General features: G+C 56.0%; 42 protein-coding genes and 4 pseudogenes. 22 read left to right on the top strand and 24 right to left on the bottom strand.

From position 1 onward, the window contains the following. The coding region (locus BM438_RS45970; RefSeq protein ID WP_208620780.1) for a hypothetical protein at positions 1 to 247 on the top strand (247 nt) is incomplete at its 5' end. A gap of 880 nt (positions 248 to 1,127) precedes the next feature. Here BM438_RS45970 and BM438_RS42020 read toward each other — a convergent pair. Beyond that, positions 1,128 to 1,355, bottom strand: a complete 228-nt coding sequence (locus tag BM438_RS42020) for a hypothetical protein (protein ID WP_143131857.1) — start codon at positions 1,353 to 1,355, stop codon at positions 1,128 to 1,130. A 223-nt stretch (positions 1,356 to 1,578) separates the two neighbouring features. Here BM438_RS42020 and BM438_RS42015 point away from each other — a divergent pair, with 223 nt between their 5' ends. Then, positions 1,579 to 1,986: a GFA family protein gene (locus BM438_RS42015; RefSeq protein WP_093646982.1), complete on the top strand. Its 408-nt coding sequence runs from the start codon at positions 1,579 to 1,581 to the stop codon at positions 1,984 to 1,986. Between the two features lie 401 nt (positions 1,987 to 2,387). Here BM438_RS42015 and BM438_RS42010 read toward each other — a convergent pair whose 3' ends face one another. The 4 genes from BM438_RS42010 to BM438_RS41995 form a co-directional block, all read right to left on the bottom strand. Next, the gene (locus BM438_RS42010; protein WP_093646980.1) at positions 2,388 to 3,284 is read right to left on the bottom strand and encodes a LysR family transcriptional regulator; all 897 of its coding nucleotides are present in this window, start codon (positions 3,282 to 3,284) and stop codon (positions 2,388 to 2,390) included. Between the two features lie 681 nt (positions 3,285 to 3,965). Continuing rightward, the gene (locus BM438_RS42005; RefSeq protein WP_093646978.1) at positions 3,966 to 7,379 is read right to left on the bottom strand and encodes an EAL domain-containing protein; all 3,414 of its coding nucleotides are present in this window, start codon (positions 7,377 to 7,379) and stop codon (positions 3,966 to 3,968) included. Positions 7,380 to 7,732: 353 nt separating this feature from the next. After that, positions 7,733 to 8,167, bottom strand: a complete 435-nt coding sequence (locus BM438_RS45190; RefSeq protein ID WP_143131856.1) for a hypothetical protein — start codon at positions 8,165 to 8,167, stop codon at positions 7,733 to 7,735. A gap of 271 nt (positions 8,168 to 8,438) precedes the next feature. Beyond that, positions 8,439 to 9,080 (bottom strand): TetR/AcrR family transcriptional regulator, encoded by a 642-nt coding sequence (locus BM438_RS41995; protein WP_167378539.1) that lies wholly within the window; start codon positions 9,078 to 9,080, stop codon positions 8,439 to 8,441. A gap of 624 nt (positions 9,081 to 9,704) precedes the next feature. Here BM438_RS41995 and BM438_RS41990 point away from each other — a divergent pair. Beyond that, positions 9,705 to 10,286, top strand: a complete 582-nt coding sequence (locus BM438_RS41990) for a TetR/AcrR family transcriptional regulator (RefSeq protein WP_093646970.1) — start codon at positions 9,705 to 9,707, stop codon at positions 10,284 to 10,286. Between the two features lie 422 nt (positions 10,287 to 10,708). Here the strand turns inward: BM438_RS41990 and BM438_RS41985 are convergent. Further along, positions 10,709 to 11,763: pseudogene (locus tag BM438_RS41985) on the bottom strand (NADH:flavin oxidoreductase/NADH oxidase). 523 nt (positions 11,764 to 12,286) lie between these two features. On the opposite strand from BM438_RS41985, the gene BM438_RS41980 reads away from it, so the two are divergent. Beyond that, on the top strand, positions 12,287 to 13,465 hold the full coding sequence (locus BM438_RS41980) for a DNA cytosine methyltransferase (protein ID WP_093646967.1): 1,179 nt from the start codon (positions 12,287 to 12,289) through the stop codon (positions 13,463 to 13,465). A gap of 206 nt (positions 13,466 to 13,671) precedes the next feature. Beyond that, positions 13,672 to 14,181, top strand: a complete 510-nt coding sequence (locus tag BM438_RS41975) for an SET domain-containing protein (protein ID WP_093646965.1) — start codon at positions 13,672 to 13,674, stop codon at positions 14,179 to 14,181. 255 nt (positions 14,182 to 14,436) lie between these two features. Here the strand turns inward: BM438_RS41975 and BM438_RS47160 are convergent, their stop codons facing one another. Then, positions 14,437 to 14,928 (bottom strand): transposase, encoded by a 492-nt coding sequence (locus BM438_RS47160; RefSeq protein WP_244179594.1) that lies wholly within the window; start codon positions 14,926 to 14,928, stop codon positions 14,437 to 14,439. A 57-nt stretch (positions 14,929 to 14,985) separates the two neighbouring features. On the opposite strand from BM438_RS47160, the gene BM438_RS46555 reads away from it, so the two are divergent. After that, positions 14,986 to 15,225 carry a hypothetical protein gene (locus BM438_RS46555; protein ID WP_244179593.1) on the top strand — a complete coding sequence of 80 codons (240 nt, stop codon included), beginning with the start codon at positions 14,986 to 14,988 and terminating at the stop codon, positions 15,223 to 15,225. Between the two features lie 464 nt (positions 15,226 to 15,689). Here BM438_RS46555 and BM438_RS41960 read toward each other — a convergent pair whose 3' ends face one another. The 5 genes from BM438_RS41960 to BM438_RS41940 form a co-directional block, all read right to left on the bottom strand. Further along, positions 15,690 to 16,373: a hypothetical protein gene (locus tag BM438_RS41960; protein ID WP_093646962.1), complete on the bottom strand. Its 684-nt coding sequence runs from the start codon at positions 16,371 to 16,373 to the stop codon at positions 15,690 to 15,692. Beyond that, positions 16,370 to 18,628: a TFIIB-type zinc ribbon-containing protein gene (locus BM438_RS41955; RefSeq protein ID WP_093646959.1), complete on the bottom strand. Its 2,259-nt coding sequence runs from the start codon at positions 18,626 to 18,628 to the stop codon at positions 16,370 to 16,372. The genes BM438_RS41960 and BM438_RS41955 overlap by 4 nt, the downstream gene beginning before the upstream one ends. A gap of 68 nt (positions 18,629 to 18,696) precedes the next feature. After that, positions 18,697 to 19,386 (bottom strand): hypothetical protein, encoded by a 690-nt coding sequence (locus BM438_RS41950; protein ID WP_093646957.1) that lies wholly within the window; start codon positions 19,384 to 19,386, stop codon positions 18,697 to 18,699. Positions 19,387 to 19,393: 7 nt separating this feature from the next. After that, a complete protein-coding gene (locus tag BM438_RS41945; RefSeq protein WP_093646955.1) occupies positions 19,394 to 20,464 on the bottom strand; it encodes an SPFH domain-containing protein in 1,071 nt (356 codons plus the stop codon). 601 nt (positions 20,465 to 21,065) lie between these two features. Continuing rightward, on the bottom strand, positions 21,066 to 21,680 hold the full coding sequence (locus BM438_RS41940; RefSeq protein WP_143131855.1) for a hypothetical protein: 615 nt from the start codon (positions 21,678 to 21,680) through the stop codon (positions 21,066 to 21,068). 161 nt (positions 21,681 to 21,841) lie between these two features. Between BM438_RS41940 and BM438_RS41935 the strand changes: the two are divergent. Both BM438_RS41935 and BM438_RS41930 read left to right on the top strand, forming a co-directional pair. Continuing rightward, positions 21,842 to 22,427 (top strand): annotated as a pseudogene (locus tag BM438_RS41935) (IS607 family transposase). Then, a complete protein-coding gene (locus BM438_RS41930) occupies positions 22,427 to 22,684 on the top strand; it encodes a hypothetical protein (RefSeq protein WP_093646951.1) in 258 nt (85 codons plus the stop codon). The pseudogene BM438_RS41935 and the gene BM438_RS41930 overlap by 1 nt, the downstream one beginning before the upstream one ends. A gap of 160 nt (positions 22,685 to 22,844) precedes the next feature. Here BM438_RS41930 and BM438_RS41925 read toward each other — a convergent pair whose 3' ends face one another. The 7 genes from BM438_RS41925 to BM438_RS41900 all read right to left on the bottom strand — a co-directional run bounded on the left by BM438_RS41925 (position 22,845) and on the right by BM438_RS41900 (position 27,987). After that, on the bottom strand, positions 22,845 to 23,141 hold the full coding sequence (locus BM438_RS41925; protein ID WP_143131854.1) for an excisionase family DNA-binding protein: 297 nt from the start codon (positions 23,139 to 23,141) through the stop codon (positions 22,845 to 22,847). Positions 23,142 to 23,264: 123 nt separating this feature from the next. Next, positions 23,265 to 23,732, bottom strand: coding sequence for a hypothetical protein (locus BM438_RS41920; protein ID WP_093646945.1), 468 nt, complete (start codon positions 23,730 to 23,732; stop codon positions 23,265 to 23,267). Positions 23,733 to 24,646: 914 nt separating this feature from the next. Further along, a complete protein-coding gene (locus tag BM438_RS41915; RefSeq protein ID WP_167378538.1) occupies positions 24,647 to 25,441 on the bottom strand; it encodes a metallophosphoesterase family protein in 795 nt (264 codons plus the stop codon). 314 nt (positions 25,442 to 25,755) lie between these two features. Next, the gene (locus BM438_RS45185; RefSeq protein ID WP_143131853.1) at positions 25,756 to 26,181 is read right to left on the bottom strand and encodes a hypothetical protein; all 426 of its coding nucleotides are present in this window, start codon (positions 26,179 to 26,181) and stop codon (positions 25,756 to 25,758) included. Between the two features lie 280 nt (positions 26,182 to 26,461). Then, positions 26,462 to 26,674 (bottom strand): BPSL0761 family protein, encoded by a 213-nt coding sequence (locus BM438_RS46895; RefSeq protein ID WP_093646997.1) that lies wholly within the window; start codon positions 26,672 to 26,674, stop codon positions 26,462 to 26,464. Positions 26,675 to 26,754: 80 nt separating this feature from the next. Continuing rightward, on the bottom strand, positions 26,755 to 27,138 hold the full coding sequence (locus BM438_RS45965; protein WP_208620778.1) for a hypothetical protein: 384 nt from the start codon (positions 27,136 to 27,138) through the stop codon (positions 26,755 to 26,757). Positions 27,139 to 27,753: 615 nt separating this feature from the next. Next, positions 27,754 to 27,987, bottom strand: coding sequence for a DUF6471 domain-containing protein (locus tag BM438_RS41900; protein WP_093646943.1), 234 nt, complete (start codon positions 27,985 to 27,987; stop codon positions 27,754 to 27,756). A gap of 205 nt (positions 27,988 to 28,192) precedes the next feature. On the opposite strand from BM438_RS41900, the gene BM438_RS41895 reads away from it, so the two are divergent. The 8 genes from BM438_RS41895 to BM438_RS41855 all read left to right on the top strand — a co-directional run bounded on the left by BM438_RS41895 (position 28,193) and on the right by BM438_RS41855 (position 36,996). Then, positions 28,193 to 29,041, top strand: a complete 849-nt coding sequence (locus tag BM438_RS41895; RefSeq protein WP_093646940.1) for a TnsA endonuclease N-terminal domain-containing protein — start codon at positions 28,193 to 28,195, stop codon at positions 29,039 to 29,041. Beyond that, a complete protein-coding gene (locus BM438_RS41890) occupies positions 29,041 to 31,227 on the top strand; it encodes a Mu transposase C-terminal domain-containing protein (protein WP_093646937.1) in 2,187 nt (728 codons plus the stop codon). The genes BM438_RS41895 and BM438_RS41890 overlap by 1 nt, the downstream gene beginning before the upstream one ends. After that, entirely contained in the window at positions 31,211 to 32,854 is a 1,644-nt protein-coding gene (locus BM438_RS41885; protein WP_244179592.1) for an AAA family ATPase, read from the top strand. The genes BM438_RS41890 and BM438_RS41885 overlap by 17 nt, the downstream gene beginning before the upstream one ends. Before the next feature lie 3 nt (positions 32,855 to 32,857). Beyond that, positions 32,858 to 33,757: a TniQ family protein gene (locus BM438_RS41880; RefSeq protein WP_093646934.1), complete on the top strand. Its 900-nt coding sequence runs from the start codon at positions 32,858 to 32,860 to the stop codon at positions 33,755 to 33,757. Positions 33,758 to 34,050: 293 nt separating this feature from the next. Then, positions 34,051 to 34,452: a hypothetical protein gene (locus tag BM438_RS41875; protein ID WP_143131852.1), complete on the top strand. Its 402-nt coding sequence runs from the start codon at positions 34,051 to 34,053 to the stop codon at positions 34,450 to 34,452. A 32-nt stretch (positions 34,453 to 34,484) separates the two neighbouring features. Then, complete coding sequence (locus BM438_RS45790; protein ID WP_167378537.1) at positions 34,485 to 34,652, top strand: hypothetical protein; 168 nt, start codon at positions 34,485 to 34,487, stop codon at positions 34,650 to 34,652. 289 nt (positions 34,653 to 34,941) lie between these two features. Then, positions 34,942 to 35,616, top strand: a complete 675-nt coding sequence (locus tag BM438_RS41865) for a hypothetical protein (RefSeq protein ID WP_093646927.1) — start codon at positions 34,942 to 34,944, stop codon at positions 35,614 to 35,616. A gap of 954 nt (positions 35,617 to 36,570) precedes the next feature. Continuing rightward, a complete protein-coding gene (locus BM438_RS41855) occupies positions 36,571 to 36,996 on the top strand; it encodes a hypothetical protein (protein ID WP_093646923.1) in 426 nt (141 codons plus the stop codon). A gap of 170 nt (positions 36,997 to 37,166) precedes the next feature. On the opposite strand, the gene BM438_RS41850 is transcribed toward BM438_RS41855, so the two are convergent. After that, positions 37,167 to 37,442 (bottom strand): HU family DNA-binding protein, encoded by a 276-nt coding sequence (locus BM438_RS41850; protein WP_093646920.1) that lies wholly within the window; start codon positions 37,440 to 37,442, stop codon positions 37,167 to 37,169. A gap of 108 nt (positions 37,443 to 37,550) precedes the next feature. Then, positions 37,551 to 38,393, bottom strand: coding sequence for a DNA adenine methylase (locus BM438_RS41845; RefSeq protein WP_244179591.1), 843 nt, complete (start codon positions 38,391 to 38,393; stop codon positions 37,551 to 37,553). 189 nt (positions 38,394 to 38,582) lie between these two features. Between BM438_RS41845 and BM438_RS46550 the strand changes: the two are divergent. From BM438_RS46550 to BM438_RS41835, 3 genes and pseudogenes are all read left to right on the top strand, one after another. Then, positions 38,583 to 39,170: pseudogene (locus BM438_RS46550) on the top strand (DNA cytosine methyltransferase); the annotation flags it as partial. A 224-nt stretch (positions 39,171 to 39,394) separates the two neighbouring features. Then, the gene (locus tag BM438_RS46545) at positions 39,395 to 39,910 is read left to right on the top strand and encodes a DNA cytosine methyltransferase (RefSeq protein WP_244179590.1); all 516 of its coding nucleotides are present in this window, start codon (positions 39,395 to 39,397) and stop codon (positions 39,908 to 39,910) included. 176 nt (positions 39,911 to 40,086) lie between these two features. Beyond that, positions 40,087 to 40,668: a hypothetical protein gene (locus BM438_RS41835; RefSeq protein ID WP_093646918.1), complete on the top strand. Its 582-nt coding sequence runs from the start codon at positions 40,087 to 40,089 to the stop codon at positions 40,666 to 40,668. Positions 40,669 to 41,029: 361 nt separating this feature from the next. Here the strand turns inward: BM438_RS41835 and BM438_RS46540 are convergent, their stop codons facing one another. From BM438_RS46540 to BM438_RS41825, 3 genes are all read right to left on the bottom strand, one after another. Continuing rightward, complete coding sequence (locus BM438_RS46540) at positions 41,030 to 41,359, bottom strand: hypothetical protein (protein WP_244179589.1); 330 nt, start codon at positions 41,357 to 41,359, stop codon at positions 41,030 to 41,032. Positions 41,360 to 41,533: 174 nt separating this feature from the next. Continuing rightward, positions 41,534 to 42,298 (bottom strand): cytochrome P450 family protein, encoded by a 765-nt coding sequence (locus BM438_RS46535; protein ID WP_244179588.1) that lies wholly within the window; start codon positions 42,296 to 42,298, stop codon positions 41,534 to 41,536. Positions 42,299 to 42,360: 62 nt separating this feature from the next. Beyond that, on the bottom strand, positions 42,361 to 42,957 hold the full coding sequence (locus tag BM438_RS41825; RefSeq protein ID WP_093646916.1) for an IS607 family transposase: 597 nt from the start codon (positions 42,955 to 42,957) through the stop codon (positions 42,361 to 42,363). A 45-nt stretch (positions 42,958 to 43,002) separates the two neighbouring features. On the opposite strand from BM438_RS41825, the gene BM438_RS41820 reads away from it, so the two are divergent. The 3 genes and pseudogenes from BM438_RS41820 to BM438_RS41810 all read left to right on the top strand — a co-directional run. Next, positions 43,003 to 43,437, top strand: coding sequence for an ABC transporter ATP-binding protein C-terminal domain-containing protein (locus BM438_RS41820; RefSeq protein WP_093646913.1), 435 nt, complete (start codon positions 43,003 to 43,005; stop codon positions 43,435 to 43,437). Next, positions 43,434 to 44,132 carry an ABC transporter ATP-binding protein gene (locus tag BM438_RS41815; RefSeq protein WP_093646911.1) on the top strand — a complete coding sequence of 233 codons (699 nt, stop codon included), beginning with the start codon at positions 43,434 to 43,436 and terminating at the stop codon, positions 44,130 to 44,132. Before BM438_RS41820 ends, BM438_RS41815 begins: the two co-directional genes overlap by 4 nt. Before the next feature lie 81 nt (positions 44,133 to 44,213). Continuing rightward, a pseudogene (locus BM438_RS41810) lies at positions 44,214 to 44,507 on the top strand (helix-turn-helix domain-containing protein); the annotation flags it as partial. Positions 44,508 to 44,602 lie beyond the last annotated feature (95 nt).

Raw genomic sequence — 44,602 nt, 5'->3', positions numbered from 1 at the left:
ATCTCGGACATCGCTGCACTGCATGCCGTCGCCGACACTTCCGGACTGGTACATCAATACGCAAACGACTGATCATCATGCCGTTGAGATTTTCGGTCCGGATCACTGTCGAATGATCTTCCCCTCAATGGTCTGCCTTGTGGCAGTGGGAGTCGGGACAATCGCGCAGGCCATCGTCAAACAAATGGCGCAGGTCAATCTTAGCGCCTGCCTGAGTGAGACGCTAGGATCGCGGCGGAAAGACTGAAGCCCTCGCGGCTGAGCCGCGAGAACCGGCAATCAAAAAAAGAAACGTGACATTCTCAGTCGCGTGACTGTCTGGAAAATCACTCACCCACGACATTGTAAGTTTCATCGGGGGGCCTTCTCGGATGAAACGCAGTCCTTTGAAGGCAAGGTCGGTCAGGTGGGATCATCTGCGACAAAACTCCCTTGAGGCGTCCGCAAGAGTTGAATCCGGCTCCGCATTGACGAACAACTTGATACGCGGCTTGTGCAGCTACTTCATGTAGAACTGTACAACTGCTTCCTATGAACGATCTCACCTGCGATTGAGATTAAGCTGGGTTGGTTCAGCATGATCTGCTGGTCGACTTAACATTTTCGCCACAAAAATTGCTGGATGGCGCATTGCCCCGCAACAGGACAGGGAGCCGATCTGATCTAGCTTCAGAGTACGCCACTCGACACCTGGCTATGCCATAAAAGTCCGTTCCCCGCGGGGCAAAATTTGCTTCCAATATTCGATAACGCGCTGGCAGAAGGCAAGAAATCTAAATCATTTGTTTCTGACAGGGTCGGGTTGGACGACGCAAGTTACGAATCAGGCCAAAACGCCTCGGCGCGCGGGCGCGCACTTCGGTGGGAAAGCGGCTTCACGAGGCCGGAGCGGCGCATCTCCTTGTATCAACTAGCAAGATGTTGTTGCGGAAGCGATGCATATCGTGAACGGCCACCGCGCATGTTGCCTTCGATCGCCTGAGTGATTCAGATTCTTTAAGTTGATCTTCGCATCCATCAATCACGATATCGCCTACATCCAAGGCGTACCCCGCGCCAGATGACACCCTGGATGCCGATGTGATGATATGATCGGCAAGAAACCAGCAGTGCAAGAAGTACAACATCTAGCTATCGACGACGCCGACGCACGCTGAATGGTCGCGGCATAATTCGGTATCACGGATCTCGCAAACGGCGCGTTCAAGCCAATTATCGGCTGGATGTTGAAACTTGAAGGTGCGGTGAAAGTGCATCGGTATCTTGGAAACAATGACCAATTCAGTAAGATCGCTTTTCCCTTCGAGCTGATGCTGACTCCAGGGTTGGTTGCGGTACTGCGCCAGCATAGGCATGAACCTCGATCCCGCGCGCCAATACTTTGCCGCCTGATACGCTGGTTTGGAGGCTGTCTGTTTAAGGAGGCTCTGGCTTGGCCGAGGGTAGATGGTGCCCTCGTCAGTTCTTTAACGATGCGTACTATCGTCTTCGTACAAGGTCGGGAGGAAGGCATCAATCACTACCTCACGCAAGGTAGCCCCTTGCAATCAATTGACGATGGATACTGGAGCAGACAACATGCCCGCACCCTACACTGGCGGCTGCCAATGCGGCTCCGTGCGTTACGTATTGACGACGGAGCCAATTCGCCTAGCTGCCTGCCACTGCAAAGAATGCCAGCGTCAGTCAGGCAGCGCCTTTGGCATGTTCATGGTGGTGAAGAAGGACGGTCTGACATTGACCGGCTCGACGAAGCAATTTACGCGTATCGGTGACAGCGGCGGTGAAGTTACGGGTGTGTTCTGCCCCGAGTGCGGCGTCCGCATCTATCATGCGCTGAAGTCCGTCCAGGACGTACTTTCCATCAAGCCCGGCACTCTCGATGACACAAGTTGGCTCCGACCAGCTCAGTTCATCTGGATGAAGAGTGCGCAGGGTTGGGTCCCGATTCCCGACGACGTCCAAGCGCTTGAGGGGCAAACTTAGACGACGATTTCGCGGTCCTGGATCCTTCGCTGGACGAGATCAGCGCTACTGTCCAGGCCCGCACAGAAAGCAGTCGCCAACCCGACTTAACGGGCCCGAAATCTCGCACGATCAAAGTCGTCCGGGCCGAAGATCCAAATTCTTCTGATCACAGATTCCCCTTCCCTGTCCCGCAGGAGACAAGCAAAGGATTCGATGCGATCGGTATCGTTGACGTCGTGAACCTGGATGATGTGAATTGCTTTACCGCATCGTCCTACTCACGACCGTCTACACGGCACAGGCGATGTTTTAAAAACACAGTAGAAAGGTGATACGACGTCGTGAGTACGCCTTCCATGACTGCGAAATCGCCAATCCAGCAGCCTGCAAGATCTATCTTGACCGCCCATCTCATTACTCTATTCAACCCCATAGTACGAAGTCGCAAAATCAACAAACGCACGAACTTTCGCTGGCATGAACTTTCGGGCGCTATATGCAAGACGCAACTCATTACCGCTTTCGACGACGTCATATTCGTCAAGGACCCGAACCAGCCGTCCATCTTTAAGCTCCTCATCTATCAATGGTTCAGGCAAGACGCCAAGCCCGAATCCCCGAACCACCATTTCCTTTCGCAGTGACGAATTGTTGGAAGCGATCTCGACATTGACGTTGATCGTGTCTTCTTGATCGTTTCGTCGCAAACGCAGCAAAGGAGCCTGCACGGAGGGAGAAATCGCCACAAAGTTGAAATTCACAAGGTCGTCCGGCGTTTGCGGTTGCCCACGGGACGCGAGATAGGCTGGCGACGAAACCATCGTCATTGGAAGGCGCGTAAGGAACCGCGTGATCATCCGATCCGTGGTCAGCATAAACGGAAAAAGAATACCTAAATCAAAGCCATCTTCGACAAGATCGACAGATCGTTCGGTGAGTGTGATATCGAGATGTACGGAGGGGAACTGCGTTTTGAAGTCTGCAATCAATGGCACAAGAACGTTCACCGTCGCCGTCGTATGCGCAACGAGTCGTAACACTCCAGTTGGTTCTGTCGTTCCATGTCGCGCCTCCGTCTCGAGCGCACCGAGCTCGACAAGAATACGCTCGCATCCCACAAAAAAACGTTCCGCCGCCTCAGTCATCGAAATGTGACGCGTTGAACGCTGAAAGAGTCGTACTCCAAGCTTGTGTTCGAGATCCGTGACGGCCCGGGATACCTTCGGTATCGACAGCCCTAGCTTTTCGGCAGCACGAGTAAAGCTTTTCACCTCGACAACAGCACAGAAAATTCGCAAAGATTCTAAATGGTCCATCAATCATCCTCTAATGCCGCCGAAGGCGGAATGCCTCAACTTCGTTTCAAAAGTCTGACCACGATCTCGATCACAATATTGAGTGGTTCACAGATAAAGGCTTGAAGGTCACGGCATTTCTGCGTAGGCCCATCTCGTCTCCTATCGTCAAAACCGATTTCGCACTGCTTCAGTCGAAGTGGTCTCAAAAAGACGGCGCGCAGTAGCTGATCGACTTCGGGTCACGCGCATCCTGCGGCAGGAAGTGCCGATTACTCGTCGTAATCCTTTCCACACGTAGTCACCGCGCTGTCCAACGCATTCTCCAGAGCTCTGCTGAGCGGTCAGCGCGCTGGACAGTTCGGAACAGACTCGCGGGTCATACGCGGCGTACTACAATACTGCACACGGAGCCCCCGTGATTCTTCGGCCCGACGATCGGCTCAAACTTTACGATGGTCCGCGAAGCATCCGGCGCGGTTCGACCGACTTGACCAAGCGGCTCTAAGGAGTGGCGAACATGCCAACCAGACACATCGACGTTCAGAATATTTGCATTCAGTCTGAACCGAAAAGTTAGTCATTACCTACCCGACCCCGGGAGGTGATCCCCGACACCACTGATAGCAATCCGCGACCAAATCCGATTTTCACGGCAAGCAGGATCGCCGAACTGACACGCACGCCCTACTCTCTTCGTCCCTACCCGTCGGCTGCCGCTAGAACCTCATCCATTGGGGCCGGCACATGAACAAAGTAGCCTTGTATGTAGTCGATACCCATATCTCGCAGCAAAGCGGCAACCGCCGATGTCTCGACGAATTCTGCGACGGTTCGTTTGCCTAGTGCGTTTGCTACGTCGCTAATGCAGCGCACCATTGCTCGATCAATGGGATCTTTGTCCAGATTGGTGACGAACTGTCCGTCGATTTTCAAATAGTCTACAGGTAACGCCTTGAGATAACCGAAAGACGACGCACCGCTGCCAAAATCGTCCAACGCGAAACTTATGCCCTGCAATCGCAGCAACTCAATGAACTCCGTTGCCACGCGAAGATTCGTGATAGCCGCTGTCTCTGTTATTTCAAAGCACAGCTTATCTAGTTCGATATCAAACGTGTCAGCCAGATCTCGCACGTAGCGATGGAAGCTACGATCGCCGATAGATTGGCCCGAAAGATTGACTGAAATGCTTTTCACGTGTTTCAACCGACCGCGGTGACACGCCATCCATGCGAACACTCGCTTGACTACCCAACGATCAATGCGCGATGCCATCTGGAAGCGCTCAGCCGGCAGGAGGAAGACTCCAGGCAATATCAGATTTCCATCAGGTTCACGTAGACGTAACAGCAGTTCGCAGCGAACGCCGCTGTCCTCCGAATCGAGAGGTTCGATGAGTTGGGCATACAGCTCGAATCGATCCTCGTCGAGCGCCTGCTCCAAGCGAGTGATCCATAGCAGTTCGCCGTGTCGCGCCGACACTACCTCATCCGCGTCCACCCATGAATGCACGCGATTGCGCCCGGCATCTTTGGCGGCGTAACATGCACTATCTGCGGCCTGAAGCAAACTCGCAACGGTTGGCCATCGATTATCAATCGGAACAAGACCGATGCTTGCACCAATATGAAAGCGTCGTTGACTAAAAGTAAACCGGAATTCGTCAAGATGTTCGCAGATTCGGGTGGCGATCCGATTCGCCCACTCCATATCACACTGCTCCAGGATGACACCGAATTCATCGCCTCCTAGCCGGGCGAGTGTGTCGTTCGTTCGGATACATTGCGCCAATTGTTCCGTCACCTGCTGGAGCATTTGGTCACCGACGATATGACCGAACGCGTCGTTCACGACTTTGAATTGGTCCAAGTCGATATACAGCATCGCGTGCTCGCTACCTGTCTCATGCGCATCAGTGAGCATGCGCTCAAGTCGCGTTTCGAATTCCGCGCGATTCAATAGCCCGGTCAGAGCGTCGTGTGTGGCACGGTAACTCATTTCCTTCGCGAGCCGACGTTGCTCGGTAACATCGTGGAACACCAACACCGCCCCAAGGACTTGTCCCTCTGCGTTCACGATCGGGGCAGCAGAAGTATTTAAGACGTGCTCTCTACCAACCCGTGATATTAGAACGATGCTGTCTGCGCTATTCACCACGCGGTTCTCGGCGAGACATTTGCTGACTGGATCCAGTTCCTGTTTCCCAGACCGTTCGCTACGCGCATCGAATACATCTTTCAACCGTAACCCATGCGTATTTTCGATCGACCAGCCCGTTAGCCGTTCTGCAGCTGGATTAAGATATGTGATGCAACCTTCCTGATCAGTAGTAACCACACCGTCGGCAATTGAATGTAGCGTCACTCTCAGCAACTTATGCTGTTCCGCAAGGGAAGACTGCATTTGCTTTCGTTCGGTCATGTCCAGAAGCAGGACAGCACATTGACCGGGACCCGGGCAATACGCGACCATGTCAACCCAGCCACCCGACGACGTCGGTACTTCCTGCAGCGCGATCGGATTTCCGGTACTCACGACCGACGTGAACGTGCCGAGCCAGTCCCATCCGGGCTTACCGGATCTACCCACTACCTCAGAGACCGTCTTGCCGATTAGGAGATTTGGCGTAAAGTTGCTCGTCTTGCTTATTGCCGCATTTGCCGCAACGAACCGAAAGTCGACTATCTTCGAGGCATCGTCGCTTATAGTCTCCAGCATCGCGAATCCTACTTGAAGATTTTCGACCAGCGCGCGGGATCGACGCTCGTTCTCACATAAAATGGCTTCAATTTTCCTGTGATCTGTAATATTTTCAACCACGATCATGGACCGCAATGGTGTCCCGTCGTCGCGCCGATCCAGCACGACGCCGGCCAATTGGACATCAACTGCCCTGCCGTCCTTTCGCGTCATCGCGCACTTCACGCCGCGACAATGGCCGATACGAAAAAATTCAGGCAGCACGACAGAGCGGACATACTCACGTGACGCTGGCGTCAAGAAGTCGGACCAAGATCGATCCAGTACTTCATCGCGGCTATACCCGAGCGTAGAAAGCCACAAATCGCTAACGCTGAGGACGTTACCTTGTGCATCCATCGAATGAAGCAGCGCCGGCGTGCGCTCGAACAGTTGCCTGCGTTGTCGCTCGCTCTTTGCTAATGCAAGCTCCGCTTGCCTAAATTCACTGATGTCATGTCCGACGGCATAAATCGCCACAGTCCGACCTTGAAGATCCGCGACCGATTGGTAAATCCACCGCATCCATCGATCAGTATTTTCATGTCCTGCCACGCGTACGATGAAAGGTGAACTTAGTCGCCGCTCAATCGCCCCGCTAAGAGCCGAATCGACCGACGTCCAATATTCCGGGTCAACGAGATCGCGCAGGTTGATGTCGGCCAGACCCAACGAGATGCTCTCCAGATAGCGAGCAGATGCTGGATTAGCGCAATCAATTCTTCCGCGACAGTCGGCAAGTAAGACAAAATTCAGATCAGAGTTCCGATTCGAATCTGCCTCACCTTCAATCCAAGCGCTCGCGAGAGAAGACGAATTCAATAGAGAACTGAGGGCAAGCCGAGCCAAACTGTCCAAGGCGAGTCTCTGGACATCGGATAACTGACGAGGCTCGCAGGCCGCCACCGAAAGAATTCCAACACAGCGGTCCTCGATCACGAGACGAATGGGGACGTTCGCATAAAAACGGATGTCAATACCATCAAGCGCGAATGGTTTTTGGGAACAGCGGGGATCTTCAATCGTGTCGGCCACTGCTTTGCCACGATCTTCGATCGGGGAGCAAGGGAGGAACACTGCTTCGGCAGCCATCCAGTCCGCATGGGATATCTGGATTTCTGAATACAGCCATCGCAAATTTGGGTCCGAAAACGTAATTGCAGCGATTGGCACCTGACAAATGAGCGCGGCGGTCCTCGCAATCTCCTCGAATAGTGAGCTCGATACGTGCGTATCGGCCGCATTTATGCCATCGACTGAATGCCTACCGTGATAGCCATACGGTGAGCGAGCCGTCATGCGTAACGGTCCGGAAAATTCGGCGGCAAACATGCAAACGATCCACTCGCAAACAATTGTCCGACCTTTAGCCATCTTCCGTATCGTTTCATTTTGAAAAGTTCTCGCGACTGCTTTATCATTGTTCGTCCCCACACAAAAATTGAGAGTGCGTCATTGATCCGATGCCGCCTGCCTTTTTTTGCACCCTTGAGACTTGCGATCGAGAATTAAGGGATTGACAGTCTTATCCCATCTGCCTTTATCCCCATGCATCCAGGCAGTCGACAATCAATGTTCGCAAGCCGCCCGCTATGCGAAACACTGCGAGAGCAAATAGTACGACTTAACGCCCGGCATCTTTGATGTTGCTCCCATACCTAACGAACAACTCTCCTATCAAAAAAACAAAATTACCAACAGGTCGCTCCGCACAATAGTTTTTGAACTCATTGGGCTTCTGCACAAGACGGATTCAAGGTGTACGCCTCGTTTGATTCAGTCGATTCCGCGCAGTGACACGTTGACTCTGTCGCCGGATTTTTAATCGACTGAGTCGATTGACTGAGAAGAACAAGCCCCCTCGTTAGATCTCGGTTGCCTGGCTGACAGCCGTCGGGATTTCCGCTCGTCCAGCGCTGTTCGACCGTCAGCACGCGCTTGATATCCAGATGGTCTGCGGGTGTAAGCGAATCCGGATGAGATTTTTGAAGCTCTCGTAAGGTGGTTTGAATCCGCCTATTTGAAAAACCGTCAGACGTCGTGATGGGCCACGCATGCATAAGATATGCGAGCGGGATGACGCTGCGTCGTTCGCACCAACCGTCGAAAAGTCGAAAACACAAGGCTTCAATCTCTTCTGCGTCATGCACTTCCTGTTGCATCGGTCGCTCCTTTGGCCGATTTTCTTCGTTGCCGACTTCGCGCTCCGTCCAACGACTGAAGTGCCTCGGTGAATCGTGGGTAAGACCAGATCATCTAGATCTCCCACGCGCTTGCAATCTTCCATAAATCGAATTCTCAATCGTCGTGAGAATCGACGGCAACACCGAACACTACACGGCTCACATAGAGAGACTTACCACGGGGAAACCCAGCGTGCAGCAGAGATCGACGCTCCATCGAAGCAACCAGAGGAACATCGCGAGACTCGCGTCAAGTTGGCCACTGGGCTACGCTCACCTGCCGCTCGAAACGACCAACAACAGCTCGCATGAGCGATGTCTTCACATACTGCAGATGAGCACTATCGCGATGAATCCGATTGCGCAACATCGCACCTTGCATTAGGTCCACAATCATCACCGCGAGTTCGTCACATGCCGAGTTCTCGGGCAAGTCTCCCGCCGTAACGGCGTCGCGGAGACACCCGGCAACGTAAGACTGCAGTTCATCGAAGACTTCAAGGAGTCGGCGCCTGATGTTCTCACTGCGACCGCTCACCTCGACACTAAAATTGCTAAGCATGCACCCCTTCTGTACACCGAACCCACCCACGCAATCTACACGAGCTTCTAAGTAGGCTCCGAGTCGCGATAACGGCGACAACTCGCCATTGAGTAGGGTCTCCTCCGCCGTCCGCCGAAGCCTAGCAACGTATATCTCAAGCACTTCCAGGAAAAAATCTTCTTTCGACCCGAAGTGATATGTGAATGACCCCCGCGATACCCCCGCGGCGCTAATAATGTCTCGAACGCCCGCGCCTGCGCACCCGCGCTCCTGCAGCACACGAAAGCCTTCCGTCAACAGTTTTTCTCGATTCGATCTCTTGGCCATTCTTTCAATATGCTCGTCCATATTTGCCCTGTCAATATACCCGGCTGCTCGGCGCGGTAACGTTGAGTTTTGAACCTGGCCACATCTAACTGACATAGAGAGGGCGGATACCTGGTTCAGTCGTCAATGCTACAAAACAAAGCACGTTTTTTCGCCTAGGTAGTTTAGACGAGTCAAACAATGCGGATCACGTCGCCTGTAGTTTTGGGTTAGTCGAGTGTATGTCATCGCATTGGCGCCCGCCCTGAGGGCTACGCACGCTGGCGCAATGCACAGTTTGGCGTAGTACGCACCGCAGACCAATTTCAAACTGGGACAAAACACAGAAATCGGGCCATCGATTGCCCAGAATTGACACTGAGTTCCGGGAAATATGGTACATGCTGACTGCCGTCGCGTGATCGCGAGAAGCTAGGTACGGTGTTTGCGTACACGCTGCCGAATCAACGTGTACGTTAAGATTTGGGCTTGACGAGTCATAGTCTAGCTGCCCCTGCGGCGGCAATTCGGTTTTTCAATACCTCGTCTCATTCGAAGTCCTCCTCGCTAGCCCGTAACTCTGAGGCGACGCGCGGAAAAACCAGCAAACAAGGACATCAATCTGGCGTGTTATGATATGTACGTCCGTACAATTCTGCACTTGCTATGTCTAGACCCTCGCACAGAGAAACCCTCCTCTCCAAAGGAATGCGTGTTGTCCACGAGCATGGCTTCAACGGCGCGAGCGTGCGCGATATCGTCCAAGCGGCGGAAGTTCCACACGGCTCCTTCACAAATCATTTCGCGTCCAAGGAAGCATTCGGTCTAGAAGTGATCGACCTGTATTTTGCGGACGCGTGCCGCGATCTTCGCGAAACACTATGCAATGATGAACTTGCCCCGATGTTCCGACTGCGCAAATATATTGACACGAGCATCCGACACATCAGTCGTAACGATTCCCGCAATGGCTGCCTGTTCGGAAATTTCGCCGCAGAGGCCGGTGACAGCGGCGAAGCCATTCGGCTCCGCATAGTCCAGATCTTTGCCGAAATCGAAAAATGCGTAGCTTACTGTCTAGCGGCGGCAGTTGATGTCCGGGAACTACGTGCGGACACCAACTGCCAGGAGCTCGCGGCATTCATTGTGTCTTCTCTGCAGGGCGCGTATTTGATGGCAAAACTGCATCGCGATCCTACGCCAGTGGTCAACTTCAAAGAGACTCTGTTCTTGACGATTCTGCGCTGACATTCGAAACACGCGGCTATTAACAGATTCATCAATGTTCCTATTTTGGCCGCTGCTTCGCATTCAAACATGGCTGCTCGGCGTGGACTACGCTCCCTCCGGCCGCCGCTGCGGGCGCGTGGGCTGTGGCGCCATCCGGCCGGAGCCGTTTCTGCTTCAAATTCTCGTTCCCAACCACGCTCGCTGGCACGACGATTGGCGGCGCCGCTAATGATGCGATCGAACATCAGCATATTCGGGCAGCATGGCGCGCGCCGTTGTGACGAAGTGAATCGGATCTCTCGCTGCGTCGACCCCGTAGTTTGATATTGAAGAAGAGCGACTAGTTTGGCCCATCGTTTGCCAGCTGGAAAACCGCAGACAGCCACGAGTACGTGCTCGTCTTGAGTCGATACAGTGGCGCGCCGGCCATCGTTTTGCGATTAGCGCGCCCTATAGAGGACATTCTTAAACAGATCCGGATAGCGATGCGGAAAAGCTCTCCAGTACTGCGGAGCTGCCTCGAGAGTGCCTCCAAGCGCGGCAGCCGCGTGCCACCCCGATCGCGGGTCGTAGAGCATACCCCCAAGCAACAGCAACAAAGTCCACCCTGACGCTGACGAGGATTTCTTCAGCTTGTTGCGGTTCGGTAATAATCCCCACCGCAATGGTGTTTATTCCCGTTTCTCGTTTAATTCGTTCCGCAAAGGGCAACTGATAGCCCGGGCCAGCAACAATCTTCTGCAGCGGTGAGATTCCACCCTATGAAACATCGACCCAATCCGCTCCGCGCTTTCCAAAATTCATGGGCCAGTAGCACGGCTTGCTCAATGTCCCAGCCACCCTCGACCCAATCCGTTGCTGAAATCCTCACGCCAACCGGCTTATCCGCCGGAAACGCATCGCGAACCAGCTCGCTGGCTGGAAATTGGCGAGAGAAATTCGTGGAGCAGATAGCCATGCGCCGCATGGACTTCAAGCGCATCAAGTCCAGGATTCGCGGCACGCCTTGCGGTATTGGAAAACGGTCGTTTGATACGCTCTAAGCCAGCACCATCAAGCGCCGCAGGCGGCGCCTCGCCCTCCTTTTGCGGCAAAGCCGACGGTCCATGCGCAAGCCAGCCGCCCTGTTCGACGCGGATAAGCTGCCCCCCTTCCACGGAACCTCGCTCGACGCCTTCCTGCCGGCATGACTGATTTGCATTGCAGGTGCAATGCTGGAATTCGCCCGAATAGCCGGCACGACTGGCTTCAATGCGGCTTCGGTTTCGTCGTCCCACAATCCAAGGCAGCCAGGGGTTATATGCCCTTCGGGCTCGACAGCCGTCGCCTCGATGATCATCATGCCCGCGCCCGACTGCGCCAAGCCACCAAGATGCGCGAAGTGCCACGAACTCGCCCTGCCGTCAACCGCACGGTATTCGCACATGGGTGAAACAACGATGCGATCAGATAGCGTGAGAGCTTTCAAGGTCGCCGGGGTGAATAGTACGCCCATTGGTTTTCCAGTAAAAGTTGAATCGAAATCGGTTCCAACTTGACGATATTCATTTTTGATATCGGGTGTTGTTTCTTTAAATCTAGCTGACGCGTGCAACGTGGAGCGATACGCGAAGCTGTATCAACTTGAGATTGCGCTTGACAACGGCATCGAGCAAATTGAAGAGTAGAAACGCAAGTCGCGGCTAAAACCTTATGCGTAAGTACCGCTGTTGCATTTGATTCTTCGTTACGCCACAACGGCAGCCGTTGCGTTTGCTGAATGTCGCTGTTGCGATTCGATGCGGGAGCATTCGCCCCTAAGGCGCACCTGCCGCGTGTGAAGCAAGCGTGTTTGCCACTGTGGCTTGAACGGCAGCCAGGTGGATGCCTGTTCCCGCCCCCACCAAATCGTCCCTTCGGCGGCCAACCACCGTCGAGGCGCAGCAGCCCCCTTTCGCGAAGGGACTGCGTAACGCAACAGCCGGCCACTTACCCAGATAAAAACGCCGCCTACACGAGCTTTAACTTGAGCTCGTGTCATGCGTTCCATCGAAGGCTATATCAATGGAAACGCGCCTGCAGTTGCCGGCGCTAAAAATCATCCCCCGTTTGACGGTACAGACGGACTGCTAACGTGCGTCGAGCTCTTTGCGGGTTGCGGCGGGATGGCGAAAGGCTTGGAGAATGCCGGCTTTCGCCACTTGGCCATGGCAGAGTTCAACGCCGCAGCGTGCGCAACTCTGCACGCGAATTACTCGGAGACGCAAGGTGGCAATTCCCCCGCTATCCTCGAAGCAGACGTCAGGACCATCAACTGGAGCAGCTATCGGGGAGTCAACCTCGTTGCTGGCGGACCACCTTGTCAACCGTTCTCCAACGGCGGCCTGGCGGCGGGGCCACAGGATGCGCGTGACATGTGGCCGGAGGCTATACGCGCTGTGCGCGAGATGCAGCCACGGGCGTTTCTTTTCGAAAACGTGAAAGGGCTACTACGGCCGGCGTTCAGCGAATACCTTCGCCACATACTCGACTGCCTGGAACGAGGTGGTTTTGAAGAATCTCTGGATGTCCCTAAGTACCAGGTCACGGTGGCTAAGGTCAACGCAGCGGACTACGGCGCTCCACAGAGGCGCGAAAGAGTCCTGATCGCAGGGGTACGCGTTGACTGCGGCACCCTGCCGCCATTTCCCGCGAAGACGCACAGCGAACGCCGACTCGCCTTCGACAAATGGATAACAGGCGAATACTGGAAACGCCACGACCTGCCGCGTCTGAACAATGACGCAATTCCTCGCGCTGCACGCGCCCAACTTTCGAAGTTCGTGCATCCATCCCGACCGCCGGAAGAAACAGCATGGCTTACCTGCCGTGATGCGTTCCTAGATCTCGGCACTCCTTCTTTCGAAGCAAAAGTGAGCGGGCATGAACCGCGTGGCGCAGGAAAGCAATACGAAGGCCACACTGGCAGTTTTATCGACGAGCCGGCAAAGACGCTCAAAGCTGGCGTCCACGGCGTGCCTGGCGGCGAAAACATGATGGTGGACCTCGATGGAACGAGTCGCCACTTCACAGGCAGGGAAGCTGCCCGACTTCAAGGATTGCCGGACACTTTCGAACTCCCGGGTTCGTGGTCCCAGACCATGCGCCAATTGGGCAATGCCGTACCGGTGCAACTAGCCACCGTCGCCGGACGCTGGATCGCATCGGCTTTGCGATAGACGCCGAACCTGAACGACACAACAGGAGCAGCCGGTCGCCCGCCTCTATCCCCCGGAAGCGGACAACAGCGCCTTGGTGTCAGTTTTTTCGCGATCCGTTTGACAGCCAGATTTTGCCTAGTCAACATCGATATGTCCGCAAATTGTGCCGTTGACCCCACCGGCATAGCGCCTTCTCCCCACCCTTCCGGAAGGACGATGCTGTCATGAATCAAGCTGCCCGCAAAGTACGTCCGCGATTTGTGGTGCACCGCTCGCCGGTGCACGGCCGGGGCCTCTTTGCGAACAACACCATTGTCGCAGGCGAATTTGTCTGCGAATACAAGGGCACTCGAGTCAGCTGGGCGGACGTCTTGGACCAGCTACCAAGTGACCGTTCCCAGCCGGGACACACGTTCTTCTTCGACATCGAGGAAGGAATCGTCATTGACGGCAGCAAAGGCGGGAACAGCGCTCGCTGGTTGAATCACGCATGCTCGCCCAACTGCGAGGCTGAGCTGTCGGATAACCGTATCTTCATTTACGCACTGCGCGATACATCGCCTGGGGAGGAACTCACGCTCGACTATGCGCTGGTGGTCGACGGACGCCACAGCCGCAAGATTCGGGAGGAATACCGTTGCTTCTGTTCATCGCCCGAATGCAGGGGAACGATGTTGGAGAAGCGCAAAAAGGGCGTCCGAACCGGTACCCGCAGCTCGACTCAAGCAACGTAAGTTAACGAGAGGATTGCGACAATCCGCCGCAAAAGCACAGTAAAAGCTGCTGGTCTTTTGAACGCACCACGGATGGCGACACCATGATCGCAGGCTGGAAGACGTGGGACATGCTTAACGGCAGGGCGTTAACGATTCCGGTTCTTTGGGTTAGCTATTGATTAGCCGCTGCAGCCGTTCCAGCTCGTGGAGCAGGATGTCCATCCTATCTCCCTGAAGCATTTCCCGCTTGCACGTAGTTCGTGACTGCCGACCTCAATCCGTCAACGCCAGCGCGGAGCGAGTCAGCAGCAGCATTTGGTCGACATAGCGGACTACAGAACCGATCCACAAGGTTGATAAGCAGTCGGGGCGCATGAATCTCCTCTCGGCTAATTGCGATGGGGGGCCGTCCCCGATGATGGGGCAGCGCTTCATGCGCCAACGCTCCGATTGTGTTTGACGTCCTCCCGGGCCCCAGTCTGCGGCTGCCGCGCCAGGCGCGGGAAGGACGGGGATTCCTTCTGCAAGACGGCGACGACCCGCCGCGAGAATGTTGTCTGTCGAGTTAATGTCGCGGTGATGATACGCGCCACACTCAAAGCAGGCCCATTCTCTTATTCGCAAGCCTTCCAGGCCCTTCGGGCCTATGCGCCTCTTACAGCAGCTACAGGTTACGATTGAATACCCTTCAATCATCAGCCCGCGCAGAAGATCACGCTGGATGTCGCGCACGGCGCCGTTGGGATCGACTTCAATGTCGACCACCTCGCCGTCACCGAAACAGACACGTTCGGCAACCAGCTGCGCACCCGTCGATTTCCGTTGCTGCGCGAGGATGCGTCCTCAGGCCAGCGTAATGCCGTGCTTTCTGGCGCGCTGAAGGAAGCGGTAGTGTGTGCGAAAGAAGCGCGTAATCCAGTAGTCGCCGAAGACCTGGACTTCACGGCGAAGAAGGCCATCGCGCAGCTTGGCCCGAAGGGGGCACGCATGCTCTCTGGACTGCTCTATGCAAAATATCGGCACGAAGTGCTTCCGTGCAGGCGTCGAACTGATCAGGATTGATCCGGCCTACACGTCGACCATCGGTGCGGTCAAGTTCGCATCGCGACGAGGTTGGAGTGTGCATACTGCTGCGGCGGGCGTGATCGCCCGTCGCGGGCAGAAGTTGACTGAACGTCCGCCACGCCCGAACGCGGCTGTCCGTGTTCCGGTGCGGGGCGGTCATCACGCCCTCGAGCTACCTGCAAGGAAGGCCGGGAATCGCGTGCGACCGCCTGGCGCAGCGTTCACGCAGCGTACAGAGGCGTGATACGCGAGCATTGGCTCGCCACCCGGAGCGGCTTGCCGCACCAGAGTGCGAACGGCACCTTTGGTGGCGGCGATAATGCCGCACCTCTCAGCAGGGACAACCGTTTGCCCTGCGAAGACAGCCCGCATGAGCAGATTTGTGCACGTTGAAACAAATGGTAGGCACGGCGCCGCAAAGCGCCGACCGTCCCGATCTCGATACGAACTGACAGAGCTACCTAGGCAACAGATCCGTTACTGAATTGCTGCTGGTCGACTGGCTCGACTCGGAGAAAAGGTATTGCTCCAGGTTTCGCGGCCACCATCTTGATTTCCGGTGCCTGCTTCGCGTTCGGACCAGGTGCGTGCATTCCGTTGCTCAGCCACGCAAGGACCTCTGCCTTGTCCGCGTCTGGGACCGACACGAGTACCCGGCATGGCTCCGATCGTGACGCGGCCAACTGACCGCTCAACTCCACGCTCTTCTGCAAATCAGGGCTCTTTGCGGCGAGCATGCTCTTGGGCAATCCCACTGTTGTCCCTTTCCAGGCGGTGACAGTCTGCGCGTTGCCCGAGCCATCAGCTTTGTTGAGGTTAGCTGTGTCAGTTATCACGGGTACGCCTGCACTGTGCAACGACTGCTCGAGAGCTTTGGCCTGAGCAAGGTCTTGCTCCTTACCATGGCGCCAGCCGATATAAGCACCTGCGGCACCGGCAAGCACCGCCGCATTTCTGCACGCCACGTCAGATCCACCCACTGCCTTGCAGAGTACGAGACCAGCAATGGCTCCGACGCCCGCTCCGACCACCCCCTGGGTAGCTGCATTCGACGGTCCGCTCCCATCCGGCGCCGCGCAGCCGGCCAACGAGGCCACAATGGTGCCAACGAGGATAGATTTCCCGTAAAAAATACGATTCTTCATTTTGATTGGCCGAGATCTTTTAGCTGTTGTTCGAGTTGCTGGTTCATGCTTCGTACATAAGCCGCGTCGCCCTGCGACGACTGCTCCCGACCGGCCGGACGCGCCACTGGGGCGCTCTGCCTTACCTGCATATTGACGGCTGTGGGTCCAACAACTGGAATGTTCAACGCCTGCTGGGATACCGCCGCGCTCATCTGCCGGATTGCGTCTGAGCGTCCCGTTGCGGCCTGCTCTTGCAGGAACGCCAATGTGCGGTCACGATTGCCCGTATAGTGGACCGCAACGCTCAGGGCTGCCTTGGCCTCCGGCAAATGGCCGCTTTCTGCCAGACTGCTCGCAAGATTGGCCCATGCCGCGGTGCGGCGCGGAACACGGTTCAGCACATTCGAAATCGTATCTATCGCGTCCTGCTGCTGCCCTCCCTCTTCGAACGCATAGCCGAGGTTATTCAGTAACTCGATATCGGCTGGGTCGGCGGCAACCCCGCGGCGAAACGCGTCTACCGCCCCGGTATAGTTGTTCGCCTGTAGAGCCGCCTTTCCTTCGATGTTGGCTGCGCGCGCAGCGGCACGATCGCGGTGCACGGCGCTTTGCATTCCGCCTTGCCCCAGTTTGTCGGCACTGGCATCGACAGACGTCCAGTCGTTTTGCGCGGCAGCGCTCAGTACTGCAAGCACCGGCTGCGGGAGATTCACCTGCACCGATGTCGAAGCAACCGGAGCCGTTTGCGGCGCCGCCGGTTCCTGATTTGTGTTGGCCTGCTGAACTGCTGGCTGCGTTTGCGCCTCATTCGTCGTAGAGGCAGCTACATCGGTTACTTGAGCCGATTCAGAAGCCGCGGTGGGCTGTTGAGTCTGCGGCCGAGGTGTAGCATCGGCGACCTGAGTTGCGTTCTGAACCTGTGCGGTGGTCGGTTGGCTCAACGCCTCGCTTTGCGTCGCAGCAGTCTGATCGACGGGTGACTCTACCGAGGCGTACTGTCGCTCGCGATGCTCGTTTAGCTTCTCGTGCAGCAGAGGCGTGACAACTGCCGAAAGCGCAATGACCGAGGCAAGTGGGAGAATCACAGCGTCTTTTGCTGTGCCCGCAAACCACGAGCGGTCGGGGCGCTTGCATGCTTCGACCATCTTCAGGCGCTCGCTCTCTTCCAGGTTGGACGTATTTGCGGTGTCGAGCTTGCGCTGGGCGAGGATCGCCTTTCGCAGCTTGAGCGAGTAAGAGAGAATAGCTTGGCGGCGAAGTGCACCGTAAAGCAATGAACCAGCGAGGCCGACCCACAAGAGTGAACTCTCCGGCATGTTGCTGATACGGCCACTCGCGCAGCTGAGAGCAACCACGGCCCCGATAGCGGCCGCAGCCGACGGTACGAAACCGATGCGAACCGCGTGCTTACGTGAGTGATCTTCAGGAGCAGCGTCTGCCACGAGATTCTGGGTAGAAGTGCCGTCAGTCCACACGTTATAGGCTTGGCCTTGAAACTCGTACACAACGTGGCACACAGGAATCAGTACGCGAGACGACTGTTTGCGCGTAGTCGCCTTCCAATGCCAATCTTTCTGACGATCGCCCTGTGCGTGGCGCATGACGCCTGCTTCAATGACGTTGTTGACCAGGGCTTCGCCCCGCCCCGTGTAAGCGTCATTCGGCCGAATTCCGTACGCTTCCACCTCAAATCCGCTGGTGAACGAGGCGCTGTAGTCCACAACCTCCCCGCCCATACGGCAGCGCTCGACAAGTCGAGTGGTGAGATTCAACGCTGAATCATTCAACCGTGCTCCCCCGTAGGTGAGAACGCTGAAATCGCCTGTATCCGTACCGTTCACCGGACGCCAGTCCGTTACCGTCTTGGTCCTCGCTACAGGCCGTGAATTACCTTTACTGTCGCGCACATAGTCCGTGTAGTGCTCGGTACGGTCGTATCCAAAACTCGCAGTCCACTGAGCCTCGTAACTACCCGCGAAAGCGTACGCCGGCACAAAGAACTGCTCGATCTTCGTGAAGGTTGCATGCTCAAGAAGATTGTCCGGGGTGTATTTGCCTTCAGCCAGATGTTGAAAAACGGCGTCTTCAAGCTGATTCCGACTGACCGTTAAGGTGACAACCTGGTCCGGCGCCGCGTCGACCTCTTCGTCGTCCGCACGCGGAATTTCCGTAACCGCCGCGCAATACACACACTTCAACGCGCGCGCGCCAGCTGAATATTCCAGACTGGCGCCACAACCGCTACAAACTAGCTTCAATTCCCCGCCTTCCATACTTTCCCCGCAATTGGTCTGTTTATTCTTTCTGACGAAACAATGACTGAGCCCGTGTTCGACTCAATTCAAGCGTGTGAACGAAGCGCAATCAGGGCTGACGTGTGCGCTGCAACCTTTGCCTGTAACCAGTTCAGCTTCGACGCAATATCAGCGGCATCGCCCTGTCCGGCACTCGCCTGTAAGGCAGAAATGGCGGTAACCACGTGCGACGCTTCGCCCTTGGCATCAATCGCGCGCGCCGAAGGCGCATAGCGGAATTCCTCCGCAATCTGCTTACAACGGGTCTTTAGTGCCTCATCGCTCATTGCGAGCGCCACCTCGTTAAGGGCGTTGGTCCAGACGCGGTACCGATCATCCTTCTCTTGTATGATCTGCACATCATCCACGACCTTGCGCGTGACGTTGGTCAACAAAATACCAACCATCAACGACGCCAGGGCGAGAACCAGCAACGCCCATGCGATGGACGGGAGGTTCGAGAGGCCTGCCGCCAACGCCGCCAGAGACAAGATGAGCGTACACACCGTGGTTACGCCCATCGGGCCGACGCCAGCAAGGCGTGCCGCTTGCGTCTTCACCGCAGGCGCGAATGCGCTTGGCAGGTAAATGAGTGAACCCAAGGAAAAAGCAACGGCCAGGATACTTGCGATGGTCGCCGTCGATTGCTTATCTGCCGGCACGAGGAGGTAAAGAATAGCGAGCGACGCTAGCGCCACCACGACCGCCGCTGCGGCAAGATGATTTCGAATATTCATGTTGATATCAGGAGGCGAGAATTTTTTGTTTTTCAGACTCGATCTCCGAGTCGCTAAGGATCCCAGCGGCCTTCAGTTCAGCGAGTTCCTTCAACAGACGGATCCGCTCCGCCGCGCCGATTCCCGCAGAAGGTGCAGCGCCACTCGGCGCCGAAGTAGCAGGCGGCGGCGACTGCGGGGCTGGAGGCGGCGAGACCGGCTGCTGAACATGTTGTGCCATCTGTGCGAAGCCTTGACCGATCGCCGGTGCCATACCGAATCCGGCACCCACGCCAATGCCCGCTCCCATTAGCGTTCCAGCGGCGCCCTCATTTCCGGCCGCTGTTTCCATCACATTGAAGCTTCGCTCCTGCTGATACGTGAAACCGATGATGCCCATTTCAGCGCGCTTCGCCAAGGCGGCCTTTAGCGTCTTGACCGCAGGGTCGTCCTCTGGAACATTGATTGAATGGATGTTGAACTGCGCAAGTCCCACGCCGTATTCAGCCATCTCGGCCGACAGCGACGTCTTTAGCGCCTCGGACAACATATCGAGCTGAGTGTTGATCTCCAGGATCGACACACCTGCCCGGGTAATGGCATTCGCAATTTCCGTCTTGATGCGAGTGATGAACACGCCGCGAAAGTAATCCGATAGCGTATCCGCATCGAATCCAGGCAGCGTACCGACGAGCTTCAGCAGGAACTTCTTCGGTTCGGTAATGCGCACGCCATATTGGCCAAACGCACGAACAGGAACCATGACCCCATACTTTGGGTCCTGAAGCTGGATCGAATCGGGGGTACCCCAGCGCACATCGAGGTTGGTGACACGATTTACATACCAGACTTCTGCAGTGAACGGCGATTTCCCGCCGAACGGTATTCCGATAAGAGTCCGCAGTCCCGGCAAGTTTTCTGTACTGAGGGTATGACGGCCGGCGCCAAACGGCCCCTCGTATACACCACCTCGTACGAGATAGGCTTCCTGCGACTCGTTGACAACCAGTTGCGTCCACGTGGACAGCTCTTCTGACGGAAACTTCCAGGCAAGCAGGTTGGGACTTCCACTCCACTTCACTAAATCAATGATGGCCATTTCTATTTTTGTTCGCGCTGATACAGCTAATTTACCTACTGACTCTCAGTTTCCGCAGGTCTTCAATCGCGCCCCGTCGGGATTCACGGATGCCAGTGCTTTTGTGGAGGCTATTAAAACTTGTAGCTCGCCTGTCTAACGGCACAAAACGGCAACACTTTAGCGATTTTGGGAATTTTTTTGCCCCTAAAACATCCCAAAAATCGAAGTCATTTCGCTTTGTAGCGTCGAATTCTCAGCGCGGATTCACGCGACACGCGGCACCTGTCTCGATAAATTCTTGTCGCGCAAACGTTTCACGTACCATTTCCCGTGGATTTCAGAAATACCTGCCCTTCACGCTCAGGCGCTTCGTCGCCGCGATCTCGCAGTGCCGCGCTCCTCGAGGCGACTCAACGCTGGACCATTCAGCAACAGTCGGACGCGAAAGCGAAGCACGATGGGGCAAAGTTCTCTCAAGCAGACTCGAAGGCGGGCAGCGATACTCCAGTTGACGAGCGCGGTCAGCGGAATCGACGCCGCTTTCGTGCCGATCGTCACACGTGTGTCAAGTTTCCGAAGCTTGCGGCGCAACGTTTTACGACTTCGCACAAGTCCACATCTAGGCCGAAATTGCGTACTCCGCGATCTCCTGACAAATACTATCGAGATACAACACCAGCTCAATTAGCAGAAAGGTAGCGGCGTCAATTTCTACGAAGTTTACGGATGTGCTGAGGTCAATAGCAGTTTCGACTGCGGCCTTAACTGAGTCGCATTGTTGCTCCAGATCGGTCCAGCGTAAAAGCGACTGCTTGAATTCCGGAAAATATACAGCTGCGAGCATCTGTACCTTGAAACGTCGCTGACGATTCTCTCCAATCATCCGATAGTGCTCGCTCAAGGCAGCCTCTAGCTTGCCGCGCCTTTCCTCATTTTCACCTTCCACAGATTGCCACGCGTTCCTTCCAACTTCAGCGGATGCGTAAGCCTGTTTAAGTTCAAGGAAGATCTCCTCAGCCTTCTCCAATCGCTCTTTTCTTCGGTCGAACTGGCTCTTTTTTGCGCTATCCCTCTCAAAAATATCGAACCTTGCGTTAATGTCTTTCTTCGCACGGGCGCCTTGCATAATTTGAGATAAAATTACAGCTAAGAAGGCGAACAACGCCGCTGTCAATTGGGCAATCGGGCCAAGGACATGATGGCTGTTTGCCCAATCGAGAATTTCCAGGTTCATTTTTCGAAGCAGTCCAAGTAAGAAGGGGATTTGCAGCAGTAAGCATTGAGTCTGCGCAAACCTGACCATCGCGGTTAAAAACGGGCCCTACGCCCGCGCCTGCGCGAGCGGCTCAAACGGCTTCCCAGGCCCTACGCCCGGTATCTTAGTGGAGATATCGGATGCGACTTCTGTCAATTGGCGAGGCCGCGGCAGAACTGGGCTTGGCGGTGGGCACGCTGCGACACCGGCATCGACAGGGCTTATTGATGCCCCTCGGGCGGATCGCCTGCGGTCATCGGCGATTCCAGCGTGACACCTTGCGCGCTGAGCCAGCTGTCGCAGGTAAGACCGTCTGCTACCCCCGTGTTTCCTCACACGACCAGGTCGAACAGCTGACGGAGCAGGCGGCACGGCTCGAGCGCCACTGCGTCGACGCAGGGTTTCGCCGATAACGAGATCATCACTGATCTGGGCAGTGGGCTGAACTACCGCAAGAAAGGACTCCAGCGCCTCCTGTCTGACAGTCTTCGTGGGCGCCTGGCGCGTCTCGTGCTGGTCACGAAAGACCGCCTTCTGCGCTTTGGTAACGAATTGCTCTTTCGCATCTGCGAATTCTTGCTCGTCGAGGTCGTCATCCTCGACGCAGTCCCCGACGTCAGCCGTGAGCAGCAGCTAACCGAAGACCCTGTCGAAATCCTGACGATCTTTTCGTCGCGGCTATATGGCTCGCGTCGCCGCAAGAACCTACGGGGGCTAGCCGCCTGATGCAGTCGACCATCCAGGCCCGCCTGAACCTGTCATCGCAGGATGCGCAGACGCTCGATCAGATGGCCGCGTTGCACGGTTCGATGAAGCGCAAGCTCTACGCGCAGATCACGGGTCAGGGCGGCAAGCCGCACCGGTGTGCGACAGGTATCACGGGCGACGGTGGCAACGCCGTCCCCCTCAGCACGGACTACCGCTCCCCTGCGATAACAATCTGCATGCGCAGGTTTGTGCACCATTATGTTAGCGGTATTTGACCGATAGGCGCGAGTTTGCGATTCAGTGCCTTCGGACATTGACAAGCTCCTCTTCGTGAAAATGCACGCTGAGGTCTCGCATACCAGGCCCAAAAAGGTATTCGCGACACCGTGGCGACACACGGAACTACCGGACCTTCTGGTACTCCCTTTACCATTGTCAACTCTTCCGACGGACAGGCAATTCTTCAAGCTCCGTTTCGTAGAGGCCCATGCACTCAGAAGCCTCCACCATTCTATTAAGTCCCTTTTTCTGCGTAGTCTTGATCTCTTCTTTGTACGCCAGTAAAGCTGCTCGCTGAATCCGTCGATGGCCCCCTTGGGTGTAGCGGACCGCGTCCAGCTTGCCTTCATCAATAAGCGTATCCAGCTGCGTGCGGGAAACGTGAAGAAGTTTCGCGGCTTCAGAAATGGTCATCGCATCGTGATCTGAATCGGGATTTTGTTTGCGGCCCAAAGAGGTCTCCACTTAAAAAGACGGAATGTCTCAAAACTCAAAGATCCCGCAGTCGTCGAGGGCGATGGCGCCTCGCGGTCGGCATGACCGTGCAAACGACCATGAGTAATCGCCCGCGCACATTCATGAGCCCGCAATTTTCGGATACATCGCTCTGAGGAGTTTCAGCATCATTTTCCAGACTCCTTCGCCCTTGTCGCACGAAACGGGACCAACGTCCTGACGCGGCGCCCCCTTCATGAGGACTCCGGCTGAAGCGACATAGGTTTCGAAAACGATATCGAACCGGGCCACGGGTTCGCCCCTCATGTCCTCCGGACGGGCTATCCGCTCGACGAAAACGGTCATCAACCGTTCAGGTTTCGCTGCAGGGTCAATCGGAAAATTGTATCGAGACGACGCCCTCAAATCTGCAAGCAGGCAGAGCAGACACTTGTCCGCGTCGTTAAACGGCAGCGCCTCGTGAGCGCACCACTCCTGACTTCCTGCTCTGGTAGAAAGCACCGGCAGATCAATCGACCCGTCAAGATACTCGCCGACGTGCGCTCGCGCTGTCCATATCACTAATTCGCGTTTCTCGGCCGCATTCATATTACAGCCTCCAGTGTCAGCCACATACTGATACAAGGCCGCGCGAGGACAGCGACGATCCCGCCAGACACTCGCTGATTCGAGATGAGTCTACGTATCTGTGCCACGTCGAGCTCGTGACCGTTTTCTGCTCGCGTCCCGCCGTAGATCATAGAGTGCATCTCTGAGACAACGTTTGAAGATTCGCCCTATTTCGAAAGACGAACTGGTCATCAAGTCGACGAATTCTCGTGGACGCATCTCCTTGATCTCGGCGATAGCTCCTCCCCGCCGCAACGCATCGTCCAACTCGCGCGAAAGCAATTGCAATTTCACATCACGAGGACTTATGCGTTTGCGCTTACGTTCAGCCGTCATCGTCACCTCATACCCAAGAACATGGTTCAGCGCGCAGTTGGTCGGTCGACTCAGACCATACGAATTTCCGGCAAGTGGCGTCGGAGAAGATGCGCTCCCGAACATATTGAGGCATGAAACCTACCAGCCTCCCTCTGCATCCGCAGGTGGTGTCAAGCATCCGTCGCTTCGGGACGAATCCATGGTCCGCTCCGCCTCCGGGACCGGATTTCGCCAGTCCAGGCATAGCTGCTCCGTAATGTCAGACCAGCTTGAGATTTCCCAGATCCTCCACACCCGGTTCCAAACGTACTCGGCATCTTTGCTAAAACCGGCCCGACCCAATAGCCGATACCGTCGACACTGGACGCCATTCCCAATCTTGTGCGCGAGTCAAACGAGACGATAGGCGTACTTACGCGACCATCGTAGTGGATAGTGTCGAACCCAACGAAATAGCGATCCCCACCGTCTACTTCCCGAATCGACCAACACTCGAGCGTAATCTCGGGACATTCATCAACACCGGTGCCTAAATAGATTGATATCACTTCCTCCGAGGAATCGCCGTTTCACTGCTAGAGTTCTACGACGAGCGAGGGGTTGAAACCGGCGTTTTCATAAGGCACGTTCGGGTTGTCGCGGTTCTTTCCCGGGCGCCCTCGCGGATTGCAGATCACTCGACAATCACCTATGTGGTAATCGCTCGACGCGAGAATATGCCCGTGTATCCATAAGTTCGCCTTGATCACCAGAAGTTCGACGTTCGAGGCGTGCGCGGCGGCGAGATAGTGCTCACGATCTCCTTGAGGGATCGACAGCCCAGATGGAGTGTGATGCGTAACAACGACCGTTTTTCCTGGAAAGTTCTCGTCAAGACGCTCGCTCAGCCAACGGAGAGTCCGATGCTGATGGTCACGCGCGTCTTCAGGCCTAAAAAACCGACTCCACTCTTGCCTGATTCGCTTGTGCTCTAGCATTGCTGCGCCGGCGGCCCGCATGGCGTCGTCAAGCTGCAATGGGTAGAAGCTATAGTCTGTCCAAAGGGTCGCACCGAGGAATCTTATGTTTCCAAGAACGAGCTCGTCGTCCTGTAAAAAACGCACTGATGTTCCTTGTGTGCGGTCGCGAAGTTCGTTCAACAATTTCTGATAGTTTTGTCCAAACGCCTCGCGATTTCCGGTGACATAAATGACAGGGACCCGACAGTCGCCGTACAGGTCGATAGCTCTGCTGCCTTCGTGAACGTCCCCAGCCAGAACGAGGACATCCGTTTCACGCGCCACAGGAAGTGGTCCGGCGAGATCCGCACGATGTGCAATCTCATGATGAAGGTCAGACGCAATCTGGATTCTCACTTTTTCATCCTCCATGCACGCTGTGGCGCGAACACTTGTACGGTCCGGCTCTGCGTTCCCCTTTCACTTTTTTCGATGCGGCGCTTTGGTCATTAGCTCAACAATGGTTGCTTAAGATTGCTCTAAACAGGAAGCCAGCGTCCTCGGCGAGAGTCACAACCAACGCAGGCCCTGCTTCACCGCTCTCTCGGTCCAGACCGTATTTACGACAACATGTACAGCAGCAATCGCACAAATACATCTACAGCACCGTCGTGCCTCACAGCAACAGTCAAGATCAATGCGCGGTTGATTTTCCACGAAAAGGCCACCTTGGGCGCAACTTTCTTCTATCGCCACATCAAGGCGCGCGACCACTCGCGTCGGATTCGCCATTCATTGGTTCCAGATGCTCCACGCATATCGTCATTGCAGAGCCAGTCGCTGCTAATGGGCGCATCGGATAACAATGCGGCCAAACGACGCAAACGACGATACCTCCTGGTGAATTGCCCGGCCGCAGCTTCTGCAAACGTACAACGCATCAATATCCACCAATAGAATCTGTGTTCTGCACGAAAACCTGGTTTTAGCTGGTAACCATCGCGAAGGCGGTGCATGATCGTCAGGCGGTATGTGATTTCCGTCAGAGGACGCGCAGACCTGTCGAACGCCAACGATACGGCGAGGATTTGATGGCGCAGGTTCTTTGTGAACGAGGGCTCACGCACTTTGATCACGCGCCTCTTCGACGGCCTTTGACGCGGCGACTTCATGCCGGGCCTCCTGACGTTACAAACGTGCACCGGACGCCGCAGCCATGCAGCTCGAGGTCCTGTTTACCCACCTACCTGTCAATTGCATCGACGCTGAGAGGCGTGCGTTTGTCGCTAGCCGTCTGCGCATGAGTCTTTCGAATCAAGTTGCCCCCGACCACTGCTCGCCCGGTCGAATCCACGGTAAAACGTCCGAGCGCCTCCGTTAAGCACTAACCAGCAGACGCCGCATACGTTGAAGGTTTTCCTCGCGCCGGTTAATAAATCAGACATGATATGTTCATGCATCGCTGGTTGCGGCGGGGTCCGCCCAAATGCTGGGAGCAAACCCCGCTGAAAGATGGAGATCAATCAGCTCAGGAAAATGCCGAAGCAATCTTCGAGACAGGACCCGGAATTTCTCCAGATCGGCGTTGTCTGGCGCCGCCGCCAAATCGATAAGTAGTTGACGCGCGCCTATTACTGCACGCGTACGCTCGCAGGGAAGTGTCATCACGCTCCTTTCTGACATGAGACTCTGTTCCTCATCGGACGCGCATATGCTGTGCAACAACTGCGATGTGATCCGGCGCGTCATTCGGCAGAACCACTTCCTTCAATCTGATTACTACTTTCGCTGTGGTCGTCATCGATAAGCGGAAGCTCGCTTCTCCAGTCTGGCACAAGGTCGGGGGTGACATCGGTCCAGGTCTCAATCCCCCATGCCCTCGACGCGATACCCCAAACGTATTCGGCGTCCGAATCGCGCCCCGCGCGTCCGACAAGCCGATAGTTGCTTCCACTTGCTGTCGTTCCAGTGCGCGTAAGCGGGTCAAACGCCCTGATCGGTGTACTCACGCGTCCATCGCAGCCAAGAACGTTGTGCCCCACAAAATGACGCTCGCCCTTGTCGGACTGTCGGATCGACCACCTCTCAAGGAAAACCATTTCAGCACTCGACGTCACATAGAACGACATGTTCCATCTCCTCAAAGAAGCAGATTCCGGCTGCAAGCCCGCTAGAGAGACTGCGGTTGATCCGACGTTCTCGTATGCGATTTTCGCTTACTTCCGGCTTCGTTCCAGTCTGCGTGGCTAACCCAACATCAATTTCTTCACGATTGCCTTAAACAGAAAGTCTTCGTCTGCGGAGAGAATGACTACGGACACAGGTTCCGATTCAAAGCTCTCGCGACGAGCACAAGAATCAACCTCCTGCTCACTGGCGTGCCGGGCTTCGTCTTCGCACTTCTTCGAATTGCTAGCTCAGACCCAACCCCATTCGGGCGTTGCGACGACAACAATCTCTTCCGCCACCTCTGTGTGAAGTCCTCCCGCCAAAAATACAACTCTGGATTTCGGGTCAACCTCACGAAGTATCTCAATGAGCTCGGATGCGGTCACGGCATCATTCCATCAGGGAATAAGCAGCATGTTTCGTATACCTACATACTTAAAATCCGCCTTCTCATCTGGGTTCTCGCGCTCGCCCTCGCACAGCCCAGCGCCCGACTCGTCAACTATGTTTCATTGAACCTCAAATGCCGTTCACCCACACAACCAGTCTGCCCACAGCTGCCATACCGGGCAGCGTCATTCCCCGATGTCGGTCAGATCGATATGAACCGCAGGCCGGCGCAGCGCTTTCATGCACTGCAGGAAAAAAACGAACGTGAACGCGCCGCGCGAAATCTTGTTCGCAATCGAGCGCTCGGTCTCCTTGACACCAAGTCCCTCCAGCAGCACAGCCAGTTGTTTATAGCCAATCTGTCTGCGCACGAGCTCAGCCCGAAGCAAACGCTTTGCTTCACGGTTCCAGTCAATCATTGACAACACACCAGACGAAAAGCGCGAGTATCGCTCGCACTTTCGTCACCGCCATCCTATAGTCTCATATGTGAGATCATTGCGCCACATAAAAGATTTATGTTTTTTCGTATAACCATTTAAGTGGCTTACGAAATTCGTTGTCTACACAGCACTGAAGCCATGCGCCTTCTGCGCGGCAATGAAACATACTGGAGTAGGAGAAATGGGGCGCGGTCCGAAAAAGATGACGGAGGCACTCATCAAGGAGTGGCAGATTGAAGGGCGGGGCCGTGGCGAAGGGGCTGACTACAAACCGTGGCTTGAGATATTCGACCTCTCTTCTTTGGGGCGCGTCAGCCGCCCATTCAGTCCGAAATGCGGCCGCAGTGTTCATCTGCTGTCTGATGTCGAAGCGAATACTTTCTCTGCTCTCGAGTGGTCCCAGCGCGTCACCGGCATCCGGGAGGAGTTCCCGCTCGACCGCGAACTTACGCTCGAAATCGCCGCCGACCTTGGCATCGCTCATCCGTATTACCCCGGGACTAAAGTTCCCACGGTTATGACGGTCGATTTCCTGGTCGATTTCCACGATAACGACCAGAAGCGACTTGAGGCGTGGGACTGCAAACGGACCGAAGACTCCGAGGATCCGCGTCAGATTGAAAAGCTTCAGATCGCGCGAACGTACTTCGGCGGGATGGACATCCCGCATCGCCTCGTCTTCCACTCCGAACTACCGATGCAAAAAATACGCAACATCGAGTGGATTCGCGGCGGCATGCTAAAGACTGGCGAGGACGAGCAGTACGCGGGCGCCCTACGCGAGCAATCGCTCATCATGTCCCACGACCTGGCCGGATCAACCAGAAATCAGCCACTTCAGGAGTACTGCCGGGATTTTGAGATTCGGCAGGGACTGAATCCGGGGGAAGGTCTCCGCGTTGCCAAACTGTTGATGTACGAGCGCGTCCTGATTTGTGACTTGAATAACCCAGACCTAGCCAGCGCGCCGTTGGCCAGCTTCCGCTGTACGTTCAAGGCAGACAGTCTCCGCGCGATGGGAGGTCGGTAATGGCGCTTCTCAGGAACGACCTGTTCCACAATGAATCGGGGACTCGCTATCGGCTACTTCACGTCACACCTGAAACTGATGAGGCTTGGATCATCAATGTGACTGACGAGGCCACGTGGCCGAGGAAGTGTTCCTATGCCGCCCTGCTCGACGACATGGACAAGCAGAAGTCGGCTCTGGTGGCGAGCACTGGTCAACGGAGTGTGTCTGAATACACGGACGCCGCGAAAAATAGGCGCAAGGAGACGTGGAACATCATTGACCCGCTTCTTGCCAGCTCCGCAATATTTGACCCGAAACTGCGAGGCCCGCTGGTTTCAGCGCGCGCTGAGGCGACCGGCGCGTCGAAGACGACAATTAACAAGTACTTGCGGGATTACTGGCGCGGCGGCCAGACTCAGGATGCACTGATACCCGATTTCCTCAATATCGGTCTGAACCAACCCCAAGCTACCAATGCTAGGGGACGCCGCCCGTCTGACAGCCGCTATGAAATTTATCAGATGCACCGCAGCGTTGACGACGAGCACGTCATCGCCGCCGTCAAGGAACACTTTCTGAACGGAGAAGTCCCTACGCTCCAGGACGCGTTCCGGGAAATGCTGAAAGAGCACTATTCCTATCAAGATGGGAACGGCGCGAGCTACGTCAAACCGTCCGGCGAACGCCCTTCCTATCGACAGTTCTACACAGTCGTCAAGCGTTGTTTCTCGCTCGAGACGATCTTACGTCGAAAGAAAGGAAACAAGGACTTCGAGCGGGATCATGACCAGCGGATTGGCAGCGCCCTCTATGAGGCAATCGGTGTCGGGTATATCTACGAAATTGACGCAACCATCGCCGACGTGTTCCTGGTTGCGCAGGCGGACCGGGCGAAAATTATCGGCAAGCCAACGCTGTACCTCATCTACGATAGATATAGTCGCCTTTGTGCTGGCTTCTATGTTGGCCTGGAGCATCCCGGTTGGGAAACTGCCGTTCAGGCAATCCTCAGTCTGGCCGAGGATAAAGCGGCGCTGTGCCATAAGTACGGCGTGCCGTACGACCCTCGTGATTGGCCGGCCGACCGAATTTTTCCTCAGAAATTCCTCGGCGATTGCGGCGAGATGATTTCTCGCAACAGTAATCGCATTTGCGACGGAATGGAGAGCACTATTTCAAACGCGCCCCCTCTCTCGCCCCAAAACAAAGGCACGGTGGAGTGCGGTTTCAGACTGATTCACGCGTCGATCGCCGCTGCAACACCTGGATACGAACCCCCTTCGAATGTGATGCGGCGTCGTGGGAAGCACTATGACAGCGATGCCTGTCTTACGCTTGATGAGTTTACCGCAATCATCCTGCGCGCGATTATTGCTCATAACCGTCGCGAGATGAAGAAATATGCGCTAGACCCCAGGGCCGCCCTCCGCGGAGTCAGCCCTATTCCGCGCGAAGTATGGGAGGACAACGTGGTGTATAGCGCTGGCGTCATTTCACGCTACAACGAGGACTATTTGCGTCTTCAGTTGCTGCCCCGCGACAAAGCGACTGTCACCGACCAAGGCGTCCTGTTCAAGGGCTGCTTTTATTCATGCGCCGACCTGGAGAAGAAGGGATGGTTCGTGAGTGCGGCAAACCGGGGAAGATTTGACGTTGACGTTTCCTACGACCGCCGACTTGTTGATTCGATAGTCGTCCACGACCCGCAGGACGCCCGCAAGTCATATTCGTGCGGGCTGACCACTACAAGTGAATCTTATCGAGGTTACTCGTATGCGGAAGTGAAATACGTGCAAACGACTGTGAAGCGGATTCTGCAAGACGGCGAAGACAACGCCCTTCAGGAAAAAATCAATCTCAAAAAATTCATCTCCGACATCGCAGAACCTGCACATGCCGCGATGAAACAGGCAACCAGAGGGAAGTCGCGCTCCTCCCGTAAAGCAGACATCGCCGCTGACCGTGAGGCTGAGAAACGGGCTCGAAGACAAAGTAATGCAACCAGTCCTTCATCTCCGCGACCACCGGTGGGTGCTGACAGGCTGCCAGACAATGTCGTCCCAATGCCAGACCGCTCTGCGACCGTAGCCGTCGCCGCGCCGCAGCCCCCAGTGAAAGTGGGTGAAACACAAGTCAGACCGCTGTCAATTCAGGAAAAACTACGGCTGAAGAAACAGGAGATGCTCAGTGATATCACAAAATAGCGCTGTTTCAACGGCCGTAACCGCAGTTTATACGGAACAGCGAATTCCCCGGTATCGTAACAATCCACTCATCGCAGCGTTGCCGCCGGCTCTCGATGACGAAGCGCTCGGAGAGTACCTGTACGCACTGCCATCTTTCGAAAAGGAGCAGCGCACGTGGCCGCCGTTTGAGAGACTCCACCTTGTCGCGGAACTCTCATCGTTCATGTCCCCCCTTCAGCGCCATGTCGTGCTCGGATGGGCCTTAGACACTATGCTCCGGCAAGGATATGTCGGCCGAACACCAAGAACTGCGGCGCATGTCCAGGTGTTTCAAAAGCTTTATGAAGCCCAGCAAGCTGGCAAGGCGTTCAGTCCGGTCGACGACCTTAAGCATGTTACGTCCCAAAACTCGAGTGCGCTGATTGGTGTATCCGGCCAAGGCAAAACTACGACTCTGAGACGCCTGATGAGACGTTACCCTCAGGCGATTCACCACCCTGACCTCGATATAACGCAGATAACCTATATTCATATTGAAACGCCGGCTGACGGGGCATCAATCAAGGGTCTTGCTCATTCGATTCTTCGAAAAATTGACCAGTTGGTTCCAGATGGCAACTACTACCAGAAATACGGTAAAGGCACCATGTCTGTTGAGACAATTCTGAACCATGTTGCCCGGGTAATGCATATGCATTGCGTCGGACTTCTCATCGTTGACGAAGTGCAAAATCTCAGGCATGGCGGCAAAAACATGCAAAAGCTAATGGCTGTCCTCGTGTCAGCCTCCAATGAGCTTGGTGTTCCAATCCTGTTCGTAGGTACAAATAGGGCCATCAAGGTACTCGGCCTCGATTTCAGCCAGGGTCGGCGCTCCGTAGGCAGCGGCTTCCCCGAGTGGGGCCACCTTTCTGCTAGCCATGACCTTAAGGAGCCCCTCGAGTGGGAAGACTTCATTACGACGCTATGGACATTTCAATGGCTGAAGAATCCTGTCGAGCTCACCCAGGCGCTTGCCGACCTGCTGTTTTACTATAGCCAGGGAATCATCGACATCGCAATCAAGCTCTTCGCCTGCTGCCAGTGGCAGGCAATCATTGACGGGAGCGAAACAATCACGGCTCAAACGTTTGCGTTCGTCTGGAATCGCGACTTCACCCGGGTTCAACCAATGATCGATGCATATCGCTCGGGCGATGCCACTCTGCTTGACCAGTACGGCGACATTGCGCCCGTCAAGTTTTCCAACCTGCTCGACGGCGCTCTGAACAAATTCGAGGGCCTACGCAACCAGAAGGCATCAGTAAGGCCCGGCCACCAGGACTTCGCTCCAGCCATTGCCTCCGCGCTGGTAAGTATTGGCGTGGACAAGGACCGTGCGTTGAACATCGCAGACGCTGTCGAGGCACAAGGAAAGGCAGATACCGTCCTTGATGGGGCCAAAGCTGCAATTGAGCTGATAAAACCGCACAAGAGTACAAGGCGCGCGAAGGCTAAAACTGCAAGCAGTGTCGCCCAGGAGCTCGCTCCGGATGACTATCGCAAAGCAATTAACGACTCAATCGTCAAAGGCAATACGATTTTCGAAAATCTACTCAGCATGGGCGCTGTCTGCAATCTGGATTCTTTGCTCGAACTGGAGTAGAAAATGTACTTTCCGCGACCCTACCCCGACGAACTGACAAGCAGTCTATTGATCCGGGCATCGCGCCATCTCGGTATTCGATACGACCAGGTGGTTAGGGAGCTTACAGGCAAAGGTAGGAGGCGAGTTCATTTCACCAATCCGTTTGCTCTGACGCAAATCGCGGATGCGACTGGCATTACGTACGACGACATTCTGGTGAACCACACGCTGTACCCGTACGTAACGGCGTTTATGACGGGGCAACGCCGCGAACTGATACGCGCAAGCTTGGTCGCAATCGTCCCACAAATTCGATCCGATTTTAACTGGCTTGCTGGAGCGCCTTGGGCCACTTTGGCATGTCGTCGCTTTTGTCCTCAATGCATGCGTGAGGACTTGCAGCAACATGGCGAATCGTACTGGCACAGATCACACGTACTGCCGGGCGTCTATACCTGCACCAACCACAGTTCGCTGCTTCTTGGAACAGCTATCCCCCTTGGTTGGTGCGAGCCCGTTCGCGCCAGAGCATGCCCTGCGGATAATCCGGGGATCGAGATAAGTCCTCCCCTATCAAGGCATCTTCTCGACGCAGTGGCTTTGTACTCAAAAGAAGCGCTAGAGGGAGAACTTTCGGCGAATCTTGAGGGAATTCACGCACACGTGGAAAGGGTCGAAGAGCTAGGACTTAAATCTTCCAAAGGTCGTATTACACGTTGTCTGTCGCGGCAACTTGAGGATTTTTACGGGAATCCTTACCTTAATTCTGTAGGGGTTTCCTGGCTGAATTTCAGGATGTCCGTGGAACAGTGCCCAGCGTTGATGGCCCGTCACAGCGAGGCAATCACCTTTACCACATTGCAGCATCTGCTGCTGCAGACATTCTTTGAACATTTCCCGGCCAGAACTTCTCATCGTTGAAACGACGCCGCGCGACCGAGCCCCGGACCGCAGCTTGAATATCCGCTCCGGAAGTAGGTCGTACATCAGCGACGCGGCGTAGCGCTCTCGCTCGTGCCTGTTGCGTCAATAGCAAATGTGAATTTGGCTAAAGCGAGTAGCTCAGCCGAACCGCTCCGCGAAGGTGACTGGCACGGTAGCTCCTCGGCCATCAAATGACCGACGTAGCCGTTGTATGGACGCAACCAGGACTTGATCCCCAGGAACATCTCATCGCACGCCAACATCATTAGCTTCTAACCCTGTAGACATATATGAACAACGACATGCATCCTATGGTCGCCCATCCAGCCATCATCGCCGAGAGCAACCGCCTCGCGACCGGCATTGGCTCCTTTCTTGGTAAATGTGGCCTGAAGCGTGACCGCATTACTCCAATCAGCATCGTCTACGCACAGGCGGCATACCAACCATTGCCGTCCTTCTGGCGTGATTTAACCTACGGGGCAGTGCTAATAGCCGTGGAAGTTCATGCGCCCGGTTTTCTCGGAACAATTCTCCGGCCGGACGGGCAACCCAGTGATTTTGCACACGCGATTGAACTGGAGCTTAAATTGCGAACAAGCGACGAATTGAACGCAGAACTCTTGTTATCCCTTTCGGACAAGGAAAGACCGACAAGCCCACAGCGTACCGTTGGCTACTACAAGAACTGACGACGCGAGGTGAGCACGAGGAGGCCGGGCATTTGAAAACGGATGGATTGGCAGGTGCAAAATCTGCGCTCGATCTCGTTGCTGCACAGATTGCGGCGCGCGATGGGCGCAAATTTGAAACTGACGGAATGCGGCGAGCAATGAATTTCTGCGCTGCCACCGTCATGGGCGAGGTATTCGCGGACATAGGCGACGACTAGTTCTTCGACCTTCGTGCTGAACACTGTACAAGCAGTGCCCGACAAGTCTCTGCAGCGCTCAAGTTTCCATGGCGCCACCTGGGAGGTACAACGCGGCGAAGGCGAAGTCACGAGTGACTCCGCCCCGCAAAGTTACTGCAGGCGAGTGGCTCAGTTCGCGGTCTTCTGTCAAGGCGCCGGTCAAAGGAACGAAGCATGTGTGGCGAAAATACACGCTAGATATCTGTCCCGAATTTCAACGTAAAACGATTGCTTATACTTGGGAACCTCCTTCTCCGAGGCGCGTCTGATGCAGCCCGAATGGTTTGAACATCTCCAGCAATTTAACTGGAATACTCCTGCAACGCTGGCGTTGATGTCAGCGGCAGTTGGCTCCGTTGTAACACTCGCCTGGATCTCGGTGAGGGACGCCAGCATGCGCAAGCGACAGCGGCATGACACTGCGCTGGAAGTTGCGCTATCGCTGGAAAGCTATGCTCGAACATGCCGCACGATGATGCATAAGGCCGCATGGGCGACTTCGACGCCGGCTAGTACTGTGAGCCGTGAGCCAAGCAGTAACGTCTCCATCCCCACTTTCGCGTATCCAGACAAGCTGCATTGGCAGGTCTTGAGTAGGAGCGTTGTCTCCGAGCTGCGCGAGTTCCCTGCCACGATCCACGCTGCCCGGGAGCACGTAGAGACCTTTCGGGAGTTTGGCGAGCCGGCAGATTTGTGTGCGCAGGTTGAATACGAATGTGCCAAAGCCGCGAAGTCTGCGCTGACTCTTGCTCGAGCCACGCGCCGTCGACACAGGGCCACAACGCGGAAGCCGGGCGCTAAAGATTCCGCAATGGAACGCGAGTTGTCCGATTTCATCGTGACCGTCGAAGAAAAGCGCAAAGCATACCTGGAGCGACGAACGGATTTCGCGATAGAACCTCAAGCCAAAGCTCGGCCGTTTGAACAGCCACTAGGCGCATAAAGCTTTGTCGCAATCCTTTTGTTGCCAAAATCTTTTCATCCGCAGCCGAGCTGAAACGCAGCGCAACCAGCAATCAAACGCCGACGGCCTGCTGTTAGCGCGCCTCCGGTCCGAAGTCGGACAGCATGTCCTCAGGCCGTACAAATCGTAGATTTGTCGGCCCAGTCGATAACACCACGACTCGTCTCGTCTCATATCTGACCGAGGCGTAAGCGCTCCCCCGTTGCTCAGGTCGGTATGGATACCATGACTGGTATCCACGCGCGCCGTAGTCGCCTGATTCGTACGTCCAGGGACGGGGTGCCAGGTAGACTTCGCACACCTCGTCGGCGTCGTCGGCGTCTGCATGTTCAGCGAGGAACAACACGGTACTGTCTGCGTCCACATCACGCAGAGCGTGCAGTAGCTCTCGTACTTTCATTGGCCGCCCCCTCAGTTCGGTGGACCTCACCGATATTCGAGCCGAATTCCTGCCTTCCCATCGGACCAGCGGTTGCCGGTGTAGGCATGCACGCCTACCAAGTAAAATCTCATATATGGGATTATAGTAGCATATACAAGATTCAACGTGATAATCCATCGAGCCGGTTTTTTCAGCTCGCCTGTCGACAGGTCCGCTGGTCTCAGAGCGACAGCAAGCATGGAACATGCGCGAGCGCGACTTCAGGAGGCGTGGGAGGATTCCCGGCTTCCAGACAATCGTCAAGTCGTAGGTGCTGACGTAGTCCAGGAATTAAACCAGGATCAATACTGTGTTTTGATCAGGGGCAAGCACGCAGAAGCATCAATCACAATAGTCCGCTATCGAGCACTTCCGAAGTCCGCGCAAAGGAGAGCCAACGTCGCCCGCTCGTCGAAAGAGCGAAGAGCGCCGCCGCGTTAACAATCCAGACGAAGGCTAAAACGTGAATCTATAGGTCTTCAATACATACGACCTAGCCGGAGAACCAATAGATGAACGATGCCGAACTCGACAACCACGAAGCAGCCCTCAAATCCGCAATGATTTCAGCAATCCTGTTGCTTGCCGAAATGGACCAAGCACTACATTTCGGTTGTGCGGAAGTTAAAGCGGACGAAATTCTGACGAAACTGGAAGAGTTCGCTCCGTTGTCGATTGCAGAAGTCATCCGTTTCGGTCTTCGCGAACAATTCCTGGCACACATCACAATGTACGGTAGCGCGCGAACAATCGCGCTACAGTGGCGAGACCCTGAAACATACTTTGAGTCATACGGGAAGTTATCCTTTGAAGACGTTCTTTACATATTAGACGCCGACGAGTGGAACGAGTCGCATCCGGCGTTTTACTCGCTGATTACGTCTATCGCGCCTACGGTAGAACGTATTCTGGACGACCGTTTCGGTATTCCGTTCTAAGATAAGCGTCGCGTCAATCGCGGTAGAAAGCACACCACGGTTGCCAAGCGGCTACAACGTGCGGCAAGGATTCCGCGTCGAAACAAGAGGCGGGCACCTGCCCCGGACAAAAGCACCATGGACCCGGCGCGAGGTTCCATCCTCACGTCGGGGCCTGGGGGCGCCGGTCCTCAACGATTAACTGCTTCCTTGAAAACCTTGCCTGCGGTGAATTTCACGGTTTTCGAGGCCGCAATCTGGATTTCCTGACCGGTTGCAGGATTGCGTCCGGTTCGCGCCGAGCGCGTGCCTTGGCTAAACGAGCCAAATCCGATCAACTGCACGGTGTCCCCTGCGGCCACAGCCTTGCTCACTACCTTGAGGACTGCATCAACCACCTCACCAGTTGAGGCCTTGCTTGTGCCGGTTGCAGATGCGACTGCGTCGATGAGTTCCTGTTTGTTCATTTGAAAATCCCATTTTGAGAGAAAACATACGTACTCCAACCGGTACTGTACATCACCGCATTGCAGTTCGGCCATCACGCTGAGGCAGGGAAAATCTCTCCGTTCCGATTACGGGCCAAACACAGCCAGGAGCTCCGCAACCTTGCCTCTCGCACCACTGGAGGCACTCACTGAACGGCGCACCGAAAAATCCACCATTTCCGCGCCCGAGTAAATTTCGCGGGCCGCAGCACAATCATGGTTCGATATTGCTACGGGGATCCCTCTGTCCGCTAGCTCCCTCGCGAGGTCGGCGAGTTCGCGCTGGCGGTCGAAGCTGAAATCTCCTGGACTATAGGCTCGAAAGCTCGCGACGCCATCACGGTCAAGATACGGTGGATCGCAATAGACGACATCGCCGGGTTTCGCCATCCGCATCACAGAAGCAAAGTCATCGTGTACGAACGTCGCTCGCTGCGCCTTTTTTGCGAAGCTCAGGATTTCCTCTCGTGGGAATCTCGGGACGCGGACATGATGTCCATATGGGACGTTGAATTGACCTGAGCGGTTGTATCTGCACAGTCCGTTAAAGCCAAACTTGTTCAGGTAAAGAAACTGTGCTGCCCGAAGAAGACCCTCGTTCGCATCGTTGAACGCGCTTCGTATCTCAAGGAACCGCTCCTGCGAGCGATAGCCATCGCTAAAGAACGGCGATGCTATCTCAATGAACTGCTCAGGCTGCTCAGCCACCATGCGATGCAGCTCGATCAAATGAGAATTGCTATCGCCAAGCAGATAGTCAGAGAAATTCGTTCCAAGGAACACGGCACCGCTTCCGACGAAAGGTTCGACGAGCCTGTTCCCATGCGGTAACGCGGGGAGGAGTTGCGCCAGAAGTCGAGACTTACCCCCGGCCCACTTCAAGGGGGGCTTGGCGCACTTTGCTGTTTGTGACGCTGGATGGATTTGCATCCAACGTCAAGAAACCCGGGTTTAGCCTTTTCCCTTTCCGATTTCCCGCCTCAAAAAGCTGCCCCCCCTTGTGCGCGTTGACGTGTCGCACGAGCAGACCGTACGCAATGAATTGTTGACGACACCTTACCTCGGCGCCCCAGATAAAACGCTTTTCTACACCTGTTTCCACTTCACCAAGGAAACAGCATGTCAGCGCAAAAAGGTCAAAATGAACTGAATGTCGTCGAGCTATTTGCAGGCGTGGGAGGCTTCCGCTTGGGACTGGAAGCCGTCCACGGCAGGCCGTTCAAAGTCACATTGAGCAACCAGTTTGAGCCGTCGAAGAAAAAGCAGCACGCAAGCGAAATCTACACCGCTCATTGGTCGCACGAAGCGCACATTAACGACGACATCGCCAAAGTGCTCGAGTCGGCGATGGGACAGCAAGCTATTCGAAACGCGAGGCCAGACCTGGTCGTCGGCGGCTTCCCGTGCCAGGACTACAGCGTCGCTCGACCTTTGTCGCAATCGCAGGGACTCGAGGGTAAAAAGGGCGTCCTTTTCTGGTCGATTACGAAGTTGCTGGAGCAGCGGTCGGCCGACGGCGAGCCAGTGCCCTACCTGGTTCTTGAGAACGTTGACCGTTTGCTGTCTTCGCCAGCGTCATCACGCGGAAGGGATTTCGCCGTCGTTCTAGCCGCGCTGAGCTCGCTCGGATACGCAGTGGAATGGCGCGTGGTTAATGCCGCTGACTTTGGATTCCCTCAACGGCGCCGTCGTGTGTTCATAGTCGCCTACCACGCCACTACCACTCTCCATGGCCGGATAAAAGCCGCGGCAAACAGGCAACACGGCGAGTGGCACTCCGAGGGGGTTCTGAATGCTGCCCTCCCAAGCGTCCTTATGGACGAACTCGATGCGTACGCGCCTGCGCTAAGGGTCCAAAACGACCCGTTCAGCGCGCAGGTTGCTATCGTCCACTCTCGAATGGGAAAACGCGCTTCGCCAACTCTGGGTTCATGTGCGAAGGCCAGGTGTGGACGTGCGCGGCGCGCGCGTCGACCATTCTGGACTTCACAGAATTTACGGGCCGTGCCGTCCCGCTCACATTGGGAGACGTCATCAACAAAACTGGCCCTGTCCCCACGGAGTTCTATGTCAAGTCAGAATCGGAGGCAGCCTGGCGTGCAGCGAAAGGCGCGAAGACCATCGCTCGGGAGAAAAATGGTTTCGCTTACGACTACTCGGAAGGAAGCATGGCCTTTCCCGACACGTTGAGCAAACCTGCGCGCACAATCATTACATCAGAAGGCGGCAGCACGCCATCACGCACTAAACACTGTGTCCGCGAGAAGTCTGGGCTCCTGCGTAGACTTACACCCGAAGAGCTCGAGGAATTGATGGGCTTTCCTCGCGGATTCACCGACTTCCCGAGAGTCTCCGCAACCGCCCGCGCGATGCTGATGGGCAATGCGCTCGTAGTCGGCATCGTTACTCGAATCGGCACGGCCCTATACAAGGCTATCCAGGACTAGCAGCAGGCACGCGGCATGGACAGCTGCCGTTCGGATCGTCGTCGCGAACTCGTTCGAATCGCGACGACACGCCAACTCAGTGCCCGCGTTTGTTTTTCGCTACCGCGTATGGCCCATGGCCTGCGGGCGCAGGAAGGCTCCTTACGTCACCACCGCAGGCCTTGAAAATCGACCGAATGGCTAAAAACGATCGATATACGGATTTTCTTCGTGCCGGCATATCCATGCCGAATCCTACGGGTCAATGCAATGTCGTCACCAGAATACACAATCAAGCTGCACACCATCGGTTTTTCGAATTTAACGCTGTTGAGCGAGCCTTCTACTACGCGGTGCGCCTGCTGGCAAAATTGGACAGGTCATGTGCACCAGGCAAACCTATCGTTGCGCCTGACGCCATCGTCTGGGCGGTCGAAAAACTGAAACCGTCTCTCGTCAGGCCTTTGCGCGAAACAGGTCAGACAGACGAACTGGTCGGACTTCTGCTCCACTATCGTTCTTTGCGCGCAATCGCGGAAACGTTGTACATCGAAAAGTACCTTTCATATTGTGAGGAGTGCGGGATCCCCGCGGAGGACGGACACCAGCTTACTTTGGAAGGCGCGCTGTACGCCCTCGCCGAGGGAAAGTGGGAATGCAATGACACCGCAGCCCGCGATAGTATTAGCCTCGTACTGCATGCCGCGTTCGAACGACACCAGGGCGACGGTACCGACCGATCTCCTCAACAGACCTTTTTCTGCACCGCTCCTCTTTGACGTTTCCTCGCCCGGGTTCCCCTGCATTCGGCGCTTCGGATAGCTTGGACCCCGACATGTCGCCGACCGCTAACTTAATGGTGCACAAACCTTCACATGCAGATTGTTGTCGCAGGGGTAGCGGTAGTCCCTGCTGAGGGGGACGGCGTTGCCACCGTCGCCCGTGGTACCTGTCGCACTCCGGCGCGGCTTGCCGCCCCGGGTGGCGAGCCACTGCCCGCGCACCACACCTCTATACGCTGCATGAACACTGCGCCAGGCAGTCACACGCGAATCTCCCGCTATCCTTGCAGGTAGCTCGAGGGCGTGATGACCGCCCCGCACCGGAACACGGACAGCCGTGCCGGCACCGGGCAGACGCTCAGTCAACTTCTGTCCGCGACGGGCGGGCGATGACACCCGCTGCCGCAGCATGCACACTCCAGCCCCGTCGCGCTGCGTATTTCACCGCACCGATGGTCGACGTGTAGGCCGGGTCAATCAGGATCAGCTCGACACCCGCACGGAAGCACTTCGCTTCGAGCAGTTGCCGGTATTTCGCGCAAAGCAGCCCCGAGAGCATGCGCGCGCCCTTCGGACTGAGCTGCGTCATCGCTTTCTTCTTTGCCGTGAAGTCGAGATCCTCGGCGACGATGGGTTTCAGTTCGTCCTTCGCCCACGCCACGGCGTCCGACAGTGCATCGGACAGCACAGCCTCGCGCTGCCCCGACGTGGCGTCTTCGCGAAGTAGCGCAAAGCGTTGCGTGCGGCGCAGGTTGCCAGATGGATCGGTCTCCGTGACTGCCAGATGATCGACGTTGAAGTCGATCCCGACTACGCCATACTGCGCGCCCAGCGTGACGCGGCGCGCCGGCGCGTGGTTGAACTAGACGAATGCCCGCCAGTGCCGTCCGTCCCAGTGCAGACGCCAGCTCAGGGCAGTATTCGCATCCAGCGCCTCGTCCAGCGCTGCACGGTCGTGGTTGAATGTCACGCCGTTAATGACGAGATACTTCCGCTCGCCCCTGTTACGCAGGCAATCGGGCACGCGGACCTTGAGCTGGTAGCGACCATCTGCTGTTTGCCGGAGCTGGCAAAGCTGATTGCCGGCTGTCTCGTCCTTTGAACCGACAAAATACACCTGATGCGAGCGGCTCTCCTGCCAGGCGCGCAACCACGCGTCGCGGTCCCTGAAACCTGTCAGCGCGAGGTAGTGTTGCTGGTTGAAGAGTTTGCGCGTGCCAAAGCAGATACCCGGCACGTTCGCGGCAAGCCGGCGCTCGATCCGGGCGAGCTTCGCCTGCAGGCGCGACAGCGCCACGCCATTGCGATGCGCTGTGCGACGCAGCTTCGCCTCGCGTTGCGGATTCATGCGCAGCCGGTCGGCCTCGATCTCTGCGAGACGGTCCCGCCGGGCAACGAGCTGGCGCGCCTGCCGGCGTATTGCCTTGAGCAGGTCCTTGCGTTCCGAGGCTAACAACTCGCGCGTGCCATCGAGCAGCCCCTGCAGTTCAACCGCAATCGCGTTGAACATCCGCGCGGAGAGGCCGTGCTCACGGCAGAACGCCGTCTTATGCGACTTCGCCTTGCCGCCGTGGGCGGCGATACGCGCGTACAGCTTGCGCTTGATCGAACCGTGCAGCGCCGCCATCCGGTCGAGCGTCCGCGCATCCTGCGATGACAGATACAGGCGGGTCTGGGTGGTCAACTGCATCAGGTAGCCAGCGCCCGCAGGTTCTTGCGGCTACGCGAGCCGTACAGCCGCGACGAAAAGACCGTCAGAATTTCGACAAGGTCTTCGGTCAGCTGCTGCTCACGGCTGACGTCGGGAACTGCATCGAGGACGGTGACCTCGACGTGAAAGAATTCACAGATCCGGAACAGCAACTCGCGGCCAAAGCGCAGAAGGCGGTCTTTCGTGACCAGCACGAGACGCGCCACACGCCCACTGAGAATGTCAGTCAGCAAGCGGCGTAGACCTTTTTTACGGAAATTCAAGCCACTGCCCAGGTCGGTCATGACCTCGATACCGGCGAAACCTGCGTCAATGCAGTGGCGCTCGAGCCGTGCCGCCTGCGTCTTCAGCTGTTCGGCCTGGTCGTGCGAGGAAACACGCGCGTAGCAGACCGTCTTGCCTGCGACAGCTGGCTCAGCGCCCAGAGTGGCGCGTACCGTGTCACGCCGGTATCGCCGATGGCCGCCGACAGTCCGGCCGAATGGCACCAGCAAGCCCTGCCGATGCCAGCGTCGCAGCGTGCCCACCGCTACGCCCAGTTCTGCCGCCGTCTCGCCAATTGATAAAAGTCGCATCCGGTACCTGTACGCGAAAACCTGCGGCTCGCAGCACAAGGAGTGATGCCGCGCCGCGCCGCGCGCTTCTGGGAGCCAGTTGCGCGACTCGTCGAAGCGGACGATATCGCGGATGGCTTACTGCGGCGCTTAGGGATGCTGGCGTTCGGCGATGTTGTCGCCGGCACGCTCGCGCACGGGCGGCAACGCATGCTGGAAGTCGGAATGTGCCTCGCCGCACGGCCGCAACTGCTACTGCTCGACGAACCGACGTCCGGGATGGGCATCGACGATCTGCCCATGATGCGCGAACTGATCCGCGATATTGCCCGCGATCATACGGTCGTGCTGATCGAGCACAACATGAGCATCGTGCTATCGATCAGCGATCGCATCACGGTCATGGCCCACGGACGCATCTTGACGGAAGGCACCGCGCAGGACATTCAGGGTCACCCGGAAGTGAGACGCGCATACCTTGGAGCAGGAGCACTGGCATGACAGCACTGCTGGAATTGGAAGGTGTCAACGGGTATTACGGCGCGAGCCATGTGGTTCGCGACGTCAGTCTGCGGGTCAATGAAGGCGAAGTCGTCACTCTGCTGGGGCGCAACGGCGCAGGCAAATCGACCGCGCTGAAGATCATCATGGGTATGGTCCGCTGCCAACGCGGTCGGGTGATGTGGCGAGGGCGTGACGTCAGCGCGCTCGCCACTCATCGCCTCGCGCGCGAGGGACTTGCGCTGATTGTCGAAGACCGACGAATCTTTTCACTGCTCACGGTGGAGGGAAACCTGCGGGTGGCTATGCGGCGCGGCTCACCCTGGCAACTCTCAGATATCTATCGGATCTTCCCGCGCCTGGAGGAACGCCGGCGCAACGGTGCCGGCAAGCTATCGGGTGGCGAGCAACAAATGCTGGCGATTGCACGCGCTCTGCTGAATGGTCCCTCACTACTACTTCTGGACGAGCCTACTGAAGGGCTTGCGCCAGTGATCGTCGAACATCTTGCAGACACGCTTGCGCAGATTGCGGCGGGCGGCATGACGATCCTCCTCGTCGAGCAAAATCTTGCGGTATGTGAACGGTTAGCCAACCGTCACTACATTCTCGAGGAAGGGCAAATCGTCTATCACGGGAGTAGCCCTGAATTTCGTCTTGCAGACCATGTCAAGAAACTCTACCTGGCCGTGTAGCCCGCTCGGGCCGCCCACAACACTCATATCGCACATCGATTGGACAATATAATGCCGTCATTCTCCTACACACAATTGCTCATGAAACGTGACGATGTAAAGTCCCCGCGCGACAATCCCCTGTTCGTCCAGGTATTGGAAAAAGGTATTGATGTGCTGCGCAGTTTCACTGCGCAACGAAAAACCATGACGCTCGGCGAGATCGCTGAAGTCACCTCGTTAAGCAAGAGTTCGGTGCAACGACTTGTGTTTTCTCTTGAAGCGATGGGTTACATTGCCAAGCATGCCAAAACACATCGCTTTCATCTGACGCCACAGGTGATGGCAATTGGTTACAACTACCTCGCGGCGGATAGCCTCGTGGACGTGGCCAATGAGGGTGTAAAAAGTTTTGTGTAAACGGTCATTTGGCAGGAGACTGCCAGCAACAGGAGCATAGATGACCGTAGCGAAACGCAATAAAAGAGAGA

It is taken from the genome of Paraburkholderia aspalathi (genome assembly GCF_900116445.1).
Classification (GTDB): domain Bacteria; phylum Pseudomonadota; class Gammaproteobacteria; order Burkholderiales; family Burkholderiaceae; genus Paraburkholderia; species Paraburkholderia aspalathi.
The sequence above is the reverse complement of the archived record's forward strand: the minus strand, read 5'-3'. Positions and strand labels throughout refer to the sequence as shown.

Excerpts from the sequence above, each read along its gene's own strand:
- BM438_RS42020 (WP_143131857.1), bottom strand. The coding sequence starts at position 1,355 with ATGCCTATGCTGGCGCAGTACCGCAACCAACCCTGGAGTCAGCATCAG.
- BM438_RS42015 (WP_093646982.1), top strand. The coding sequence starts at position 1,579 with ATGCCCGCACCCTACACTGGCGGCTGCCAATGCGGCTCCGTGCGTTAC.
- BM438_RS42010 (WP_093646980.1), bottom strand. The coding sequence starts at position 3,284 with ATGGACCATTTAGAATCTTTGCGAATTTTCTGTGCTGTTGTCGAGGTG.
- BM438_RS42005 (WP_093646978.1), bottom strand. The coding sequence starts at position 7,379 with ATGGCTAAAGGTCGGACAATTGTTTGCGAGTGGATCGTTTGCATGTTT.
- BM438_RS45190 (WP_143131856.1), bottom strand. The coding sequence starts at position 8,167 with ATGCAACAGGAAGTGCATGACGCAGAAGAGATTGAAGCCTTGTGTTTT.
- BM438_RS41995 (WP_167378539.1), bottom strand. The coding sequence starts at position 9,080 with ATGGACGAGCATATTGAAAGAATGGCCAAGAGATCGAATCGAGAAAAA.
- BM438_RS41990 (WP_093646970.1), top strand. The coding sequence starts at position 9,705 with ATGTCTAGACCCTCGCACAGAGAAACCCTCCTCTCCAAAGGAATGCGT.
- BM438_RS41980 (WP_093646967.1), top strand. The coding sequence starts at position 12,287 with ATGCGTTCCATCGAAGGCTATATCAATGGAAACGCGCCTGCAGTTGCC.
- BM438_RS41975 (WP_093646965.1), top strand. The coding sequence starts at position 13,672 with ATGAATCAAGCTGCCCGCAAAGTACGTCCGCGATTTGTGGTGCACCGC.
- BM438_RS41960 (WP_093646962.1), bottom strand. The coding sequence starts at position 16,373 with ATGAAGAATCGTATTTTTTACGGGAAATCTATCCTCGTTGGCACCATT.
- BM438_RS41955 (WP_093646959.1), bottom strand. The coding sequence starts at position 18,628 with ATGGAAGGCGGGGAATTGAAGCTAGTTTGTAGCGGTTGTGGCGCCAGT.
- BM438_RS41950 (WP_093646957.1), bottom strand. The coding sequence starts at position 19,386 with ATGAATATTCGAAATCATCTTGCCGCAGCGGCGGTCGTGGTGGCGCTA.
- BM438_RS41945 (WP_093646955.1), bottom strand. The coding sequence starts at position 20,464 with ATGGCCATCATTGATTTAGTGAAGTGGAGTGGAAGTCCCAACCTGCTT.
- BM438_RS41940 (WP_143131855.1), bottom strand. The coding sequence starts at position 21,680 with ATGAACCTGGAAATTCTCGATTGGGCAAACAGCCATCATGTCCTTGGC.
- BM438_RS41930 (WP_093646951.1), top strand. The coding sequence starts at position 22,427 with ATGCAGTCGACCATCCAGGCCCGCCTGAACCTGTCATCGCAGGATGCG.
- BM438_RS41920 (WP_093646945.1), bottom strand. The coding sequence starts at position 23,732 with ATGAATGCGGCCGAGAAACGCGAATTAGTGATATGGACAGCGCGAGCG.
- BM438_RS41915 (WP_167378538.1), bottom strand. The coding sequence starts at position 25,441 with ATGGAGGATGAAAAAGTGAGAATCCAGATTGCGTCTGACCTTCATCAT.
- BM438_RS45185 (WP_143131853.1), bottom strand. The coding sequence starts at position 26,181 with ATGAAGTCGCCGCGTCAAAGGCCGTCGAAGAGGCGCGTGATCAAAGTG.
- BM438_RS46895 (WP_093646997.1), bottom strand. The coding sequence starts at position 26,674 with ATGACACTTCCCTGCGAGCGTACGCGTGCAGTAATAGGCGCGCGTCAA.
- BM438_RS45965 (WP_208620778.1), bottom strand. The coding sequence starts at position 27,138 with ATGTCGTTCTATGTGACGTCGAGTGCTGAAATGGTTTTCCTTGAGAGG.
- BM438_RS41900 (WP_093646943.1), bottom strand. The coding sequence starts at position 27,987 with ATGATTGACTGGAACCGTGAAGCAAAGCGTTTGCTTCGGGCTGAGCTC.
- BM438_RS41895 (WP_093646940.1), top strand. The coding sequence starts at position 28,193 with ATGGGGCGCGGTCCGAAAAAGATGACGGAGGCACTCATCAAGGAGTGG.
- BM438_RS41890 (WP_093646937.1), top strand. The coding sequence starts at position 29,041 with ATGGCGCTTCTCAGGAACGACCTGTTCCACAATGAATCGGGGACTCGC.
- BM438_RS41880 (WP_093646934.1), top strand. The coding sequence starts at position 32,858 with ATGTACTTTCCGCGACCCTACCCCGACGAACTGACAAGCAGTCTATTG.
- BM438_RS41875 (WP_143131852.1), top strand. The coding sequence starts at position 34,051 with ATGAACAACGACATGCATCCTATGGTCGCCCATCCAGCCATCATCGCC.
- BM438_RS41865 (WP_093646927.1), top strand. The coding sequence starts at position 34,942 with ATGCAGCCCGAATGGTTTGAACATCTCCAGCAATTTAACTGGAATACT.
- BM438_RS41855 (WP_093646923.1), top strand. The coding sequence starts at position 36,571 with ATGAACGATGCCGAACTCGACAACCACGAAGCAGCCCTCAAATCCGCA.
- BM438_RS41850 (WP_093646920.1), bottom strand. The coding sequence starts at position 37,442 with ATGAACAAACAGGAACTCATCGACGCAGTCGCATCTGCAACCGGCACA.
- BM438_RS41845 (WP_244179591.1), bottom strand. The coding sequence starts at position 38,393 with ATGCAAATCCATCCAGCGTCACAAACAGCAAAGTGCGCCAAGCCCCCC.
- BM438_RS46545 (WP_244179590.1), top strand. The coding sequence starts at position 39,395 with ATGTGCGAAGGCCAGGTGTGGACGTGCGCGGCGCGCGCGTCGACCATT.
- BM438_RS41835 (WP_093646918.1), top strand. The coding sequence starts at position 40,087 with ATGGCTAAAAACGATCGATATACGGATTTTCTTCGTGCCGGCATATCC.
- BM438_RS46535 (WP_244179588.1), bottom strand. The coding sequence starts at position 42,298 with ATGGCGGCGCTGCACGGTTCGATCAAGCGCAAGCTGTACGCGCGTATC.
- BM438_RS41825 (WP_093646916.1), bottom strand. The coding sequence starts at position 42,957 with ATGCGACTTTTATCAATTGGCGAGACGGCGGCAGAACTGGGCGTAGCG.
- BM438_RS41820 (WP_093646913.1), top strand. The coding sequence starts at position 43,003 with ATGCCGCGCCGCGCCGCGCGCTTCTGGGAGCCAGTTGCGCGACTCGTC.
- BM438_RS41815 (WP_093646911.1), top strand. The coding sequence starts at position 43,434 with ATGACAGCACTGCTGGAATTGGAAGGTGTCAACGGGTATTACGGCGCG.